Below are 50,138 nucleotides of genomic sequence, written 5' to 3' on the forward strand. Positions count from 1 at the left end.
CCGTAAACATGAGTATGTCTATGATGAACATTATGATTGCTATATTTGCCCGAATGACCAGATGTTGCGCTATACAATGACGACGAAAGAAGGCTATCGCCAATACAAATCGAATCCAGCGGTTTGTGCGGATTGCCCATTTCTAGCACAATGTACGGAAAGTAAAAATCATACGAAAATGATTCAGCGACATATTTGGGCAGATTATCTAGAAGAAGCCGAACATCTTCGTCATCATCATGAAATTAAATCCATTTATGCAAAACGAAAAGAGACAGTTGAACGTGTCTTTGCGGATGCGAAAGAGAAGCATGGTATGCGATGGACAACACTAAGAGGCCTTAAAAAATTGTCCATGCAGGCGATGCTTACTTTTGCTGCCATGAATTTGAAGAAACTTGCCACATGGACTTGGCAAGGAGCTTAGATGAGGGCATCTTCCCTCGAAAAGGAGACCTTTTACAGAACTTCGGAGCTTAATTTGATAAAAGAAATGACAAAAGGCATCGAGAGACGAGCTCTCGATGCCTTTTGTCGACAATCTGAGGCTTCCAACATTTATTGGAAGCCTTTTTGCATTTATTACATATCAGTATGACGTGTAGAATTTGCAAGATCAGGATCTGTATTTACACTATCAGGGTCTGCATTTTCAGCAGCTATTGCCTGAGATTTTGGATCATCTACTTTAGCAACTTCGTCTAAAGGTAATGGTTCTTCCCCTTCGGAAGATGCTGTTCCATCATCAAATACTGGCGGTTGTTTTACTGTTTTCCCTTTTACTTTTTCAACAATTGATGAAGATTGTTCTTTTAATTGAGTAGACAGTTGAGCAGTCTTTTCTTTTGCTGTCCCGGAAAGCTCGATACTTTTATCTTTCAAAGTTACAGCTTGTACCGCTACATCGTTGCGCATTTCACTGCCTGTTTTTGGAGCTAATAATAACGCAGTGGCTACCCCTACAATTCCACCAACTAATGCCCCAATTACAAAATCTTTTACATGAATTTTTTCATCATCATAAATTGAATCATTAAGCTGTTGATAGTTAACTCGTTTTTCTTCCATAATAATACTCCCCCTTGACATTTTAAAATAATTTACCCATTATTTCTTTTCAAAAACCCAAATTTTGATTTTGCCTTCATATTTGGTGGTGTTTCATTTGTTTTAGTACTCGTATAAATAATATCTTCATCGTTAATTGGCTTACGCTGACGCCATTGATCCGCGATACCCATTGCGACATTACTCCACTGAACAACTTGTGCAATTTTATCTTCATTTTTGTGAACTTCTGTGGAAATTGATGTAGTAATGCGTTGTACCGATGAATTTAAACTATTTACAGAATCGCCTACCCCTTTAACAGCGTGGACTACAGAATTAAGCTTCTCCGACTTTTCAGAAATATCATCAGCCAATGCATTTGTTTTTGTAAGTAAGCTGGTCGTCTCACGGGTAATGCCTTCCATTTGCCCTTCAATTCCAGCAACCGTTCCGGCAATAGAATTCAATGTATTCTTTACAGAAAACAGTGTCATACCGATGCTTACACATAACACTAAAAATCCGATTGCAGCTACTAATGCAGCTATATAAAGTAGTACTTCCATAATGTTACCTCCTATATCTAGTCCATTTAAACATTCGACAAAAAACCTGACAATCCTTTTCTTTGAAAACATATTTCGCCAAAACTACACGAAATATAAGTTTTTCACTCGTGAAATTATTACAATCATATATTTTTTTCACTCACTCAAAAATGAATGTGCCTTTTGTCCATATTGTCATATTTCCCATTCCATCAGTTAATAAAACCCATTATAAATATTAGTTCTATCATTTATGTATGAAAAACAGCTTATCCTCTAATCCAGGTTAAGCTGTTTTTCTTTTTTATTTCAAAATAGCTTCGAAAGCATCTTGATATTTATGAACATCTCCCGCTCCCATGAAAAGGAACACGGCATTTCCATGCTTTTTAAGATCGTCAATTGTATCAAGAGTCAGTACAGTGCACCCTTCGATAAGGCAAGCTAAGTCTTCAATGGAAAGTTCACCTTGTTTTTCACGAGCAGAACCGAAAATATTACATAAATATGTTGTATCTGCCCCACTTAAACTATCCGCAAAATCTTGCAAAAAGGCTTTTGTTCGAGTAAAAGTATGTGGTTGGAATATCGCAACGATTTTACGTTCTGGATATTTTTGACGTGCGGATTGTAAAGTTGCCGCAATTTCAGTAGGATGGTGTGCATAATCATCTACTAAAACAATGTCGCCAATTTTTGATTCCGTGAAGCGGCGTTTTACCCCTCCATAAGTATTAAGTCGTTCCTGAATTAAATTTGCTGGTATGCCTTCATAATGACAGAGTGAAATAACCGCTAATGAATTTAAGATTGTATGATCCCCAAATAGTGGAATAAAGAATTTACTATAAAATTCATTGCGAACATATACATCAAACACAGTACCTTCAGTTGTTTTCTCAATATTACGAGCTGAAAAATCATTGGCAGAATCAAAACCATAATACACAACTGGTACATTCGCTTGAATTTTTTGAAGCTGTTCATCATCTCCACATGCAATGATTGCTTTATTCACTTGTAATGCTAATTGTTGGAATGCATCATATACATCATCAATGCTCGTAAAATAATCTGGGTGATCAAAATCAATATTCGTCATTACAGCATAATCCGGATGATAGGCTAGAAAGTGTCGGCGGTATTCACATGCTTCCATTACAAAGTACGATGCATCTTGTGTACCAGAACCCGTACCATCTCCTATTAAATAAGAAGTTGGCATATAGCCTCCTACAACATGACTCATTAAACCAGTTGTTGATGTTTTACCGTGCGCCCCAGTAATAGCAATAGATGTATAGCGATTGCTATACTCACCCAAAAACTTATGATAACGGATAACCTCTAAACCTAATTCACGTGCACGCACTAATTCGGGATGGTCATCATTAAATGCATTACCTGCAATTACTGTTAAGCCTTCTTTAATATTATTTTCATCAAATGTTAGAATTTCTATTCCTCGGTCACGTAAAGGTTGCTCTGTAAAATAATACGTATCTACATCAGAACCTTGTACTTGCTCTCCAGCATCAAATAAAATCTGCGCAAGTGAACTCATTCCTGAACCTTTAATACCTGTAAAATGATAGCGTGTCATTATTGTTAAAACCCTCCTAGGATGCATTGATCCCATTGAAATTATTAATTTATTGTTTTCAAAGTTATGCCTACATTATAGCACCAAATATACGTAACAATAATTGAACGACAATTCTAAATTTATTATCATTCAATTATCCTGTAGCTTATCCGCCAAATTGCTCAACTAAATCTTCCTCAGTTATAAATACATCTCTCGGCTTGCTTCCCTTTGGTTCAGAAACAAAGCCTTGACGTTCTAACATGTCTATTAGTCTTGCCGCTCGATTGTAGCCTATATGATAACGACGTTGTAAAAGTGATGTCGACGCTGAGCCTTGTTCATATACAAATCGGCATACTTCTTCAAACAATTCATCTTGGTCCTCTACTGTTTCAGAGCGTTTTAATAATTCTTCTTGCTTAAATATATATTGTGGCTCTCCCTGTTCACGTACATACTCAATAATTTCCTCTATTTCATCATCAGTAACAAATGTACCTTGAATTCGGGTAGGAGCGGACATTCCATTTCCTAAATATAACATATCCCCTCGCCCTAGCAAGCGTTCTGCGCCTTGTGTATCCAAAATTGTACGAGAGTCAATTTGAGATGATACTGAAAAGGCAATACGTGTTGGAATATTGGATTTTATTAGTCCTGTAATGACATCCACAGAAGGACGCTGTGTTGCAACAATTAAATGTATCCCTGCAGCGCGAGCCTTTTGAGTAATTCGAACAATGCTATCTTCTACATCTTGAGGAGACATCATCATTAAATCCGCCAACTCGTCTATTACAATCAACAAGTATGGGAGCTTTTGTGCATACATTCCATTTGCGTCACACATTTTATTATATGCTTCTATTTTACGTGCACCGCTATGCATAAATAACTGATATCGTCTTTCCATTTCTTCCACTGCCCATTTTAGTGCGGCAGTAGCAGCTTTAACGTCCGTTATAACAGGACTTACTAAATGCGGAATATGATTAAACGGTGCCAATTCAACCATTTTTGGATCAATTAACATTAGTTTTAATTCATTAGGATTTGCTTTATATAGTAAACTCACTAAAATCGAGTTAATACATACAGACTTACCAGAGCCTGTTGCCCCTGCAATAAGACCATGTGGCATTTTTCGTAAATCAATGGTTACAGGTTTACCTGTTAAATCCAAACCTAAAGCAGCCTCTAATGGAGAATCAGAATTAGTAAACGATGCTGAATCCGTCACTTCAGATAATCGTACAGAACGGGAAATCCGGTTTGGAATTTCAATCCCAATTGAACGTTTCCCTGGAATTGGTGCATCAATTCGAATATCTTTTGCAGCTAGCGCCAGTTTAATATCATCAGTTAAATTACGGACTTTACTTACTTTAGTCCCTTGCCCGACTGTGATTTCAAACTGCGTTACAGCAGGTCCTTGCACGATTGACTCAATATGCGCCTGAATTTGGAAGTGGGATAATGCTTCGACTAAATTCTCTCCCTGTTCGTCCATCCAATCACGATCTTCTACCATTTCCTCAGGTGGCACTAAATACTCAAGTGGTGGTTTCACATAAGGGATCCGTTTTGGCAATTGAGGAGTTTCTATAGCTTCCTCGCTGTTATGTTCAATTAAAGGTAATTCCTGAACTTCCGTAGTAGCGGCTACTTCGAGCAACTCTTCCAATGGTTGCTGCACATTTTCATCACGCTCCAATAAACCAACAGAAGTCAAAGTCAAGTCATTTATTGGTTCTGTTCGTACCTCGCTGTCTACACCTTTTTGTAACGGTTCATGTTGTAAGATAATTGTTTCAGTTTTATCTTCTTCCTGTCCATCAGATAGGGCTAATGGATTTGTATCTATAAGATTATTCTGCTCATTATCCAATCGTTGAGTGGTAGCGACTTCATTGTTAAATGTAGTGGTCATAGTCATCTCAGAATTTACCAATTCATTTTGACCGTTACCCTCTTCAATATCCTCTTTAATGCCTTCTTCTACTACTTCCGACTCTATAACAATATGCTTCTGTTGACTTAATTGTTGCTCGACAAATTTCTTTGTTAGCAACTTTTGTTTATCTGATTTCAACATGACAACATTGAATGGCAGACGACTTCCCGTACTGACAGGTTTTACTGTTTCCTCACTCTTTTGCTCGATTACAGTACTTTCGTCTGTCGAAGGAATTTGCTCAACATTTAATTGACCGATATGAATTGTGGAATTTTCAATCGTTACATGTTTTACCTGTACATCATTCATAGTTTCTGCAGCAGTAGTCTCTTCTATTGTTTCCTTTTCTTCTACTTCTTCTATCACCATATCAGGCGGTGATAGGTCTTTATTATCTGTCGCTTCAGTTAGATCTTGTTGTTCCGAAACGTCATCTTCCACTTCAAACAGAATAAGCTCTTTTTCACTACTTGTTTCCGTCTCAATTACAATTTCACTATGTTGTAACAACTCTTCACTTGTACTTTGTTCAACTGTTTCTTGTTGTACCGGTTCAGTAGAATGTTCAACAGCTTCTTCAGAAAATTGATTGAGCGCTTCAATATTTTCAGGTTCAATATTTACTGTTAATTCAGGTACTTCATTTTTTTGCTGTTCTTCCGCCTCTTGGTGTTTTTCGATTAGCTTTTCAATGGGTGTTGGCTTTTTAAATCCATGTACAGGCGAAGGTACATCTGTAGGAATAAAGCGTTTTCTCAATTCAATTGGTTTCGCAGCTTGGTTGCTGACATGTTTTTCTTCAAGCGTCGGTTTTTTGCGTAAATTTTCACGATCTTCTTTCAGAATTGGCATTCGGCGTACTGGATCATTCTTCTGTATGACATTTGAATGTCCTTTTCCTTTACGGCGTCGCTCCAGCAGCTCTCCAATACCAGAGACTTCCACATCATAGATTTCACGGCCAGCAGAAGACTTCTGCAAATAACTTGGCAATGAAAGCTTTTCATTGTCTTCATCATAAAAGCTAGTTGTTTGGCGCTGTTGCTCTTCTTTTTGTTCTGCTTCTTTAAATTCATCTTCAATTAAAGGGAATCGAAATGCTTTTTTCTTACGATCTCGATCTGCCTGCTCATTAAAGTCAGGCTGCACTTTATTTTGTTCGTTGGTATCGGTGTTTGTATAACTTTCTTGTTCATCATATTCTTCATATAAATCCATCTTAAACAATTTATTAAATTTATTTTTTATCCAGCTCATAAATACCCACTACTTTCCTTAAAAACGTTGCCATTCAAATTTCATTATTTAAACGGTCTTTATATGTATATAAGATTTATACACCTCAAAAGCATATCATATTTGCAGTATAAATGCGCTTTGTCACTCATATTTTTAAACATAAAAAAAGTTAGTATGAAGAGGCTAGGCTCAACATACTAACTTTTATCTTCCCCTAACGAGAAGGTATTTCGAATGGGCTACCTACTTCGGCAGAATCCTCTAAGACTAAAATCCCTTTTACCTCTGGAGCACCTGGAATTGCTAGTTCACGTGCCGAACAAAGCATACCAAATGAATCTTCTCCACGTAAATTTCCTTCTTTAATTAATAACCCTGAAGGCATAACTGCACCGACTTTTGCTACTACTACTTTTTGGCCAGCTTCAACATTAGGTGCGCCACATACGATTTGTAATGTCTCGTCACCTACATTTACTTTACATACACTTAGTTTATCAGCATTTGGGTGTTTTTCTTTTGCTTCTACATAACCTACAACGAATTTAGGGGAGAAATCTACATCCAAAGAAATTTCTGCACCATTAGTCGTTAAGGCTGTCTCTATTTTTTGCACTAATTCAGGTGTAACTTCCACATTGCCTGCTACATCCAAGTCCAAATATTTGCTAGCATTGAAAAGGTTGAATGCTTTTATTTCACCAGTTGATTCTTCTTTTAAGATGGCTACGTCACCAGCACGTTCAACCTCTGTTTTTACAATGGATTCTGTTGCTAACTGAACTAATAGGACATCTCCTACATGTGTTTTGTTGTATGCTACTTTCATTTTTCTTCTTGCTCCTTTTTTACTTTGTTTTTCGCTAAAATAAATATTGGTTCTAAATGACCGTTTTCATATACAAATGACAAGCTCGTAATCGGAACCGCGCCAACTGTAAAGAAATGCATTGTCATCTGCGCTAATACATCATACCCTACTTCATTTCGAATATCACCAATAATTAATACATCCTGGTGTGGCACAGATACTGTCATTTCTCCTTCAATTTTACTTTCCATTTCCTTTAAAAAGCTTTCGTTCAATATACGGCTCGCATCATAACCGTCATTCTGATTTAAAAAATAATAGATATTGCCCGAAACTTCATCACGTTTTACAGAAGTCGGCAATTTTTTTACAGAAAAACGGGCAGCTTCGCGGATCTGCTCCTCTGATACACTTAATTTTGGTAGCATTGATTCATCAATTAAACGATAAGTTGTCCCTAAATCAAGTGCATAATAAATACGAGTTTCAGCAGTGTGACTTGTCATTACAAAGGTATGGCCTTCATTTGATTTTTTGGGGAAGGATGTGGAACGAATAATAGGATATACTGAAGCCAATCCTCCAAAACCTTGCTCCTCTTCTCGTTCCATTGCTAAAAAGGTTTGTTCAATTGTATAAACAACTTCATCAATAGCCTGATTTTTTTTCGTTTTGTACTTCGTCACTATTTCCGGTAAAAAAATGTCCATTCCTTTTCCGATTTTTTTGTGATCCAGACGCAATTTATCGTGCTTCTCATCGAATGTGAATGTAAAATTAGCCTCACCCAATTTAGTCTTTAGTTCAGCTACTAATTGCTTCGATTCCATTCAACCACTCCTTTATCTAATCAAAAACGGTCCACAAATGTGAACCGTTTCATCTACTTAACCCATTGTAGCAAAAAAGCAATACAAATACTTTGCGCAATGCTTCAAGCTAATCAATAACGTTGACAGTCTGTACAATTTCCATCATTTCCTGAATTTTGGTATCCAATTTTTTGTCTTCGGAAATTGTTGATAATTTAACCCCGCCTAAATTAGCGATGAGTTCATATTTCCCTTTAGATTGCTCTACAACTCCCGAAAACCCGAATAGATCATCAGACTTGAAGGTTTTTTCCTCCACGATTTTACCTGTACTCTCGCTCTTAAAAATATCATAATGCAGCTGACTATCATTTGTTTCATTTTGGTTTACAAATAAAATATATGAATCTTTACCATTTAGAATTGTATAATTTAATTCATCAATTCCTTTTTCAATACTATACCCCGCTGGCAAGTACAGCTCTATATGTCCAATTGATTTATTCACTTCTTTTGGTTCACTACTGAACACCGTTTCGGCATTTTCTATTCCAGCTAAAGCTTGGTCCTCAACTGATTGGCTGCACGCAGTCAAAACAGCAACTATTACGATAAGTAAAGCTGCTTGTATCCATTTACGACCCATAGTTTCCCCCCTCTTTCAGACTTTCTATCGTATCATAATAATTTTTCAACCTGCAATGCAACGAAAATGATTTACATTTGTTCGTTTTGATCTCTGCTCATTTTGAATAATACTTGTCCAACTAATAGCTTCACGATATGTTCAAACATTGCTTTACGATCGATTAAATTATGTGTAAAGATGCCAACTGCACCTTGATGGTGACGAATATTTTCAATATTAGTATAGACGTCCATGACAGGTCCAAGTTCCTTCCCTATCCGAAGCTCCCGTGCGATTTCTTCAGGCAATGCAAATTGCGCACCGGAACTGGCAATAACCGTTCCATCTTTTAAATTCACAGCTCCCCAGTTACAGCAATACATTGTCCCTTCAATTTCATCAACCCCACCTTCAAGGCCAAATGTTATATCGGCATTTGTCTTCATCATTGTATTACGTGCACGATTAATGGCACCTTGTCTTGTTTCTTCATTTGAAAAAGGTTGAATAGATACATCAGAAGGGACATCTATACTCTCTATTGTAGCTTCTGGGAAGAACTGCTTGATAATTGCTTCGACAGCGCCAACTTTCGCTTTATTTTTCGTTCCGACTGCTACTTTCATCTTTTCATCTCCAAGTTGTTTCAATTAAGAAACAGTTCTTAAAAACCGTTTCCTTATGTAGATTGCTTATTGCTATCCCGTCAATTTCACAAAAAAACAAGGATGCAATTATTTCACATCCTTGTATTATAATATATTCTTCTATTTTTTTATACGTTTGCACGTATTGAATCAATTGTTGAACGATCTGCCGATTGAACTAACTTTACAAGCAGCTCTTTTGCCGCTGCATAATCATCCACATGAATAATGGAAGCGGATGTATGAATATAGCGGGAACAAATTCCAATTACAGCAGAAGGGATTCCATCATTTTGCGTATGCACACGTCCTGCATCCGTACCACCTGGAGATACGAAATATTGGTAAGGAATTTTATTTGTTTCGGCTGTATCCAAAACAAATTCGCGCATCCCGCGATGAGTCACCATTGAACGGTCAAAAATACGTAATAATGGACCGTTGCCTAATTGTCCAAACTCATTTTTATCACCAGATGTGTCATTTGCTGGTGAGGCATCTAATGCAAAGAATAAGTCTGGCTTAATCATATTTGCTGAAACTGCAGCACCGCGCAACCCGACTTCTTCCATTACGTTTGCACCGGAATAGATATGGCTATTCACTTCTTTTCCATGAAGTTCCTTTAAAAGCTCGATTGCCAATCCGCAACCATAACGGTTATCCCAAGCTTTCGCCATTATTTTTTTAGGGTTTGCCATTGGTGTAAATGGACATACGGGAATAATTGATTGACCAGGACGTACCCCTAACTTTATCGCATCTTCTTTTGAATCCGCTCCGATATCGATTAGCATATTTTTAATATCCATCGGTTTTGAACGCTCTGCATCTGTTAATAAATGTGGAGGAATTGATGCAATAACCCCTGGAATTTCAAGTTCTTTAGTATAGACTGTCACACGCTGTGCCAGCATTACCTGGTTCCACCAGCCACCAAGCGTTTGGAAACGAATCATTCCATTATCTGTGATGGAAGTAACCATGAACGCTACTTCATCCATATGACCTGCCACTAAAATTTTTGGTGCATTCTCATCCTTTGCTTGACGGACTCCAAAAACGCCACCTAAATTGTCCTGAATAATTTCATCTGAATATTTTTCTAATTCTGAACGCATAAAATTTCGAACCGCACGTTCATTACCTGGTGCTCCAGGCAGTTCTGTTAAAGTTTTAAATAGTGCCAGTGTGTCTTGATTCATTATGTAACACCTCTAAAAGTAGATTTGCACATATTATAACACAAAATTAATTGAGTATTTCGACTTTCGAACCTTCTATTTTTTTTACACTATTTTATGAGTATGTTAAAGTAAGTATAGTGAATATTTTGAGGAGGTTTTTGAGATGAACTTAAAAGATTTTACAATAGGACTTGTAACTGGGGTGGCAGCCGCTGTCATCGTAAAGGAAATGAGCAATCGCGTTGCGCCATACGCAAATCCTGATCATATTTTAACAAATATTAAAGATGAATTTAAAAAGCAGGCACCGATTGATGGTTCTTGGATTTACATGAAAACTGAAAACTTTAGTAATGGCTTTACAGAAACACCGGTATACCGCGGTGGTATTTCCCGTACGATGAATGGGGAGATAGAAAACTACGAATTTGCAGCTGATGCTCGTTCTGGTGCAATTGTGGATATTAAACAAGTTTAAAAATATAAATGTGATGACGAACTTTGTCTTCGTATAAATATTATATGTACGAAATTGATGGAAAAAGCGCCTGCATGAAATAATCATGCGGGCGCTTTTATGGTTATTTTATTAAAGCTTCTTTAGAGCGTTCTAAGCTATCGATAACTTCCTTGCCCGAAGTATCCCATTGAATCATACGGTAATACGCATCATGATAGAAAATAAATCGGTAGTTATTTTCCAGTGCTTCTTTCAGTAACTTTTCCTTTGCAAATACGCTCGTCATTGGATAGTCATCATACGCTAATACCCAAAGCGGATTTTGGTGGGCATGGGTTGGCATAATATCCGCCATATGTAGCGCCACTTCACCATTTTGCTCTAGGCGAATAATCGCATGTCCTTCACTATGGCCACCCGTATGAATCATTTTTAGACCTGGTGCTACTTCAAGCTCACCCTCAAAAGTTTTAACTAAATGTTGTACTGGCTCCCAATTTTCTTTCCAATACGTATTTTTCGAGCGAATATTCGGGTTGCGCATCTCATCCCACTCGATTTGTGTTGTGTAGATTACAGCATTCGGGAAGACAGGAACAAGCTTGTCACCTTCCCACTTAGTTAAACCGCCTGCATGATCAAAATGAAGATGTGTCATTAAAATTGCATCAATATCACATGGCTGCAAACCGACTTTAGCTAAGCTTGGTTCAATAGTTGATTCTTCCGAAACGCCGAAATTGCGAAGTTGCTTTTCATTTAATTTTCCGGCACCAACACCAGAATCCACTAAATAATTTTTCCCCTCATATTGAATTAAGATTGGTTCACATGCTAATTCAATTTGATTCAGTTCATTTACCGGATATTTACGAGACCACAGTGCTTTTGGCACTACCCCAAACATAGCCCCGCCATCTAGTGCTGTAACACCCCCATGTATCCATGTTAGTGTCATGTTGTGAAATTCAAATCGATCCATTTCTCCATCCCCCTAAATCATAAATTATTTAGTTTTGAATTGACATTCTAGTCGATAAATTGGTTGACCGAGCTTCGAGAATCTCTCCTCGTACTCTGTCATAATATTATCTTCCGGCATATTCGCATGCAAATCTAAAGAAACATATTTTAATGCCATGCCGTATTCATTCATACTTACTAGCGAATATTCAAAAAGACCACGGTTATCCGTTTTGAAGTGGATTTCCCCGTTATCGACTAAAACATTTTCATAAATTTTCAAAAAACCGCCATGTGTTAATCGACGTTTCGCATGACGCACTTTTGGCCATGGATCCGAGAAATTCAAATATACACGGTCCACATCCCCTTTTCCGAAAAACTCTTCTAGCTTTGCACCATCGACTTTTAACAAACGCAAATTCGATGGTTTGTCTGCTGCTACGATTTTTTCCAAGGCACATACTATAACACTATCAAATAATTCAATTCCAATATAGTTAATATCAGGGTTTTGAAGAGCCATCCCTAATACAAATTGTCCTTTGCCAGTACCCACTTCAATATGAATTGGGTTGTCATTACCAAATACTTCATTCCATTTCCCTTTATAATGCTCAGGGTTTGGGATAATCACATCCGGATGTTCCTGAATATAATCTGCTGCCCATGGTTTATGCTTTAATCTCACTTACTTATCCTCATTTCTGTTGTTTGCATGTCTCATATTATAGCTTATAAAAACGATTTTTGCTAAACTCCATGCTTTTTTAGACCCGATATTTAAATAACAATCAAGCTAATATGTAAATAAAGAATAGCTACTATTTAAATTGTTTTGTTAATCTTCCTTATTACCTTCTGTATTCCAAATATCCCGATTAAATGAAGTTGTTTGAGCCGCATTTAAAATGGCCTGGGCTCCACGAATTTGCATATGCTTCATCGGTGAAACAGAGCGTTTCAAGTAGTTCATCCATTCCGGGAATTTCCGTTTATCAACAAATGAAATACCATACATTGTCCCTGGATAATCAATATAGCCATTTCTTGTTAGTAATACTTTACGAATTGGTAATTCAATATTATTTTGAACAAAGATTTGGTCGATTATTTTTTCCATACGGTTTAATTGAATTAGTGGACTTAAAAGCTTTTTCTCATTTTTGCCTACTTTTTTAGTCCAGAAACGCTCGCTATTTGCAATAAATACAGCCTGCTCCTCTTGTTCTAATAAAGTAATGCATAAGCATTCTGTTGGCGTTAAAATGATAACGTCCAATTCTATTGGTGCTTTTTTCACTCTTAATATCGGGAAGTAAAAAATCAAATAATTATCAGGTAATGTTTGTAACATTGAACGCAACAATGTATCCCGCATATATTTTGGATCTACATAGGATTTTTCTCGTAATGTCGAGCTGGCCCATTTCATTTGAAAGTGGAAAAACTGATCTATAAACATTTTCTTTAACTCTTCTATAGTTTGTGGTGTATATACGATATTCGGTTCAAATAATAACGTTGTTTCCTCTTCTTGAAATTCATCATTTTCCACTGCCCAATCATTTGAAATCGTTACTTTTTCAATATCTTCTTGTTCTTCACTTTCTTCACTAAGTTTATCTTTTTTAAATGGGAAGAATTTTTGGAACAGTGAAGTTTTTTTCTCTTCCTGAACATTGTCTTCCTCTATATGTTCCCAACGCTCAATCATTTCACCCGCTTGCCATTGATACTTTACCCGATCCCACTGGTTTTGCTTTAAGCGTATAAATTGTGTTGGATAACGCGCTAAATCAATTTCATAACGTGAAATATAATCCTGAAGTTTTACTAACTGAGCCATTTTATCTTCTCCCTAAATTCATTGCTAATCATTAATACTTATATTTTACAGGTTATTGTACAAAAAAAATAGCGTATTGCTAATAAGCAACACGCTAAAATATTTAATTTGACAACTATGCATTAATTCCTTTTGGAATTTTTGTTTCAAATTGAGCTTGTAATTTTCGTGTCCAATCCCCTGGTGTACCATTACCAATAACGGTACCATCCACTTCGATAATTGGTGTTACTTCAGAAGTAGTTGATGATACGATTACTTCGTCCATTGCAAGAAGCTGTTCTTTCGTCATTGGCTGTTCGTTCACCGGTAACCCGATTTCTGCAGCACATTTAATGATAACTTGACGTGTAATCCCATTTAAAATTAAATTGTTTGCTGGGTGTGTATAAAGCACGCCCTCTTTAATTCCGTATATGTTTGAAGAAGAACCTTCTGTAATTACATCCCCACGATGTAAAATTGCTTCATAGCAACCTTTTTCAAATGCTTCCTGCTTTGCCAGCACAGCACCAAGCAGGTTTAATGATTTAATATCACAACGCAGCCAGCGAATATCTTCCACAAATGTTGCCTTTACTCCATTTTCAAAGTTTTTATATGGACGTGGGTTTTCTTTCGTATTTCCTGTTAATACTGGCTTTACATCATCACCAGGGAAAATATGATTACGTGGACCTGCACCACGTGTAATTTGGAAATAAACATGACCAGTATCAATATTGTTTACTTCTATTAACTGATGAAGTAAATGATGCAATTTATCTTTCGTATAAGGAATGACAATACGAATTTTCTCGGCACTGTCATAAAAACGGTCAATATGCTCATTTGCTGTAAACATTTCACCATTATATACTTTTACTACTTCATAGACACCGTCACCAAATTGATAACCGCGGTCTTCCTTGTCTACTACTACTTCTTCATCTTTTATAATTTGATCATTCCATAAACTAAAGCTCATCTCAAATACCACCTTTTATTAGTTAGTTGCTAAATTTACAATCGCTTCTGCATAAATGGCAGTCGCTTTTATTAAGTTTTCAATATCAACAAATTCATCTGCCTGGTGTGCAACATCGGCTTCACCAGGGAATAACATCCCGAATGCCACCCCTTTTTTCATAACGCGGGCATAGGTGCCTCCACCAGTTGAAAGTGGCTTCGAATAATCATTGCTGTATTTACGATACACTTGCAATAATGTTTGGACTAAATTATCTTCCTCGCTAACATAATGCGGGTTTGAGTTACTCACAACATCTAACGTAAATAATTCATGCTGTAATAATGATTGTACTCTTGTTATTTTTTCTTCAAATGGATAGGAAACTGAATAACGCATGCTAACTTCAATTGATGCTCCATGCTTATCAAATTTTACAATTCCAGGATTTAATGTTGTTGGTCCTGACATCGAATCTTCATAATCAAGTTCCAATGCAGCTCCAAAATGATCTTTATCAAATACGCTGACGATAAAGTCCACAAAGGCTTTACTTTGTTTAGTTGTTACAACACTTTGTAGAAACTTGGTTAAGTAAACAGCAGCATTTTTCCCTTTCTCAGGTTCCATTGCATGGGCTGATTTTCCTTTAACAACTATTATAATCCCATTTTCCGCTTTAGTGAAAGTACCTTCCACACCATTTTCTTTTAAAAATTTCTGAAAATTACCACTTAAGTCCGTATCAGCATATTTTAAAATAGCAGTTGCTTCGTCTGGTACCATATTAGTTCGTTTTCCTGCATAGAATGAGGTAAGTTGCTCATCACTTGAATATTTTTCCTTACTGGAGAAACTTAAATGGGCAATTCCTTTTTCTGCATTGATTAATGGGAAATCTGCATCCGGAGCAAAACCGACAGTTGGCATATCTTCTTTTTCAAAATAGCGTGTTACACATTGAAATCCGCTTTCTTCATCTGTACCAATAATCATTCGGACACGTTTTGTTAATGGAATCTTTGCATCATGTATTAATTTCATCGCTAACCAGGCAGCCATTGTCGGACCTTTATCATCGATTGCACCACGGCCAAATAGTTTTCCTTCTACTACTTGCCCTTCAAAGGGTGGGTATGTCCAATTTTGAAGATCTCCAGCCGGGACTACGTCAACATGGCAGAGTACTCCGACAATTTCTTCACCTTGGCCCATTTCAATATGACCTGCCATATTATCAATGTTTTTTGTTATCATTCCTTGCTCTATACCTTTTTGCAGCATAAAATCCAGTGCTGCTTTAGGTCCAACACCAAAAGGTATTATATCAGAAAAATTATTTTCATCTTTTACGCTTTCAATTTGAATTAATTGCTGTAATTCTTGAATGAGCTCTTGTTCTCTTGCTTTTGCCATCTGTAACCAATCCATAAGTGCACCTCATTTTTATAATATTGTTATTGTACTCTTTCTTAACAAAATTACAATATTCATTTGGCATTTTCACAAAGAACTATATTTCTATTAATATTAAAAATATGAATTTTCTGTAAAAATATCAAAAATTGCAACTCAATTCTGGAATTTTATTTAATTTTTCGCTATAATGTATGTGTCGGAACATCTATTCTGACCAAACTTTCAGAAAAGGGGATGTCTAAGGCAAACAACTAAAGCCTAAGTGCACTCCGCACACATTTTGTCGTCCGCTAGTCTTATGCCATGAGAATTTAAGATCGAAGGAGTGGTTTTTAGAAATGAAACCAACTACTGATAGAATGCTTAATCGTATTAAAGACGTGTATATGTTTATCCTCAATAAAGGAGAAGTGACTACACAGGATTTAGTCGAAGAGTTTAACATCACTCCTCGCACCATTCAAAGAGATTTGAATGTGTTAGCCTTCAATGACTTGGTAATGAGTCCAAGTCGAGGTAAATGGACAACGACGAAGAAAAAAGTAAAAATGACATCTTAGAATTCTTGAAAGCGGCTGATTCTTTATTTTGTGAGAAAGGACTAATTTTGTCCCAACATAACGTAAGGTGTCGATCAGTTACACAATGAAATATTATGAACGTTGATCCTTAGTAAACGTTTATCAAGTTCTTGATAAAGAGAACTAAAAAGCGAATGCCTTTTCGTCGGGGCATTCGCTTTTACTTTATTTATTTGCTTAACAGATTGAGTTCCTGTTCTGTAAGCTCTCGATATTCACCTAGTGCCAGCTGCTCATCCAGTTGCAATGGTCCCATCGACAAACGTTTTAAGTAGGTAACTGTTTTACCAACCGCCTCAAACATGCGTTTTACTTGATGGAATTTCCCTTCCTGTATCATGAGTTCTATTTCCGATTGCTCACCTGAGTGTAGTATTTTTAATTCCCCTGGCTTTGTATGATACCCATCATCCAGCGTAACTCCCTTAGCAAAAGCTTCAACATCCTCTTTTGTTACAAGCCCATCAATTTTGGCATAATACCATTTTGGGACATGCTTTTTTGGAGATAATAAGTTATGTGCTAAGTTCCCGTCATTGGTAATGAGTAAAAACCCTTCTGTATCTTTATCCAGACGCCCTACAGGAAATGGCTCGAAATGCTGGAAATCTGGATCTAATAGATCAATAACTGTTTGATCATATCGGTCCTCTGTTGCAGAAATGACACCGGGTGGTTTATTCATCATTAAGTAAATAAACTCTACATATTCTACACGTTCGCCCAGTACCGAAACATCCTGCTTTTCAGGATTGACATGCATCGCCGAATCCTTCACAGTAATGCCATCTACGGTTACCGCCTTTTGCTTTAACAGTTGCTTTACTTCTTTACGTGAGCCGTAGCCCATGTTTGCCAATAATTTATCTAAACGCATATTGTCCTCCATGTAAAAAGGGGACGCCTTTATTAGAGACGTCCGCATTTTTATTTTACTAATCTTAATTTACGTGCGAGTTTTGTTAGCTTATCGCCTAATAATAGCTGTGCTAACCCTAATTTATAGGATATTGTACCATAAACAAAGACACCGACAGTCGCACAAACAACTGCATAAAGCAGTGCTAATAGTTTTGATGTTGCAGGTGCAATCGCTGATAATGCTGCATGAGTTAACGAAACGGCTAATGCCATTAAAATAGTTAATATAATAATTAATAATATTCGGCGTACTACAACTTTCGCATTGTAGTTGGTCACTTTGTTTATAACAAAGATATTAATAATTATCGTAACACTATAACCAAGTGCTGTTGCTAAAATGGCTCCATCAACAGACATTAAGTGGATAAGTGGCGTATTTAATACCGTCTTTACGAACAAGCCAACTAATAAGCTGAAAATAACCCATTTTTGATAATTAACCCCTTGCAGTATCGCGGCTGTTACAGTAAATAGCGCAAATAAAATAGCCACAGGTGCATAATGGCTTAACACTTGTGTTCCCATCTCGCTAAAGGAGTAGAAGAAATGATATAAATCTTCCGCTAAAATCGAGATTCCGATAGCGGCTGGTACCGTAATAAACAGTAGTACTTGATAGGTCTTATCCATAGCATTGTGTACTTGTCGCAAATTGCCTTCTGTATAAAATTTCGTGACCGTCGGAATAATTGCCATCGAAAACCCTGTCGCCAAAACGACTGGAATCATGACTATTTTTTGGGTTAACAAATTAAGCATTGTAAAGTAGGCTTCACTGATGTCTCCTGAAATCCCACTGGCGTTCATTGCACGGATGAATGTCAGCAGGTCCACAAGTTGGAATAAGGAGCTCCCTAACCCAACGAATACAACAGGAATCGAATATTTGAAAATCTCTTTATACATATCCGAATAAGGAAGTCTACGCTCTTTCGGTGCAACAACTTGAACCGCTTTAATATCAGGACGAAGCTTTTTCCAAAAATAAAACAGCGTCACAAGCCCGCCAAGAGCACCAATAAATGCAGCAAATACGGAGAAATTGATTGCTGTTATTTCATCGCCATCCATAACATTGACAACAATAAAAGCACCGCCTAGTAAAAAGACAATGCGCACAATTTGTTCGACTAATTGTGAAACAGATGTCGGCAAATAATGCCCATACCCTTGCAAATAACCCCTTACTAAACTCATGAATGGCACAACAATTAATGCATAGCTTACCCATTTAATAACATTCGCAACTTGCTCGACGCTAAACGTCTGATCTTCACTATCAATAACTATATTGGCAAGCGGTGTTGCAAGCAAATTCATTAAAATAAATGCTATGATTCCTGTTAGTGTCATCAGGAGGGCTCCTGTTTTTACTAAACGACGACCAGCATCAAAATCACCTAATGCATTATATTTCGAAACAAATTTCGATACTGCAATTGGCAAACCCGCAATGGCAATACTTAACATAATGTTATACGGAATGTAAGCGTAGTTGTACAAGACAATATTTTCTTCACCTACAATGGCATAAAACGGGAAAATGTAAATTAATCCTAAAAGCTTTGACAGAAACAAACCGATAGTTAATATGGCTGTTCCTTTCATTAATGAAGACATGAAATGACCTACCGTTCTATATAAAAATTCTCTTAATATACCTTTATTTAATCGTCTTATTCTTTTGCGAAGTCAAATTTTGTTCTCGAAAGACAATGACGGACTGTGCTTTGTTATAGTTCCCGAGCATTTCCTTTTACAAGTTTACATGTGAAAGGCCATTTACTCAAATAGTTTCTTCAATTCATGTATAATAAGTAGAAGAAAAAATCGTTTAAAGAAAATTTGTATAAAAGAGAGTGAGAAATAATATATGTATGATGTGATTGTAATTGGTGGCGGACCATCTGGATTAATGGCAGCTATAGCCGCAGCCGAAAAAAATAGAAAAGTACTCCTACTTGAAAAAGGCTCGAAACTTGGGAAAAAACTCGCGATTTCAGGGGGAGGACGTTGTAATGTAACAAATCGTTTATCAGCAGAAGAAATTATTAAACATATTCCTGGCAATGGTCGCTTTTTATACAGCCCTTTTACAGTTTATAACAATGAAGACATAATTGCATTTTTCGAAGGGCTTGGCGTCCCGTTAAAAGAAGAAGATCACGGTCGCATGTTTCCAGTTTCCGATCGTGCACAGGATGTTGTCAATGCACTCGTAAACGAAATGAAGCGTCTGAAAGTGGAAGTGCGCTTGCATACAGCGGTTAATAAACTTTTAATGGATGACGAAAAGATTTATGGTGTCCGTTTGGAAAGTGGCGATGAAATCCGCGCAAATGCTGTAGTTGTAGCAGTTGGCGGGAAAGCAGTTCCTCAAACGGGGTCAACCGGTGATGGCTACCCATGGGCAGAACGTGCGGGTCATACAGTAACGACTTTATACCCGACAGAAGTACCTGTTACATCAAAGGAGCCGTTTATCCAATCTCGTGAACTGCAAGGATTAGCATTACGAAATGCGGCTGTTTCAGTGCTTAATAAAAAAGGGAAAGTTCTCGTAACACATCAAATGGATATGTTATTTACACACTTTGGATTAAGTGGTCCCGTAATATTACGTTGCAGTCAGTTTATAGTAAAGGAGCAGCTCAAAACCGGTAGCGCTCCTGTGCAAGTACGTATTCAGTCATTACCTGACTATAATGAAGAAACATGTTTTCAAATGTTAAATAAGACGATTAAAGACGAACCGAAAAAGGCTGTTAAAAATTTATGGAAGTCACTAGTACCTGAACGTTGGCTATTATTTTTAATGGAGCGTGCCGACATTGACGCTACGTTAACTGGCATTGAATTATCACAAGAGAAAATTCGCAATCTCGCACGTGAACTTGTTGCATTTACGATGGATGTTCATGGCACCCAGCCTATCGAAAAGGCATTCGTCACAGGCGGCGGGATTTCTGTAAAGGAAATTGAACCTAAAACGATGGCTTCCAAGAAAAAGCCGGGGCTATTTTTCTGCGGGGAAATTTTAGATATTCATGGCTACACAGGCGGCTATAATATTACCTCTGCACTTGTAACTGGAAGAATTGCAGGAATGAGTGCCGGACAAATCAAACAATTATAATTTTTATCACAAAAATACTAGTACTCCTAATAATTCCCTAGTATCATAAAAGGTATGTACACTCAGGAGGATATGATGCGATGCATAATTCCGAAACAAAACAAACAATGCTCTTTTTAGCATCAGACGAGCTTATGCAAACTCATTTGACTTGCAAAAAAATTAGCGACAGTAATAAAGATGAATTTACTTTTTCAATAAGGGCTTTTTGCTATATCGAAAAAAATGAATCCTATGCCAAAAACGTACCGTTAAAATTGACTCTCGGTTTAAATAAAAAAGGCCTAGGGATGTCACTGGCTATTGATTTAGCAAATATACCAAATGTTTTTCCAATGCAATTAAAAAAAATAATCGAGCACATTCAAAAAAGCCCGACGCTCTTACAAAGTGTATGTCAGCAGCTTGATAAAATTGCTGTTTCATCATCAATTGAAGAAGCTGTACAAGCTAAACTTGCCAAACATTTTCTTATTGAAAATGCTCCTCAAGGAATTACGAGCTATACAACGAATCGGCAAGCGAACCAACTATATTGGCTTATGGACCAGAATCAAATAATTTCCAGTATAAGTCCTTTTAAAATAGATGGTGAAGGTGGACATATAGCATTTACAGTACAGATTGGCTTTAAGCATGAATTTATAATGCAATGTTATGAAGTGGAATGCATGATGCATTTATTTAATGAAGAGGACAAACTAGGCTATTATTTCGAACTGTATTTGGATCAGGAAAACTATCATCATCAGCTTTTGTATGATACATTGCCGGATCAATTTATGGACAACAAAGTGTTTTTAAATCAAGTATTGGAAGAAATGAAAAAACGAAACGAAGAACAATATAACGATTACTTACAGGACTTAATTGAAAAGTTCACTTCTAGCATCTAAAAGAGTCAATCCGAAAATCGGATTGACTCTTTATTTTATACATATAAGTAAATGGCCAAAAACATTGCCACACTGCCCCCCATGACAAATAAATGCCAAATTGCATGGTTGTATGGAATGCGGTTATTTTTGTAGAAATACGTACCGACCGTGTAGGATAAACCACCGATTAATAAAGTAAGAAAACCGGCTGTGCCTATATGTGCAAATAAGGGCTTCGCAACAAAAATGATGATCCAACCCATTCCGATATAAACAAACAGCGATAATACTTTAAATCGGTGAACGAAAAACTGTTTTACCACTATACCAACTGTCGCCAAAATCCATTGAATGGCAAAAATAGTCCAACCTAATTTACCACCTATAGCAACTAATGCAATTGGTGTATATGTCCCGGCAATTAGTAAGAAAATCGAACTGTGATCAAGCTTTTTCAGAAATGTTTTATGTGACGGCCATGAATGATACATTGTTGATGCAAAATAGAGGCAGAACATTGATATCCCAAAAATAACATAGCTAATTAGCTCGATAGTCGAGCCCTGATTTTGCGCTTTATTAATAAGCACCAATGTAGCAGGGATGGTCAAGACTGCCGCAATTCCATGTGTTAGGCCATTCCAAAATTCTTCCTTCGTACTATACTTACTTTGTTCAAACATGATTTGTGTCATAAAGCCACCTCTTTCTTCTCTTTCCAGTATAAAAATCAACAAGTACTTGTAATAGAAGTAGTTGTCATTAGTTCCATATGATATTTATCATGGTAAAAGCTTTTATAAAGGGATATCCATAAAAGATATACCCACTTATACTCAATTAAAAAACTCACCTGAACTAATTTTCCAAGTGAGTCGATTTTTTAAGCTTGTATGTAACGAGCGATTTTTTCAGTTAGACGAGTTGTCACTTTCGGTAATAATACTTTAATAGCCGGGTTTAATACCGCACCAGAAAGTCCGCCTGCTGTAACTTCCACCTTACACGTCATGTATGTACCACCATCTCTAGGCTCCGCTGTAAATTCACCGCCGCCTTTAAAATTATCTGAAAGACCTTTAATTTCAAATTTGATTTGAGATGGCTCGTTCATTTCTATAATTTTTATTTCCAGCTCTACTTTTTTCGTTAACCCTTTAAAATTCCCTTCGAATGTCCAGTGAGAAGTTTGTGCATCCACTTCCTTATGCTCTTTATAAGCAGGTACCAACACTGCCCATTTCTCAATTTTACTTACGAAAGCCCATACTGTTTCTTGGTGCATTGGGATTTGTACTGAATGTGATGCTTGTGCCATTGTTACTACACTTCTTTCTTCATAAATCGTTAAATGATGTCATTTACTATTCTAGTATTACATAGAAAATGTTTTGGCAACATAGTTATTTTAGCCCTTCATGCAACAATAGAGCTGCCTTTTTCAGTTCTTCAGCAGGCACATCTTCTGAATATCTCGTTGCCTCCTCACTAAATGTAACATTGCCAATATTTAAAGTCATAAGAGGCGCAGTTCCCAACTTCATTTCAATTTGGGAAAAGGATTGCGGAATGCCCTTTAAATCCACAGTTCTCCACTTCATTACGAGTAGTGTATAGGGAAACGAATACTTCTTTTCATATTTCAGCTTTGGTTTTCATTATCTTTTGGGAAAGAATTGCTGTTCATTATTAATCATAATCAAATAAAAAAAGTCTGCTCAAAAATGCGAGCAGACTTTTTCATTTTAATAATTACTTAATAACGATATTTACTAATTTACCTGGAATAACAATTACTTTAACAACTGTTTTACCTTCGATGAATTCTTGTACTTTGCTATCGGCTAATGCCACTTTTTCCAAGTCTTCTTTTGAAATATCTTTTGCAACCGTTACTTTCGCACGTACTTTACCTAATACTTGAACAACAACTTCGATTTCGTCATCTACTAGTTTAGCTTCGTCATATGTTGGCCATGTAGCATACGTAATTGTGTCTTCATGTCCTAAAATTGTCCAAAGCTCTTCCGCGATATGTGGTGCGATTGGTGATAATAGTTTGACGAACCCTTTTGCATATTCAACAGGAATCACTTCCGCTTTGTAGCAATCATTAATGAATACCATCATTTGTGAAATAGCAGTGTTGAAGCGAATTCCTTCATAATCATCCGTTACTTTTTTCACAGTTTGGTGATACACCTTTTCCAAAGTCGTGTCATTAGAATCCTGAATTTTCGCTGCAAGTTTTCCTTCTTCTGTTACGAATAGACGCCAAATACGATCTAAGAAACGACGTGCTCCGTCAAGACCGTTTGTGCTCCATGCTACAGATGCTTCTAATGGACCCATGAACATTTCGTATAAACGTAATGTATCTGCACCATGTGACTCGATAATATCGTCCGGGTTTACAACATTCCCTTTTGATTTCGACATCTTTTCGTTGCCTTCGCCTAAAATCATCCCTTGGTTGAATAATTTTTGGAATGGCTCCTTCGTATGCACAACACCTAAATCGTAAAGGACTTTATGCCAGAAGCGCGCGTACAGTAAGTGAAGTACAGCATGCTCTGCACCACCGATATAAATATCAACCGGTAACCAGCGCTTTAGTAATTCAGGGTCTGCAAGTGCCTGATCGTTTTTCGGATCAATATAGCGTAGGAAGTACCATGAAGAACCGGCCCATTGAGGCATTGTATTCGTTTCACGACGACCTTTTTTACCTGTTACAGGGTCAACTACATTTACCCATTCTTCAATATTTGCGAGTGGTGATTCACCTGTACCTGAAGGACGGATATTTGTCGTTTTCGGTAATTCTAATGGCAACTCTTCTACAGGAATTGTTGTCATTGTGCCATCTTCCCAATGAATTACTGGGATTGGCTCTCCCCAATAACGTTGGCGGCTAAATAACCAGTCACGTAGACGGTAAGTAATTTTCTTTTCCCCTACTCCATTTTCCACTAACCAATCAATCGCTGCCTTAATGCCATCTTCTTTATTTAAGCCATCTAGGAATTCAGAGTTAATATGTGCACCATCCCCGACGAATGCCTCATTTTCGATATCTCCACCTTCAAGCACTTGGACGATTTCTAAATTAAACTCTTTTGCGAATTCGTAGTCACGCTCATCATGTGCTGGAACAGCCATAATTGCACCTGTACCATATGTTGATAATACATAATCTGCAATCCAGATTGGCACTTCTTTGCCGTTGATTGGATTTACTGCATATGCACCAGTGAATACACCTGTTTTTTCTTTTGCTAAATCTGTACGCTCAAGGTCCGATTTTAATGATACTTTTTCTAAGTACGCTTCTACCGCTGCACGTTGCTCTGGAGTAGTAATTTCAGCTACTAGTTTATGCTCTGGTGCCAATACACAATAAGTAGCACCGAATAAAGTATCAGGGCGTGTAGTAAATACTTCGAATCCTTTGTCTGTATCAGCGACTGTGAATTTTACTTGAGCCCCTTCTGAACGGCCGATCCAGTTGCGCTGCATTTCTTTAATCGATTCAGGCCAATCAACATCAACTAAATCATCGACTAAACGGTCTGCGTATTTCGTAATACGTAGCACCCATTGTCGCATCGGACGACGTACTACTGGGTGACCACCACGTTCAGAAAGCCCATCGATTACTTCCTCATTTGCAAGAACTGTACCTAATGCTTCACACCAGTTCACGGCAACTTCATCAACATATGCTAAATCCATTTCCACTAATTTTGTGAAAATCCATTGTGTCCATTTGTAGTAAGACGGGTCTGTTGTATTAATTTCACGATCCCAGTCATAAGAGAAGCCCAGCTCATTAATTTGACGTTTAAATGTTGCAATGTTTTTTGCCGTAAATTCAGCAGGGTCATTCCCCGTGTCTAATGCATATTGCTCTGCCGGTAAACCAAATGCGTCCCAACCCATTGGATGAAGAACATTATAGCCTTGCATACGTTTAAAGCGAGATAAAATATCTGTCGCTGTATAGCCTTCCGGGTGTCCAACATGTAGTCCGGCACCTGAAGGATACGGGAACATATCCAATGCATAGAATTTTGGTTTATCCATTTCATTTTCCGTTTTGAATGTTTTATTTACATCCCAAAACGCTTGCCATTTTTTTTCAATCTGTTGATGATTAAAACTCACAATAATTCCTCCTTTAAAATCATTCTTGCTGTGGTTTATGTATTTTAGGCGTCTTATCCATGATTTAACAGAATATTTAAAAAATAAAAAAATCCCGTCCCATCTTATGATAAGAAGGGACGAGAGGTAATTTTTACTCCCGCGGTACCACCCAAATTAGTGACACAGCACTCAGCTTCATTTCTTAACGCGAATACACGGCCTTAGCTACTAAAATTTCACTAAAGCAAACTCCGAGGCGAGTTCAATTTTACACTTACCAGCTTCCACCACCCGCTAGCTCTCTATAAAGTGAGACCATCTACTATTCCTCATCACAGTCAAAATATTATTTCATTCATTTTAACTAATTCCAAACAAAAGTACAAGTGGCTGTTTTATGATTGTACTTTTCTTAATACACGATCATATAGCAGACACGGAATAATGGCTAAAACTATAAGAATCGATAAAATCATCATTAACATTTGCATACCATATAAGTCGACCATTAAACCACCAAATACAGGCCCAATCATTCGCCCAATTGTCGTTGCACTGTTTACTAGCCCTTGATAAAATCCTTCTTGCCCTTGTGGTGCCAACTTGTTGGCAATCATCGGAATAATCGGTGTAAAGAATACTTCTCCGAACGTTAAAATAACCATAGCGGCTGCAAACATTTTAAAATCCTGTGCAAAATAAACGACACCAAATGAGATCGACATAAGTATTAAACCTAGTGTTAATTGATGTTTTATTTTATTTTCCCATCGTGTGACAAGTGGTTTAATAATGGGTTGGATTGCAACTATCATAAAGCCGTTGATTGTCCATAATAAGCTATATTGGGACAAGCTCATCCCCAATCCTTGCGTATAAGAAGAAATCGTTGCACTCCACTGTGAGTAGCTTAACCAACATACTACTAGAGATATACTTAAAACTCCAATAGCAATAATAGGTGCGTTATTTCTTTGTTTGCCCTCATCACTCGATAATGACTTAGTTATGATTCTATTATCATCAAAACGCTTATACGTAGTTATGACAAGCACGAAAAATAACGCATAGAAAAATAGATTCGCACTAAACACATAATCAAACTTTATATCTGCGACTAGTCCTGCTAATGCTGGCCCAATGGCAACCCCAACATTATTTGCCAAGAAAATCGCATTAAAAGCCCTGCGTCCCCCTTCAGGCCAAGCACTTCCTGCAATGGCGTAAATCGCCGGATACACAATTCCTCCACTAAAGCCCAACATAGCCAAAAAAATAATATACTGTGGCCAATCATGCCATATAGTAAGAAGCGAGATCGAAAATAAATTAAGTACTACCCCTATCAAAATTGCTTTATAGCCACCTAATCTATCGAATAAATATCCACCTACTAGATTACCAAAAACACCTGCCAATGAATTGAGCATCAGGACAATGCCCGCTGTAGTCAATGATTTCCCTAAATGATCATGAATATATATGCTATTTAAAGGCCATAAAAATGAATTTCCGACCGTATTTACGAATGTGCCAATAATTAAAAACCAGACTTGTTTAGGCACTGAATTTCCTCCTTCAACTTTTGCTCAAATTCCTAGTTTATTCTTTCATTTAAATTTGTACAAGAAAAAAATTTTCTAGTAGGACACGATGATCTGTACATGATAGAATAATACGTTAGAGGAGTGAACAACGAATGACTGAAACAAACTTTCCTTTCCCGTCCGACGGGAAACGTTATTATACATGGAATCGCTATTTGCGAAATGAATTTGGAAAGAAAGTATATAAAGTCGCATTAGATGCTGGCTTTGATTGCCCAAACCGTGATGGTACGGTCGCTTTTGGCGGTTGTACGTTTTGTTCTGCAGCAGGTTCTGGTGACTTTGCTGGTAGTAAAGTGGATCCAATCCCCGTACAGTTCGAAAAAATCAAAGCGAAAATGGAGAACAAATGGAAAGATGGCTTAACGATGGCCTACTTCCAAGCGTACACAAATACTCATGCACCTCTTGAAGTATTAAAAGAGAAATTCGAAGCAGCACTCGCTTGTGAAGGAGTAATGGGGCTTTCTATCGCAACACGTCCCGATTGCCTACCTGATGATGTCGTAGAATATTTAGCTGAATTAAATGAGCGCACTTATTTATGGGTAGAATTGGGATTACAGACAGTCCATGAAAAAACTGCCAACTTAATTAACCGCGCACATGATTATGCGACTTATGTGGAAGGCGTAAATAAATTACGCAAGCATGGCATTCGTGTCGTTACACATATTATTAACGGATTACCTTTAGAGGATTACGATATGATGATGGAAACAGCTCGTGAAGTGGCAAAACTTGATGTACAGGGCATTAAAATTCATCTTCTACATCTTTTAAAAGGAACGCCGCTCGTGAAGCAATACGAAAAAGGCATGCTGGAGTTTATGGAAAAAGATGCATATGTTCAGCTTGTAGCAGATCAGCTTGAAATTCTTCCACCTGAAATGATTGTCCACCGCATAACTGGTGATGGTCCAATTGATTTAATGATTGGTCCGATGTGGTCTGTAAACAAATGGGAAGTACTTAATGGCATAGATGCAGAGTTGGAAAGACGTGGCTCTTATCAAGGAAAGTACTATAAGGCGGAAATTGCAAAATGATATTAGAACGTGTTATTCAATATGCTCAAACTTTATTGAAAAAATCAGTTTCAGAAGGTGAAATTGCGGTCGACGCTACAGCAGGCAATGGACATGATACACTTTTTTTAGCAAATCTTGTAGGTGATAATGGCTATGTGTATGCGTTTGATGTGCAAAAGGAAGCGGTTGATGCCACACTACACCGTCTACTAGACAATGCACTTGAGCACCGGGCAATTGTATTAAAGGACGGGCATGAAAATGTAGCCAAATATATAAATAAACCTGTTGCTGCAGCTATCTTTAATCTAGGCTACTTGCCTGGCAGCAATCATGAGATTATTACTCGACCTGATACTACAATCCAAGCAATCGAAAGCCTTTTAACATTATTGAAAGTTGGCGGAGTTATTGTATTAGTTGTATATTATGGACATGAGGGCGGCAAAGATGAGCGTAATGAAGTAATTGAATTTGTCAGTAATTTATCCCAAAAGCATGTTCATGTTTTACGCTATGAATTTATGAATCAAAAAAATGACCCACCATTTATTATTGCATTAGAAAAAGTAAAAGAATTTCCGAAAGAGGGCTAAGTTTTCTTAGCTCTTTTTTATCTAGTAAAGAGGTGAATTATATGCGTTTATGGCACACCGAGCTCATCCCATTTATCCCAAAAAGCCAGTTGCTTGCCCAATGGCGGGAATTGAATAGTATATTTGCTAAGGAAGACCGCCATATACTTATTAATTATGTATATGACTATCCAAAAGAAGATCTATATATTTACACACAAATTGTACTTAAAGAAATGCTGGTCCGTAATATTACAATTCGTACGATTGATAAAATGGAGCGCTATTTTACAGATATAACAATTCCCCCGAATTACACACCCTTTAAAGATCATCATAACGACGAGTATTTAACTATTTGTTATTATAATTTATATGAAAAATATATTCGAGGACAAAAAGATTTTTCAAAAGAACAATTTGATGCATTACAATTATATTTTTACTCGCAAAAAAGAGATTCCAAATAACTGGTCCATTCAAAAAGTTCTTCGCATATTAAAAGGAGCAACCTATTATAGGCTGCTCCTTTTATTCTATTTATCTTGCTTCTTATATGTCTCCCAGAAATCCGCGTTTTTAATTCCGAGTTTTATTGGATCAAATACTGGGTCTTTACCTTCTTTTTTCTGCTGCTCATAGTCTTTTAAAGCTATAAGAGCCGGTTTCATGATGAATAATAGCATGATGACGTTAATCCAAACCGTTAACCCTAGCCCTACGTCACCGAATGCCCAAGCTAAATCCGATGTTTTAACAGTGCCGTAAAATGCTGAAGCCAATAATACGAATTTCATTAAGAAAATTCCTATCCTTCTGGCATTCCCATTTAGCATATACGAAACATTTGTTTCCGCAATGTAATAGTATGCCATTAATGTAGTGAAAGCAAAGAAGAACAATGAAATCGCTACAAATCCAGATCCGAAGTTATTTAAAGATGGGAACGCGTCATTTACTGCTGCTTGAGTAAAGCCTGAATAAGTAATTGTCTCATCCATTTTTGCTTCGATTAATGGACCGTCTTGGCTACCGTCATGTACGTTGTATGTACCCATGAATAAAATCATTAATGCTGTTGCAGAACATACTAATAGTGTATCAATATAAACTGATGCTGCTTGAACAAGACCTTGTTTTACTGGATGTGATACTTCTGCTGCGGCAGCAGGATGTGCCCCTGTACCTTGACCAGCTTCGTTTGAGTAAATCGCTCGTTTTACACCCCAGAAAATTGCACTCCCGATCATCCCGCCGAATACAGCATCTGTCGCAAAGGCACTACGGAAAATTAAAGCAAATACATCAGGCACAGCTGTAATATTCATAATAATAATAATACCCGCTACCAATAAATAAGCTAATGCCATAAATGGAACTAAAATTTGCGCAGCATTTGCAATACGCTTAACACCGCCGAAAATAATAACCGCCAACAAAAGAATTGTAACTAAACCAGTGATCCAAGGTTCAATTCCAAATGCATTATCTACCGCGCCGGCAATCGCATTTGCCTGAACACCCGGCATTAAAAATGCAACAGATGCAATCATCGCAATGGCAAAAATAATACCTAAGGCACGAATACCTGTTGTCTTTTCAATATAGAATGCAGGTCCACCACGATATTGACCATCTTTCTTTTCTTTGTAGATTTGCGCTAAAGTCGATTCCATATAGGCTGTTGATGCTCCAATAAATGCAGTAACCCACATCCAGAATACCGCACCAGGACCACCGAACGCGATGGCTGTAGCTGTACCAACGATATTACCTGTACCGACACGACCAGACAAAGCAATGGATAATGCCTGGAACGAAGATACACCTGCCTCTGATTTTTCTCCTTTAAACATTAACTTGAACATGTCCCCAATTAACCGGACTTGAGCAAATTTTGTCAGGATTGAAAAGAACAAACCTACGACTAAAATACCGTAAATCATTACAGGACCCCATAATATATTATTGGCCCATCCTACAAAATCATTAATAAAATCCATATTTTACCCCCTTGTTGAACTATTGTATTAATTAGAAATTTAGTATATTACAAATATTCTAAAATTTCGATATATTTTTTTGCTAAAATTAAAAAAAAACCTAACAAAATTCGACTTTTGTTAGATTTTTTATTATTCTACAATATATCCAAGGTCTCTTAAGACATTATTAATAAAATCAATTGTGTACCGGAAAACTTCTTCACGTTCCACTTCAAAAAACAAGCTATGCAGGCATCCATTCCATTGTTTATAGTGAAATTCTGAAAGTTTTTGTTCCATCATCCATTTTTTAGAAGTACTAATGTCCGTTATTTTATCATTTTCCCCAGTCATTAGTAACAGTGGAATATCAGGGAATTTATTTTCAGGATCACGGATTATTCGTGTCATTTGTTGCCATTCCCGATACCATTTAACAGTCACCATACTATTTAATGGTAACTGCTCCTTTAACTCCATCAATACATCTGTATTACGGGTGAAATATTGTATGCTCAATTCATGTTTTAATTTCACATTCGATGTTATAGCACTAAAGCTTGATAATGCATTGGATAGTTTCCCAGGCGCTAATTTAAAATGAAGCCACGGTGATGTGAGGACAACACCTGCGCATTCTATTTTATTTTTCTGCAACACGTACGCTGCAATAGATGCGCCTAATCCATTACCTACAATAAAAAGAGGCAAATTATATTCTAGAGCAACCTTTAGTAACACTTTTGTATAATTATAGTATTCTTCAAAATTTTCGTCATGATATCTTGCATACTTTCCTTGCTCACCATGCCCAGGCAAATCCCCCATTACTACATGGAAGCGAGCACTCCGAAATTTTTCGATTAACCATGCGTACCACCGATGCTGTTCATATGCACTATGTAGAATAACGACTACGGCTTTTGGTTGATGCTCTGTTTCCCATTTCCACATGGTCAATCCTCCTTACATAAAACAGTCTGCTATAATTTATTATATAAAGTTAAAAGATGATAATTGAAAATTAATAGTGATTTGATACGATTACAATAGCTATAATACATTCTATAAAAGAAAAGAGGAATTGAACATGATATACCCTTATAAAGATAAATCACCAAATATTCACCCAACTGCCTTTATTGCTGATTATGCAACAATTACTGGCGATGTGACAATAGGGGAAAATACTTCCATATGGTTTAATACAGTGATACGTGGTGATGTGAATAAAACAATTATTGGAGATCGAGTTAGTATTCAGGATTTAAGTTGTCTTCACCAAAGCCCTGCCTATCCGCTCATTATTGAAGATGAAGTAACAGTAGGTCATCAAGTAACATTACATAGCTGTACAATAAGAGAACGCGCTTTAATCGGTATGGGTTCCATCATTTTGGATGGTGCAGAAATAGGTGAAGGAGCATTTATTGGTGCAGGCAGTCTCGTACCACCTGGAAAAGTGATTCCTCCCAATTCTCTTGCTATGGGGCGCCCAGCAAAAGTTGTACGTGAAGTAAATGCAGAGGACCGGGCAGATATGGATCGCATAATTAATGAATACGTAGCGAAGGGACAATACTATAAATCACTACAGAAATGACATTTCGCTATCTTTCAACTCACCTACCATATAAATGAAGGAAGTATATTATTTTCCATAATAATAGAAAAGGAGCCGTCCATTTGACTGAACGCTCCTTTCCTCTTTAAAGTCCGGCTTTTTCTTTAAGTTCAGCCGCTTTATCTGTATTTTCCCATGGTACATCAATGTCTGTACGTCCGAAATGTCCGTATGCTGCTGTTTGTTTATAGATTGGTCGACGTAAATCCAGCATTTTAATAATTCCTGCCGGGCGTAAATCAAATAGCTCACGTACCCATTCTACGATTTTGGCAGATTCTACTTTACCAGTGCCGAATGTATCTACTGCAATTGATACTGGCTGCGCAACACCGATTGCATAAGCCAGTTGAACTTCTGCACGATCCGCTAATCCTGCCGCAACGATATTTTTTGCAACATAACGCGCTGCATATGCTGCAGAGCGGTCTACTTTCGTTGCATCTTTACCAGAGAATGCACCACCGCCGTGACGTGCGTAACCACCATACGTATCTACGATGATTTTACGACCTGTAAGACCAGCATCACCTTTTGGACCACCGATTACGAAACGACCTGTTGGATTAATGAAATATTTAGTTGCTTCATCTAATAATTCAGTAGGAACAACTGGTTTAATTACATGTTCTTTAATATCTTTTTGGATTTGTTCTAATGTTGCTTCTTCATCATGCTGTGTGGAAATAACGATTGTATCAACACGGACCGGTATATTATTTTCATCATATTCGATAGTAACTTGTGTTTTACCATCTGGACGTAAATACGTTAATTCTCCTGTTTTACGTACTTCCGTTAAACGACGCGCCAATTTATGTGCTAAAGAAATAGGCATAGGCATAAGTTCAGGCGTTTCATTGCAAGCGTAACCAAACATTAAACCTTGGTCTCCAGCACCGATTGATTCTAACTCATCATCCGTCATTGAACCTTCACGTGCTTCTAACGCTTGGTCTACACCTTGTGCAATATCCGGTGATTGTTCACCAACTGCAACTAGTACAGCTAAGTTCTCTGCATCAAAACCATATTTCCCGCGTGTATAGCCAATCTCTGCTACAGTATCACGGATAATCCCTTTCATATCTACATAAGTAGTAGTTGTAATTTCACCAGATACTAATACTAAGCCTGTTGTTACCGTAGTTTCACAAGCTACACGTGCATTTGGATCTGCTGCTAAAATGGCGTCTAAAATGGCATCCGAAATTTGATCGCAAATTTTATCTGGATGTCCTTCCGTTACACTTTCTGATGTAAACAGTCGACGATTTTTCATGTCATTTCCTCCTAATTCACTTTGGCAATTGTTTTATATTTTAAAACGAAAACGATACGGTACTCATTACCCATGCCCGCTTATATTTTCGATAAAGTAAATCCTACTTTTCAGAGTAGAAAATGGTTTTACCAATCAAGTCTCTAGAGCAGTATATTTTACTGCAAGGCGAGACACGATAAACGTCAAGCTTAATTGCTTTGACACGAGGTTTTGAAAGGTCATTTCTTATTTATATACAATTCATATTAAACAAAAAAATCCTTTCACTCATTAGCCGCGTTCATCACGCGTGAGGAAAGGATATATATGCTTCGTTACCTTTCACTCTTATCGTTCAAGGGTAATTTTGCCCTTGCATCAGGTTGGCACCAACACGCATATAATATGCACAGGTTGCCGGGTTTCATAGGGACCTGCCCCTCCACCAGCTCGGGATAAGAGTATCCGTTCAATTACACATCCTACCTAAAAAAATAAAGGCTGTCAATAAATTTTGTCCGATTTTAAACAGTTAAAAATTCCACAAAAAATAATTCATAATTAGTATAGATTATATCCTTCAATGTGTTATACTATTTTTGAATTAATAAACAACTCCCCTACTATAAGGGAATACTATAAAAAAGGATGGTATTTAATAGATGAATTCGGTAGAAATTGCTAACGAGCTGAAAGAACTTTTAAACGGGGAAAACATCAAAACTCAATTATCTGTTCCACAATTAGTTGAAAAAGCTACATCACGTGGAGAAGCAATGTTAACTGTTGAAGGCGCTTTACGTGCTGAAACAGGTAAATATACTGGTCGCTCACCTAAAGATAAATATATCGTTGAAGAAGAGAACTCTAAAGATAAAATAGATTGGGGTAAAGTTAACCGTCCTATCTCTTCAGAAGTATTTGATAAGCTTTATGTCAAAGTTGTAAACTACCTAAAAGAACGCGATGAATTATTTGTATTCAACGGTTTTGCGGGTGCTGACAAAGACTCTCAATTATCGATTAAAGTAATTAACGAATATGCTTGGCATAACCTATTTTGTCATCAATTATTCATCCGTCCTACAGCAGAAGAATTAGCTGCACATGTCTCTGACTTTACAATTGTTTCTGCTCCAAACTTTAAAGCAGATCCAGAAGTAGATGGAACTGGTTCGGAAACATTTATTATAACATCTCTTGAAAAGAAAATCATCTTAATCGGTGGTACTGAATACGCTGGCGAAATGAAAAAATCAATTTTCGGGATTATGAACTACTTATTACCAGAACAAGGTATTTTCCCAATGCACTGCTCTGCTAACGTTGGCGAAAAAGGCGACGTTTCATTATTCTTCGGTCTATCAGGTACTGGTAAAACAACTTTATCGGCTGATTGCGACCGCAAATTAATTGGGGATGATGAACACGGTTGGTCTGATAATGGTGTTTTCAACATTGAGGGTGGATGTTACGCAAAAACAATTAACCTCTCCGCTGAAAATGAACCAGAAATTTACAATGCAATTCGCTTCGGTTCTGTATTGGAAAATGTAGCGGTTGATTCAGAATCACGTATTTGTGATTATGATGATGGTTCTTTAACAGAAAATACTCGTGTTGCATACCCAATCGATTACATTGATAACATCGTATTACCATCAGTAGCAGGTCATCCAAACACAATTGTCTTCTTAACAGCTGATGCGTTTGGCGTATTGCCTCCTATTTCAAAATTAACGAAAGAGCAAGCGATGTACCACTTCTTAAGTGGCTTCACTTCAAAATTAGCAGGTACAGAACGTGGTGTTACTGAGCCAGAACCAGTATTCTCTACATGCTTCGGTTCACCATTCCTTCCACTTCCTGCAACAGTCTATGCAGATCAGTTAGGTAAGAAAATTGACGAGCATGGTTCACAAGTGTTCTTAGTAAACACAGGTTGGACAGGAGGAGAATACGGTGTTGGTAACCGTATGAAACTTGCCTATACTCGTACAATGGTACGCGCTGCCATTAACGGTGAATTAGACAATATTGAAACAACACAAGATGGAGTATTCGGTTTAAATATTCCAGTAGCTATTGAAGGAGTACCTTCTAGCGTATTAAATCCTCGTGCTGCATGGGCTGATACTGCTGCATACGACAAAAAGGCTACTGAACTTGCAGAGCTATTTAAAAACAACTTCACGAAATTTGCCGATGTTGATGAAGCTATCGTGAAAAAAGGCGGTCCATTAGTATAAATTACTAATGATTAGCTCGACATATTGTTTGACGATGTAGTCTGCACTAATACTACGACGTCAAACTTAAAAATATATCATAGTAAAAGGGATGTAGTGTATTTTCACACTGCATCCCTTTTTTGAATTACTGTTGTTTCATCCATTCACAGATTTTTTTCACTGTTTCTCTATTCAGCTTCGGTGGGTAATGATGTTTCAGCCTAGATGAATACCATGTCTCAACTTGTTTCCCTTCGCCTTTCATATATCGCTCCAATTGATAGGCATGTTCAATTTTGACATGTTGATCTTCAGCTCCATGTATAATCAATAGTGGTGATTGAACGTTTTCAATTTTGTATAATGGCGTACGGCTTTCATAGTTTTCTGGTACTTTATTTGGAGTCCCCCCCACTATTCTTTTTAATCCACGACGCATATCGATACGATCCCAATATGTTGCTGTTGCATCAGAGACGCCAGCCCATGTTACGACAGATTTTACATCATTACGTAATATTGCTGTCCATAGAGCCATTAAGCCTCCGCGAGAAAAACCAAACAAATTCACCTTTTCAACACGAATAAATTGTTTCAATACATCAAGACCGAAAACTGCATCATGGCGGTCATCACCCGCAAATTCGTCTTTTCCTTCCCCTCCACGATTTCCACGGTAATAGGGGGCAAATACGACGAATCCGTGCATCGCAAACTGGGCGATACGAGCAGGCCTAACCATCCCAATTGATTGTAAACCTCCACGTAAATATAAAAGGGCTTCATACTGTCCATGTGCTTTAGGACGTGCGAGCAATCCCTTCACACGCAACCCTTGTGACCAATATGTTACTTCATCCAAACGGACATGCGGATTTGGGGAAGGATATTGATGCATTGATAAAATTTCACCATTGGCGTTCATAATTTTTCACTTCCTGCAGCATCTTTTTCATACCTTCATCTCGCATATAGAAGCTTAAATTTGGCTGTTGGCAAAGCTCCTCTTCCGTTAACCACAAAATACCTTCTGTTTCATAGTCTCCTACAAAGGGCTCGATTTCCTTTACTTTAGCTGTAAAAACCGCCTTGCAAAACGGAATATTATCGTGAACAATATAGTAAGCGAACCATTCAACATCCTCGATTATTACATTGGCTTCCTCATATACTTCTCGGATAGCTGCTTGCACTAGTGTTTCATCGTGCTCCTGCTTTCCTCCAGGAAACTCAACACCACGCCGGTGATGAATTGTGCACAACCATTTCCCTTCGTATTGTACAAGAGCCAGGACGTGCTTGGGCGCTACTTCAAAAGGTCCTTCATCAAATCTTAAATCTACCGGTAATCCATTCTCATCAATAAATCTAAACATTTCCGCTCAACTCCTATTACTAGTTTAGCGAACAGAAGTCTTTCATTCAATAATTGAAAATACTTAATGATTAAAATACGGCAATTGCTCTACAAACTTTTTCGCTTCTTCATCTCCAAATTCATGTATGAGTGCATAGACTTTTTTCAGACGATGGTCTATATCATGATTCAATCTATCTAAATGATAAGGAATGAAGGGCATATGCGCCCGAAAGGCATTCGATGCTTCAAGTTCTTGCATTTGACTGAATAGCTTTGTAAATACTCGTGCTTTAAGAGGATCCATTTTTAATACAAATTCATAGGACGATCCGGGCTGCAGATTACATGTTAAATTTGCGACGGACACATATACATTATTTTTTTCCAATTTATTCACCTCATACTTAAGGTGAGCTACAAAAAAATGATTTATACATAAAAACGACCCCAAAATTGGAGTCGTTTCATCAAAACTAGTTACCTAAATATGCATTTAACATCCAAGTATGCTTCTCTAAGCTTTGATATTGTGCGTTCAGCATATCTTCTGTACGGTCATCGCCTTCTTCAGATGCTGATTCCATTGCTTTTTCCAGTGCATTCATAATCGTGTTGAAATCCTCAATTAATATTGAGACCATTTCTTGAGTCTCTTCTTTACCAGTCGCTTCTTTAATTAAAGAAATGTCTAAATGCTCCTTCAATGTTGCGACAGGCTTGCCTCCCTTAGTTAAAATACGTTCGGCAATTTCATCTAGATTAAGCGTTACTTCGTTATACAACTCTTCAAATTTCGTGTGTAATGTAAAGAAAGATGGTCCATTTACATACCAGTGGTAGTTATGTAACTTAGTGTACATCACCGACCATGTTGCTACTAAATCGTTTAAATGTGTGTTTAATTGTTTCTTAGCCATAAACTTTCACCTCATAATTTATATTTAAAATTTCAAAAGAAATTTTAATCCTGGATTATAGTGAAAAGATAAAGATTTTTCACTTATATTTATATTATAACCGTTCGTCCACTTGTTAAAACCTTATAAATTCGACGATTATACAAATTTAGCCGCGCTTTTTCATGTACAATAGTAAGGAATGAACCGGTTAGGGTGCTAATTTACTGTGCCGGTTAAATTAGTTGAGGTGAAAAAATGAGCTTACCAATCGTATTAATTATCATCATTACCATTATGGGTATTTTTGCATTCTCCATAATTTTACTTGCTAGAAAAAACAACGTATCATTAAATCAAACGATTGATGCAAAACCAACCAATACCTATAAAAATGGAGAGCAAAAATAGCTATGAAAAGAATATTTATTGGGCTAATACGGGTTTATCAAAAATATATTTCTCCTATGAAGCCCCCATCGTGCCGATTCCATCCGACTTGTTCGAGCTATGGTATTGAAGCAGTTCAAAAACATGGTGCTTTTAAAGGACTAATCATGACCATAATTCGTATTTTAAAATGTCAGCCACTTCATCCTGGAGGTTTTGATCCGGTACCTGAAAAATGGCCTTCGAAAAGAAAATAACTTTCGGAGGCTTTTTATATTGTTTTTTTTCTTTTAATATTGTATGATTGAAAATGTTCAAAAACACAAATCGTAATTGTTACTATTTAAGGAGATTTACTATAATGAAAAAATGGCTTTCTATTATTTCAATGCTTACATTTATTCTGTTATTAACTGCTTGCAGTAAAGACAATGAAGCACCTGCCGAAACAGACAATACTCAATCGAATAATGATACTCTATCCATCTATACGACAGTTTATCCATTGCAATACTTCACAGAGCGTATTGGAGGCGAATTTGTAGATGTGGCTTCTATTTATCCTGCAGGTGCAAACGAGCACTCATTTGAACCAACGCAAAAGGATATGATGGCATTAGCTGATTCTGATTTATTTTTCTTTATCGGTCTTGGGCTGGAAGGCTTTGTTGAAAAAGCTAAAAAGACATTGGAAAATGAAGATGTGAAATTAGTTGCAACTGCGGATGGTGTAACAGAAGAGCAATTGCATATTTCGACTGGTCATACACATGCGGAAGCTACTACAGAACACGATGATCACGGTCATAATCATGACCATGATGAAGAAGATGAAAGTGATAAAGATCCTGCTCATAACGATCATGATGCACATGTTTGGCTATCCCCTATTATTTCGCAACAATTAGCCTTAACGATTAAAGAAGAGTTAACTAAGGCTTTACCTGAACATGAAGCAACTTTCAATGAAAACTACGAGCAATTAGTAGCGGATTTAGATACACTGCATTCTGAATTTGAAGAAATGGCTAGTGCTACTACTAAAAAAACGTTCTTCGTCTCACATGCAGCGTTTGGCTATATTGCCGGACATTACGGATTTAATCAAGTACCGGTAGCAGGCCTCAATTCGCAAAGTGAACCTTCACAAAAAGAATTGACTTCAATTGTGGACTTAGCTAATAAAGAAGGCATTGAATACATTTTCTTTGAGCAAAATGTTTCATCGAATTTAACTGAAGTTATTCAAAAAGAAGTAAATGCAAAAACATTAACTTTGCATAATTTGAGCGTGCTTACAAAAGAAGATGTTCAAAATAACGAAGATTACTTCTCATTAATGCGAAAGAATATTGAAGTATTAAAACAAGCATTATCAAAATAATATAAATGGGGCGGGACGTAACCCCAAAATGCCATTATTCTCCTTGAGAAAAATGGCGTTTTTTTCTGGCATAAAAAATTGATTTCCATTCCGGGACGCTTTCCGCGGGCACGGCCTGAGCCTGTAGTCTCAGGCGTCGTGCTGTTCCCGCAGGAGTCGCCCTCCATTCCAATCAATTTTTAAAGTATCCGTTTTTTAATAATGGTCTTTTCCTTATCCAATAAAAATTCTAATTCTATCCCAGCCCCATGAAATACCTCATAAATCATCCAGTAAGAGAAGCAAATTTCTTCTTAATAACTTATTTGACCCACTTCGAGGCAAGTAGTTAACAAAATGAACTTGTTTAGGGACTTTATAATTTGCTAAATTCAACTCGCAAAATTCTATTATTTTCTGTTCGGATATTTTTTCTTTTAAAACGACAAATGCTACAGGTACCTGCCCCCACCTATCATGTTCCATCCCGCAAACTCCGGCTTCCTTTATGTTAGGGTGCGCGAGTAGTACATTTTCAATTTCGGCAGGATATATATTTTCGCCACCTGAGATAATTAAATCGCTTCGACGGTCAACTACATACAAATAGCCTTCTTCATCCAAATAGCCAACATCCCCTGTATGAAGCCAGCCATCAATTGTTGTTGGTTTATGTTTGAACTGACCAATATATTTTGGCGTGACATGTGGTCCGCGTATTAGTATTTCTCCAATTGGCTCTCCATCTTTAGCATCAATTCTTATGTCATTAAAAAACAATGGTTTACCTGCAGAACCGATATGTGTCATTGCATCTTCATTTGCTAATGTAGCAGTTTGGGATGCGGTTTCAGTCATACCGTATGTTTGCGCAACACGCAAATTTAATTTTTCTGCTCGTTCTAAATAACCGATTGGCACCGGACCACCACCTGCTAACATAGTAGAGAATTCAGGATGGGCTTTTTGACCAATGCGTTCCATTTCAGACAATATATTTTCCAACATAACCGCAACGACTGACATTTTCGTCACTGTACCTTTGATGATTTCCTGTGCACATTTTTTGGCATCAAATTTTTCATATAAACGTATTTTCATCCCGTACAGTAATGATCGGACTACAATTGAAAAACCACTTATATGAAAAATTGGAACAGTACAAAGCCATGTATCCTTCTCCGAAATCCCTAAATTTAATGCAGAACTAATTGCGCTTGAACTATGGTTTGAAACAGTTTGACAAACTCCTTTCGGAAAGCCTGTTGTTCCGGATGTATACATTATTGTTAGAGCAAAATCCTCATCCCATTGTGTTGCAATGTCATATTCGGATTCATGTGTTTCATATAGCTGAGAAAATGGCACAATTCGGGCATCATCAGGAAGTTTGGCAAGCTCCTCATCAGCCACTAGGATTGTGTCTACTTCTGCATCCTCAATTTGATACGTAAGCTCCTTCTTTGCTAACCTGCTATTTAGTAAAACGACTTCACAATGTGCCTGCATACATGCATATAGCAGTTCAACTAAAGCCGGTGTAGACGGAGCTAAAACTGCAACCCGTTTACCATTTGTTAATTGGAGAGTATTTAATTTATAAGCTAAGCGAACTGATTGTAGGTAGAGCTCATTAAAGGTCCACTCTTGGTCATTAAAGCTTAGTGCAACGCGATTCGGTGTTAAATAGGCACGTTGCTTAATCCAGTTTGGCTGCATGCCCTTTCCTCCTATCATAAAGAAAGGGATGTCCAAAGTTTATTAGGACATCCCTTTCGAATTATTATACGAACAAATCAAGGGAAACGAGGGAATTGACCGAAGTCAGGTTTACGTTTCTCTTTAAATGCATCGCGGCCTTCTTTTGCTTCATCAGTTGTGTAGTAAAGAAGTGTAGCATCACCAGCAAGTTGTTGGATACCAGCTAAACCGTCTGTATCTGCATTCATGGCAGCTTTTAAGAAACGTAATGCTGTTGGAGACATTTCAAGCATCTCTTCACACCATTTTACAGTTTCATCTTCCAATTGCTCATATGGTACTACAGTGTTTACTAAGCCCATATCAAGTGCTTCTTGCGCATCGTATTGACGGCATAAATACCAAATTTCACGAGCCTTTTTATGACCTACAATACGTGCCAAGTAGCCTGATCCATAACCCGCATCAAATGACCCTACTTTAGGACCAGTTTGTCCGAAGCGTGCATTTTCAGCAGCAATTGTTAAATCACATACTACGTGTAATACGTGACCGCCACCAATTGCATAACCAGCAACCATTGCTACGACTGGTTTAGGAATTTTACGAATTAACGTTTGTAAATCCAAAACATTTAAGCGAGGAATATTATCATCACCTACATAACCACCGTGGCCGCGTACTTTTTGGTCACCGCCTGAGCAGAATGCATGCTCGCCTTCACCTGTTAAAATAATTACGCCAACTTTTTCGTTATCGCGCGCACGTGTAAACGCGTCAATTAGTTCCGCTGTAGTTTTTGGACGGAATGCATTACGAACTTCCGGACGGTTAATCGTAATTTTTGCGATACCGTTATAGAATTCATACTTAATATCTTCATAAGTATGTAAAGATGTCCATAGACGTTGCTTTGTCATATATATTGCCTCCTAATTTGAGTTATGAAATCGTTTCCTTTACTATTGTAGCAAACTTTGTTGGATTTTCCACATGAATTGCGTGACCAACTGCTGGAATTATGATGTGATTAGCTTTTACTATTTGTTTTTGCATTTCGTTGTTTAATTGCACAAATTTTTCATCTAGAGCACCGGTTATAAGAGTAACAGGCATCGGTAACGTAGTAAGAGGCTTTCCCCAAAGTTCAGGCATTACTCCTGTCCCCATGCCGCGTAAACTATTTGCAAGTCCAATTTCACGCTGTTGTACTCGCTCTTTTCTTATCTCCTGCTGCACACTAGCAGGCAAAAGCTTTTGTGAGGCAAAAAGAGGAATGTCTTCCCACTTATTCACGAAAGATTCTATCCCATTTACGACAATTTTCTCAGCAAGGGCATCGTCTGCCATTTTTCGTATTGTTCGCTGCTGCTCTTCCACTAAGCCAGGGGAAGCGCTTTCCAGCATTAAATGGGTTATTTGGGATGGATAGCGAACTGCATAGCTTAAAGCTACACGTCCTCCCATTGAATATCCTAATAACACGAATTCCCCAAGATTTAAGACACGAAATAATTCGTTCAGTAGTTCGATCTGAAATGTCATTGAATATTGCTTTTCAGTTAATGGAGCAGCAGTCTGTCCATGGCCGATTAAATCTACCGCAATACAGCGAATGTTTGTTGGTAGCTGCGCAATCACTCTATGCCATGTTTTCGTACTCCCGGTAAAACCATGCAATAGAACGATTGTTTGTTTAGCATCCTCATTCCATTGTTCCACATACACATCTAAACCTTTTACAGCGAATCGAGCCATTGTTCAATCACCTCGTTTATACGTGTCCACAATAGACGATGCTGCTTTACATTTTCTTCGCGATCGGTAAACACCTCAATTAGTTTTAAAGAGGCTTGTTTATTTGTTGCCAATGTATTTATAAGTTCAGCTTTTGTTTTTACTTTTTCGTATTCCATATTGTACATGCTAGCAACTTGCTCGAACGTTAACTCGGTCGGTGTCCCGAATAAATCCTCATAGTGTGCCTCTACTTTTGACTGAGGTAAATATGAGAAAATTCCACCTCCGTCATTATTCATTACGATCACTGTTAAATCACATTGCTGATAACGGCTTGCAATGAAAGCATTAGTATCATGCAAAAATGCTAAATCTCCAATCAGTAAATATGTTTTACGCATTTTACGTCCATTACTAAAGCCAAGTGCAGTAGATGTCACTCCATCAATTCCATTGGCCCCTCGGTTTGCGAAAATTTGAACTGATCGATTAGTTGAAAGTAAAAAAGTATCTATATCACGAATCGGCATACTGCTGCTTACGAATATGTCAGCTTCTTCCTCAATATTTGCCAGCAGTGATTGAACCATTGCCCCTTCATCGTCAGCATAATCACTATATTTTTCTATGACATCCGATGCGAGTAAATCGGCCATTTTCCAAAACTGAAAATATTCTATTTCAGCTACAGAATGCTGTAGCTCAATTTCACCTAGCCACTCCCCTGGAAGCGCATGAATAAAGTGCGTGGACATATGTGTAGAGTCTCTATACATTGGGTCCTCGTCGATAATAATATAGTTTTGCGGATTTACCTGTACGATAAATTGCATTAAAAATTTCGATACCGGCTGTGCACCGAATCGAATAACCGTTTGTGGACGAACATTTTGTTTGAAACGCTCATTTTTCATCAAGGCATCATATGTAGCAATTGCATATATTTGGCAATCTTCAGGTACTTCTGTGCGTAGATTTGATAAGCTTTCAATCATTACTGGCCACTTTACTTCACGGATAAAGTTCCATAAATGTTCGGTATCCGTTCCTAATGGCAATTCCCCTATAATAATCATTCCATTAGTTGTTCGTTCCAAAATATGTGTTAACTCCGTAATCGCTTGCTTTGAAGGTGTAAGCTCATTTGTATAACTTTTTACATAGCTCGACTTCGGCAGCACATCTTTAAAATCAATCATTAACGGTTCACGGAATGGAATATTCAAATGTACCGGTCCATATGGTGCAGTTGTTGCAATATTTAACGCACGTACAGTATGACGCTCAATAAATGGCAACGTTTGCGGCGCGTTGTCTGGAATCGGGAATTCAGCTGACCACTTTACGTTTTCGCCGTAAAGTCGTACTTGATTAATCGTTTGTGGTGCGCCCACTTCTCTTAATTCATGCGGACGATCAGCTGTTAAAACGATTAAAGGCACCCTTGCATATTTTGCTTCGACAATTGCCGGGTAGTAGTTTGCTGCTGCCGTACCTGATGTACATAATAATACAACGGGTTTCGCCGTAGCTTTTGCTAAACCAAGCGCATAAAAAGCAGCTGCCCGCTCATCTACCTGTCGATGCATCTCCAGCTCCTTTGTTGAAGCAAAGGCATAGGCAAGCGGAGTGGAGCGTGAGCCAGGACTTATCACGACTTGCTCTACTCCGGAAGCTACTAAAGCAGATACAATTTGATAAACATAATTCGATAGTATTTCACGCTCATTCATGTAATTGACCTCCAAGTGCTCGCAGCATCGGACGGAATTTCACGAGCGTCTCTTCATATTCGGATTGTGCTTCTGAATCCGCTACAATCCCACCACCTGCATATAAGTATGCTTTATCCTGTACTAAAGCAGCCGAACGAATCGCAACCGCGAACTCCCCGTTTCCATCTGCATCAAGCCAACCAATAGGCGCTGCATAAAGTCCTCGATTCATTGGCTCATACGCACGAATTATCTTCATCGCTTGTTCACGTGGCACACCGCCTAATGCTGGAGTTGGATGTAAATGTTTCACCAGCTGTAAAATCGTTGCTTGTTCATTTAGAATACCTTCAACAGGCGTATATAAATGCTGAATATCTCTGATTTTCAGAAGCTTCGGTCCATGTGGTACTTTTACCTCGGAACAATTCTTTTCAAATGTCTCAGTAATCATTTCTACGACATAATGATGTTCACCAAGATTTTTCATATCATTTAATAAGTTTTGTCCCAGTGCTTCATCGGCTTCAGCAGTTGAACCGCGCTTTATCGAGCCAGCGACACACGAAGAATAGGCTCGTCCATTTTCGACTTTTACTAAGCGTTCTGGTGATGCACCATAAAATAATAGATCCCCATGCTCTAAGCCAAATAGATAGCTTTCTGGTTGCTCATGTACAACATGCGATAAAATTTGAGGTGATGTAATCGCTTCCTTAAATTGCAATGCTAAAGAACGCGCAATAACTACCTTTTGCGCTTCGTTATCTTTTATTAAACTTGTCACTTTGTGAATGGAATTTAAATACTCTTCCTTGAACGGCTCCATATAGCTCGTCATCGTCGGCTTTGCATATGTTTTAACTTCTTTTACTTGTGCTGCATGAATAAGCTCATCACGCTCTTTACGCAATGCCTCAAATGTATTGGCGCTATTTGTCTCATCTGTAATGTAGTTAATTGTTACATATGCTTTATCATTTCGAATGACTAACTGATGGGTTGCTACAGTAAAATAGCTTTGTGGGAAGTTTGTCCATTCTGCTGATACTTCATTTTGTGGGTCAAATGTAAAACCACCAAAAAGAATAGGCTGTAAGTGCCGATCTTCCTGAACAATTTGACTAGTTAGCTTTTTCCAATGTTGTTCAACCAAATCAAAACGAGCGTCGGATGCATTATTTTCTATTGTATATGCATGACCTAAACCGACTAATGTGAAGGTTTTTTCACGATTTTGCCAGTAATTTCTTTTTCCTTTATATTTCTTTTCTCCCGCTGCAAAAAATGCTAACGCGGATAAACGACTTACTTCGATTGTTTCTATATAAAAAATTTGTTTTGAATTTAAGCCTACTTCAATTTCAGTGGCGTTGTACCACTTGTGTTGCATGAAAATTCCCTCCGTCATGTTGCAAATTCACTAAATATGATGCAATTACCACACTTTTTAATACGTGCAAAAATTTTTATAATTTGCTCAATTTATTTGCGTTCGTTCTCTAAATAATACCTCTCCTATCATACCATTTTTCAAGCAATCGTTACATGTATTCATGCTTCACTCTGTTCTTTTTGTTGTAATTGCTTTACAATAGTTTAGATAATTGTATTTGGTAAGGAGCGTTTTTTTTATGACAAAAGTCGTTGAAGCGGACAAAGGGTTTAAAGTTTGGTGGCATTTAACACGTCCCCATACATTAACGGCTTCATTTGTACCAGTATTACTAGGTACTTCAATAGCACTTGCAATAGACCATGAAACAATTCATTTTGGATTGTTTTTTGCAATGCTTATAGCTAGTATGCTCATTCAGGCAGCTACAAATATGTTCAATGAATATTATGATTATAAGCTTGGACTGGATAATGAAAATTCAGTCGGCATTGGAGGCACAATTGTCCGTCATGGTGTAGCACCAAAGACGATTATGATGATTGCGCTAGGCTTTTATGGAATAGCGATGCTTTTAGGGGTATACATATGCGCGATGACTTCTTGGTGGTTAGTAGCTGTTGGTCTTGTTTGCATGCTTATTGGCTATTTGTATACAGGTGGTCCATATCCGATTGCCTATTCACCTTTTGGGGAGTTAGTTTCTGGAGCAGTTATGGGAATGGGCATTATTTTAATTGCTTTCTATATTCAAACAGGGGAAGTAACGTTGGATGCAGTGTTAATTTCAGTTCCTAGTATGATTCTAGTGGGAGCGATTATGCTTTCCAATAACATCCGTGACATCGTAGGAGATACAGAAGGCGGTCGCAAAACGATGGCTATATTAGTCGGTCGTTACAACGCTGTAACAATACTTGCTGCGTTTTTTGTTGTATCTTATATTTGGATAGTTGTTCTTGTTTTTCTTGGTCATTTAACACCATGGGCTTTACTTGTATTATTAAGTGCGAAAAAGCCAATCGATTCCATTAAACTATTCCGTGCTAAAGAAAAGCCTTTAGAAGTAATGCCTGCTATGAAGTTTACTGCACAAACGAACACGATTTTCGGTTTCCTTTTGGCGATTGGTTTACTACTTTCATATTTTCTTTAAAATTAAGAGAGGCATGTTGTCACCAACATGCCTCTTTTATTATTCCACATTTTCTATTTCTGCATGATCAATACATGTTAAAGCTGTAGGAATCGCTTCTAAACGTCCAAATGGAATGTTTTCACCACATACAGCACATTTTCCATATGTACCCTCATCCATCGCAGTCAATGCAGTTTTAATTCTCTCAATTTCTTCTTCCTTCAATTCATTTAACGTAAGTTCTGTTACAACCGTCGTCAAATCCGTAGCTGCATCAGCTGGATGATTATCAACCGCCGATAACTCTGTTTCATCAACAGGCAGTTCATCATTGATAAACTGTTGTAATGTCGCTAGCTCTTCTTCCAATGTCTGACGTAATTGTTGTAATTGATTGTTATTCATATTAAATCCCCCTTTTATCTGTTAATAAAATATTACCTAAATGAGGATTTCTAAAACATCTCGACTTATTTTATCGCTGTATATGCACTAATTGCATTATGCAGAAACTGGGTAGCACCTTCTCCAACTCGTTGATCATAATAGGAAGTAAAGCGTTCATCGTATATATACATTTGTGCTAATCCTTGGTGAGCCTCTTTCGTATATTTTGCCCAAGAAAAGCTTAACCAACGTTTATGAAGCTCTGCAGCCTCCATAGCAATTGCTGAAGTAGTATCTCCCTGTTCCATCGCTTCTTTTAAGCGTTCAAACAACTGCTTCTCTAATTGTTGCATAGCTTCGTATTGTTCTTCTGACATATTTTTCAGTTTGCCGTAGCTTGCATCAACTTGTTCCTCACCATATTTTTCACGAATTTCCTGCCCGTAGTTTTGTTCATTTTCTTCCACTAATTTATTTTTGAAAACTTTAAACTTTTCTTCATTTGTCATTTTAATATCCCCTTCCAACATATTGATTGTTTGATTTATTGTTTCAAGTAATTTATCGAGATAATTTCTCTTTTTTTGTAAAAGCCCGTATTGTTTTTTTAACACTTCTTTCACTTCAAAATTTGGATCGTTTAAAAAATTTTTAATCTCCTCTAGCTTAAAATCTAGCTCCCGATAAAACAGAATTTGCTGTAGTCGATCAATATCAGATTGACTATATTTTCTATAGCCATTTTGCTCGACCGCTGAAGGCTTTAACAAATCAATTTCATCATAGTACCGTAATGTTCGTGCACTTACACCTGACAACTTTGCCAACTCATTTACTAGCATGCCATCACCTCTTATTTAGTACTATAAAGGATGACGTAACGTAAAGGTCAATGGGAATATATTTTAAAATTAAATTTTTCTTTTCAATTATAATTGGTGAAAGGATGACTTTTGAAAATCAAAATATATCAATCGATATTACACTATAAAAAATGGAAGCATTCCTAATCTTTTAGGATGCTTCCATAAAATTTTTTAATCTCGAAATTAATTCACTCAAGTAAATTTTCGGTAATGTAGACATTTGTTTTAAACTAATATTTTTCACTTCAAAACATTTAATATCATTTTCATAGCGAAACCCTGTCACTTCAATTTCCTTCACTGCTTCTTGAGCCAATTGCATAAAATGTTCCCATTTAGCACGATACATTCCATCAACTTCTTCACGTTGAATCGAAAACTGCTCAAACCCTCCTACCAACTCAAAAACAAAAATATTGGCAAATTCATTATCTTTTATTAATTCATTTTCGATACTATATGGAATTACTCCCAATGATTTTAATTGTGAAAACATAGCAGTAATACCTATTTCCTCTTCAAGCTCTCGCACTCCATCTTCAACAGTTTCTGTAGAAAGTAAATGGCCAGCAGCAGTAATATCGTATTGGCATGGGTAATCTTTTTTATATTTACTTCTCAGTTGAAAGTAAATATGCCATTCTGCGTTAATTTTTTCAATAACCCAACAATGGAATACTTCGTGCCAATATCCTCTTTCATGAATTATTTCACGGTGCTCAACACCTATTTCATTGTAATCTTTATCAAATATTTTTAGACGCTCTGTCAAAACGTCACCCCCTTATATACAAAAACGCTAAGTACATGTAAAAGTACTTAGCGTTTTCTCTTCTTCTTATGTATGACCCGTACGGGATTCGAACCCGTGTTACCGCCGTGAAAGGGCGGTGTCTTAACCACTTGACCAACGGGCCGATGGCGGAGACAGAGGGATTTGAACCCTCGCGCCGCTTACGCGACCTACACCCTTAGCAGGGGCGCCTCTTCAGCCTCTTGAGTATGTCCCCAAAATGTAAAAATGGCTCCGAAGGCAGGACTCGAACCTGCGACCTGCCGGTTAACAGCCGGATGCTCTACCAACTGAGCTACTT

At 37.4% G+C, this 50,138-nt stretch carries 50 protein-coding genes, 2 tRNA genes, 1 riboswitch and 1 other annotated feature; of the genes, 14 read left to right on the plus strand and 38 right to left on the minus strand.

The annotated features are described in order from the left end of the window. Positions 1-427 (plus strand): transposase (locus H9632_RS16600; RefSeq protein WP_191705186.1); only part of this gene is annotated, 427 nt, incomplete at its 5' end. 155 nt (positions 428-582) lie between these two features. On the opposite strand, the gene H9632_RS16605 is transcribed toward H9632_RS16600, so the two are convergent. From H9632_RS16605 to H9632_RS16645, 9 genes are all read right to left on the minus strand, one after another. Beyond that, positions 583-1,068 (minus strand): YtxH domain-containing protein, encoded by a 486-nt coding sequence (locus tag H9632_RS16605; protein WP_191705187.1) that lies wholly within the window; start codon positions 1,066-1,068, stop codon positions 583-585. Positions 1,069-1,100: 32 nt separating this feature from the next. Then, positions 1,101-1,616, minus strand: a complete 516-nt coding sequence (locus H9632_RS16610; RefSeq protein WP_191705188.1) for a DUF948 domain-containing protein — start codon at positions 1,614-1,616, stop codon at positions 1,101-1,103. Between the two features lie 286 nt (positions 1,617-1,902). Beyond that, the gene (murC, locus tag H9632_RS16615) at positions 1,903-3,201 is read right to left on the minus strand and encodes a UDP-N-acetylmuramate--L-alanine ligase (RefSeq protein ID WP_191705189.1); all 1,299 of its coding nucleotides are present in this window, start codon (positions 3,199-3,201) and stop codon (positions 1,903-1,905) included. 148 nt (positions 3,202-3,349) lie between these two features. Continuing rightward, positions 3,350-6,400, minus strand: coding sequence for a DNA translocase FtsK (locus tag H9632_RS16620; RefSeq protein WP_191705190.1), 3,051 nt, complete (start codon positions 6,398-6,400; stop codon positions 3,350-3,352). Between the two features lie 196 nt (positions 6,401-6,596). After that, the gene (ytpR, locus tag H9632_RS16625) at positions 6,597-7,211 is read right to left on the minus strand and encodes a YtpR family tRNA-binding protein (protein WP_191705191.1); all 615 of its coding nucleotides are present in this window, start codon (positions 7,209-7,211) and stop codon (positions 6,597-6,599) included. Further along, positions 7,208-8,023 (minus strand): DUF1444 domain-containing protein, encoded by an 816-nt coding sequence (locus H9632_RS16630; protein WP_191705192.1) that lies wholly within the window; start codon positions 8,021-8,023, stop codon positions 7,208-7,210. The genes ytpR and H9632_RS16630 overlap by 4 nt, the downstream gene beginning before the upstream one ends. A 109-nt stretch (positions 8,024-8,132) precedes the next feature. Next, positions 8,133-8,651: a hypothetical protein gene (locus H9632_RS16635; RefSeq protein WP_191705193.1), complete on the minus strand. Its 519-nt coding sequence runs from the start codon at positions 8,649-8,651 to the stop codon at positions 8,133-8,135. Between the two features lie 71 nt (positions 8,652-8,722). Continuing rightward, positions 8,723-9,259, minus strand: a complete 537-nt coding sequence (locus H9632_RS16640) for a DUF84 family protein (RefSeq protein ID WP_191705194.1) — start codon at positions 9,257-9,259, stop codon at positions 8,723-8,725. A gap of 149 nt (positions 9,260-9,408) precedes the next feature. Continuing rightward, positions 9,409-10,485: a M42 family metallopeptidase gene (locus H9632_RS16645; protein WP_191705195.1), complete on the minus strand. Its 1,077-nt coding sequence runs from the start codon at positions 10,483-10,485 to the stop codon at positions 9,409-9,411. 145 nt (positions 10,486-10,630) lie between these two features. Between H9632_RS16645 and H9632_RS16650 the strand changes: the two genes are divergently transcribed. After that, positions 10,631-10,945, plus strand: a complete 315-nt coding sequence (locus tag H9632_RS16650) for a hypothetical protein (protein ID WP_191705196.1) — start codon at positions 10,631-10,633, stop codon at positions 10,943-10,945. A 103-nt stretch (positions 10,946-11,048) separates the two neighbouring features. Here the strand turns inward: H9632_RS16650 and H9632_RS16655 are convergent, their stop codons facing one another. The 5 genes from H9632_RS16655 to pepV all read right to left on the minus strand — a co-directional run bounded on the left by H9632_RS16655 (position 11,049) and on the right by pepV (position 16,119). Further along, positions 11,049-11,909: a YtnP family quorum-quenching lactonase gene (locus tag H9632_RS16655; RefSeq protein WP_191705197.1), complete on the minus strand. Its 861-nt coding sequence runs from the start codon at positions 11,907-11,909 to the stop codon at positions 11,049-11,051. Positions 11,910-11,933: 24 nt separating this feature from the next. Continuing rightward, positions 11,934-12,581, minus strand: coding sequence for a tRNA (guanosine(46)-N7)-methyltransferase TrmB (gene trmB, locus H9632_RS16660; protein ID WP_191705198.1), 648 nt, complete (start codon positions 12,579-12,581; stop codon positions 11,934-11,936). A 150-nt stretch (positions 12,582-12,731) separates the two neighbouring features. Beyond that, complete coding sequence (locus H9632_RS16665) at positions 12,732-13,739, minus strand: nuclease-related domain-containing protein (RefSeq protein WP_191705199.1); 1,008 nt, start codon at positions 13,737-13,739, stop codon at positions 12,732-12,734. Positions 13,740-13,854: 115 nt separating this feature from the next. Continuing rightward, the gene (gene dat, locus H9632_RS16670; RefSeq protein ID WP_191705200.1) at positions 13,855-14,706 is read right to left on the minus strand and encodes a D-amino-acid transaminase; all 852 of its coding nucleotides are present in this window, start codon (positions 14,704-14,706) and stop codon (positions 13,855-13,857) included. Positions 14,707-14,724: 18 nt separating this feature from the next. Then, entirely contained in the window at positions 14,725-16,119 is a 1,395-nt protein-coding gene (gene pepV, locus H9632_RS16675) for a dipeptidase PepV (protein WP_191705201.1), read from the minus strand. 326 nt (positions 16,120-16,445) lie between these two features. Between pepV and H9632_RS16680 the strand changes: the two genes are divergently transcribed. Then, complete coding sequence (locus H9632_RS16680; protein ID WP_008408196.1) at positions 16,446-16,667, plus strand: DeoR family transcriptional regulator; 222 nt, start codon at positions 16,446-16,448, stop codon at positions 16,665-16,667. 190 nt (positions 16,668-16,857) lie between these two features. Here the strand turns inward: H9632_RS16680 and H9632_RS16685 are convergent, their stop codons facing one another. Both H9632_RS16685 and H9632_RS16690 read right to left on the minus strand, forming a co-directional pair. Further along, a complete protein-coding gene (locus H9632_RS16685; RefSeq protein ID WP_191705202.1) occupies positions 16,858-17,565 on the minus strand; it encodes a pseudouridine synthase in 708 nt (235 codons plus the stop codon). A 50-nt stretch (positions 17,566-17,615) separates the two neighbouring features. Further along, positions 17,616-19,232, minus strand: a complete 1,617-nt coding sequence (locus tag H9632_RS16690) for a putative polysaccharide biosynthesis protein (RefSeq protein ID WP_191705203.1) — start codon at positions 19,230-19,232, stop codon at positions 17,616-17,618. 253 nt (positions 19,233-19,485) lie between these two features. On the opposite strand from H9632_RS16690, the gene H9632_RS16695 reads away from it, so the two are divergent. Beyond that, on the plus strand, positions 19,486-20,748 hold the full coding sequence (locus H9632_RS16695) for a BaiN/RdsA family NAD(P)/FAD-dependent oxidoreductase (protein WP_191705204.1): 1,263 nt from the start codon (positions 19,486-19,488) through the stop codon (positions 20,746-20,748). Between the two features lie 80 nt (positions 20,749-20,828). Then, positions 20,829-21,644: a cysteine methyltransferase gene (locus H9632_RS16700; RefSeq protein WP_191705205.1), complete on the plus strand. Its 816-nt coding sequence runs from the start codon at positions 20,829-20,831 to the stop codon at positions 21,642-21,644. Between the two features lie 35 nt (positions 21,645-21,679). On the opposite strand, the gene trhA is transcribed toward H9632_RS16700, so the two are convergent. From trhA to H9632_RS16725, 5 genes are all read right to left on the minus strand, one after another. Next, the gene (gene trhA / locus H9632_RS16705) at positions 21,680-22,321 is read right to left on the minus strand and encodes a PAQR family membrane homeostasis protein TrhA (protein WP_191705206.1); all 642 of its coding nucleotides are present in this window, start codon (positions 22,319-22,321) and stop codon (positions 21,680-21,682) included. A 188-nt stretch (positions 22,322-22,509) separates the two neighbouring features. Continuing rightward, positions 22,510-22,944, minus strand: coding sequence for a CoxG family protein (locus H9632_RS16710; protein ID WP_191705207.1), 435 nt, complete (start codon positions 22,942-22,944; stop codon positions 22,510-22,512). 85 nt (positions 22,945-23,029) lie between these two features. Continuing rightward, positions 23,030-23,212, minus strand: coding sequence for a hypothetical protein (locus H9632_RS16715; RefSeq protein ID WP_191705208.1), 183 nt, complete (start codon positions 23,210-23,212; stop codon positions 23,030-23,032). A gap of 166 nt (positions 23,213-23,378) precedes the next feature. Next, positions 23,379-25,793: a leucine--tRNA ligase gene (gene leuS, locus H9632_RS16720; protein ID WP_191705209.1), complete on the minus strand. Its 2,415-nt coding sequence runs from the start codon at positions 25,791-25,793 to the stop codon at positions 23,379-23,381. A gap of 112 nt (positions 25,794-25,905) precedes the next feature. After that, positions 25,906-26,120: a binding site (T-box leader), on the minus strand. A 50-nt stretch (positions 26,121-26,170) separates the two neighbouring features. After that, positions 26,171-27,340, minus strand: a complete 1,170-nt coding sequence (locus H9632_RS16725; protein ID WP_191705210.1) for an MDR family MFS transporter — start codon at positions 27,338-27,340, stop codon at positions 26,171-26,173. A 134-nt stretch (positions 27,341-27,474) separates the two neighbouring features. Between H9632_RS16725 and H9632_RS16730 the strand changes: the two genes are divergently transcribed. From H9632_RS16730 to H9632_RS16740, 3 genes are read left to right on the plus strand one after another with little or no spacing between them, the layout of a single operon-like run. Beyond that, positions 27,475-28,431 carry a TIGR01212 family radical SAM protein gene (locus H9632_RS16730; protein ID WP_191705211.1) on the plus strand — a complete coding sequence of 319 codons (957 nt, stop codon included), beginning with the start codon at positions 27,475-27,477 and terminating at the stop codon, positions 28,429-28,431. Then, entirely contained in the window at positions 28,428-29,009 is a 582-nt protein-coding gene (locus H9632_RS16735) for a tRNA (mnm(5)s(2)U34)-methyltransferase (RefSeq protein ID WP_191705212.1), read from the plus strand. The genes H9632_RS16730 and H9632_RS16735 overlap by 4 nt, the downstream gene beginning before the upstream one ends. 41 nt (positions 29,010-29,050) lie before the next feature. Continuing rightward, positions 29,051-29,458: a pyrimidine dimer DNA glycosylase/endonuclease V gene (locus H9632_RS16740; RefSeq protein ID WP_191705213.1), complete on the plus strand. Its 408-nt coding sequence runs from the start codon at positions 29,051-29,053 to the stop codon at positions 29,456-29,458. Positions 29,459-29,524: 66 nt separating this feature from the next. Here H9632_RS16740 and H9632_RS16745 read toward each other — a convergent pair whose 3' ends face one another. Both H9632_RS16745 and H9632_RS16750 read right to left on the minus strand, forming a co-directional pair. Beyond that, a complete protein-coding gene (locus H9632_RS16745; protein ID WP_191705214.1) occupies positions 29,525-30,991 on the minus strand; it encodes an alanine/glycine:cation symporter family protein in 1,467 nt (488 codons plus the stop codon). A gap of 132 nt (positions 30,992-31,123) precedes the next feature. After that, positions 31,124-31,927 (minus strand): alpha/beta hydrolase, encoded by an 804-nt coding sequence (locus H9632_RS16750; protein ID WP_191705215.1) that lies wholly within the window; start codon positions 31,925-31,927, stop codon positions 31,124-31,126. A 136-nt stretch (positions 31,928-32,063) separates the two neighbouring features. Between H9632_RS16750 and H9632_RS16755 the strand changes: the two genes are divergently transcribed. After that, positions 32,064-32,576, plus strand: a complete 513-nt coding sequence (locus H9632_RS16755; protein WP_191705216.1) for a gamma carbonic anhydrase — start codon at positions 32,064-32,066, stop codon at positions 32,574-32,576. Between the two features lie 106 nt (positions 32,577-32,682). On the opposite strand, the gene metK is transcribed toward H9632_RS16755, so the two are convergent. Beyond that, positions 32,683-33,879 (minus strand): methionine adenosyltransferase, encoded by a 1,197-nt coding sequence (gene metK / locus H9632_RS16760; protein WP_191705217.1) that lies wholly within the window; start codon positions 33,877-33,879, stop codon positions 32,683-32,685. A gap of 327 nt (positions 33,880-34,206) precedes the next feature. Continuing rightward, positions 34,207-34,323, minus strand: a riboswitch (SAM riboswitch). A gap of 200 nt (positions 34,324-34,523) precedes the next feature. Between metK and pckA the strand changes: the two genes are divergently transcribed. After that, a complete protein-coding gene (gene pckA / locus H9632_RS16765; RefSeq protein WP_191705218.1) occupies positions 34,524-36,110 on the plus strand; it encodes a phosphoenolpyruvate carboxykinase (ATP) in 1,587 nt (528 codons plus the stop codon). A gap of 127 nt (positions 36,111-36,237) precedes the next feature. Here the strand turns inward: pckA and H9632_RS16770 are convergent, their stop codons facing one another. The 4 genes from H9632_RS16770 to H9632_RS16785 all read right to left on the minus strand — a co-directional run bounded on the left by H9632_RS16770 (position 36,238) and on the right by H9632_RS16785 (position 38,369). Beyond that, positions 36,238-37,017: an alpha/beta hydrolase family protein gene (locus H9632_RS16770; protein WP_191705219.1), complete on the minus strand. Its 780-nt coding sequence runs from the start codon at positions 37,015-37,017 to the stop codon at positions 36,238-36,240. After that, positions 37,001-37,468: an NUDIX hydrolase gene (locus tag H9632_RS16775; RefSeq protein ID WP_191705220.1), complete on the minus strand. Its 468-nt coding sequence runs from the start codon at positions 37,466-37,468 to the stop codon at positions 37,001-37,003. Before H9632_RS16775 ends, H9632_RS16770 begins: the two co-directional genes overlap by 17 nt. A 63-nt stretch (positions 37,469-37,531) precedes the next feature. After that, positions 37,532-37,840, minus strand: coding sequence for a transposase (locus tag H9632_RS16780; protein ID WP_191705221.1), 309 nt, complete (start codon positions 37,838-37,840; stop codon positions 37,532-37,534). 85 nt (positions 37,841-37,925) lie between these two features. Further along, positions 37,926-38,369 (minus strand): Dps family protein, encoded by a 444-nt coding sequence (locus tag H9632_RS16785; protein ID WP_191705222.1) that lies wholly within the window; start codon positions 38,367-38,369, stop codon positions 37,926-37,928. Between the two features lie 237 nt (positions 38,370-38,606). Between H9632_RS16785 and H9632_RS16790 the strand changes: the two genes are divergently transcribed. From H9632_RS16790 to H9632_RS16800, 3 genes are all read left to right on the plus strand, one after another. Continuing rightward, positions 38,607-38,759 carry a hypothetical protein gene (locus tag H9632_RS16790; RefSeq protein WP_191705223.1) on the plus strand — a complete coding sequence of 51 codons (153 nt, stop codon included), beginning with the start codon at positions 38,607-38,609 and terminating at the stop codon, positions 38,757-38,759. A gap of 2 nt (positions 38,760-38,761) precedes the next feature. Then, the gene (gene yidD, locus H9632_RS16795; RefSeq protein WP_191700655.1) at positions 38,762-38,995 is read left to right on the plus strand and encodes a membrane protein insertion efficiency factor YidD; all 234 of its coding nucleotides are present in this window, start codon (positions 38,762-38,764) and stop codon (positions 38,993-38,995) included. Positions 38,996-39,099: 104 nt separating this feature from the next. Next, the gene (locus tag H9632_RS16800; protein ID WP_191705224.1) at positions 39,100-40,122 is read left to right on the plus strand and encodes a metal ABC transporter solute-binding protein, Zn/Mn family; all 1,023 of its coding nucleotides are present in this window, start codon (positions 39,100-39,102) and stop codon (positions 40,120-40,122) included. Positions 40,123-40,380: 258 nt separating this feature from the next. Here H9632_RS16800 and H9632_RS16805 read toward each other — a convergent pair whose 3' ends face one another. The 5 genes from H9632_RS16805 to H9632_RS16825 form a co-directional block, all read right to left on the minus strand. Continuing rightward, entirely contained in the window at positions 40,381-41,820 is a 1,440-nt protein-coding gene (locus H9632_RS16805; protein ID WP_191705225.1) for an o-succinylbenzoate--CoA ligase, read from the minus strand. Between the two features lie 77 nt (positions 41,821-41,897). After that, positions 41,898-42,722 carry a 1,4-dihydroxy-2-naphthoyl-CoA synthase gene (gene menB / locus H9632_RS16810; RefSeq protein WP_191705226.1) on the minus strand — a complete coding sequence of 275 codons (825 nt, stop codon included), beginning with the start codon at positions 42,720-42,722 and terminating at the stop codon, positions 41,898-41,900. Between the two features lie 22 nt (positions 42,723-42,744). Beyond that, entirely contained in the window at positions 42,745-43,560 is an 816-nt protein-coding gene (gene menH / locus H9632_RS16815; RefSeq protein WP_191705227.1) for a 2-succinyl-6-hydroxy-2,4-cyclohexadiene-1-carboxylate synthase, read from the minus strand. After that, positions 43,542-45,275 (minus strand): 2-succinyl-5-enolpyruvyl-6-hydroxy-3-cyclohexene-1-carboxylic-acid synthase, encoded by a 1,734-nt coding sequence (gene menD, locus H9632_RS16820; RefSeq protein WP_191705228.1) that lies wholly within the window; start codon positions 45,273-45,275, stop codon positions 43,542-43,544. Before menD ends, menH begins: the two co-directional genes overlap by 19 nt. After that, entirely contained in the window at positions 45,268-46,650 is a 1,383-nt protein-coding gene (locus H9632_RS16825; RefSeq protein WP_191705229.1) for an isochorismate synthase, read from the minus strand. Before H9632_RS16825 ends, menD begins: the two co-directional genes overlap by 8 nt. 241 nt (positions 46,651-46,891) lie before the next feature. Here H9632_RS16825 and H9632_RS16830 point away from each other — a divergent pair, with 241 nt between their 5' ends. Continuing rightward, entirely contained in the window at positions 46,892-47,809 is a 918-nt protein-coding gene (locus tag H9632_RS16830; RefSeq protein ID WP_191705230.1) for a 1,4-dihydroxy-2-naphthoate polyprenyltransferase, read from the plus strand. Positions 47,810-47,848: 39 nt separating this feature from the next. On the opposite strand, the gene H9632_RS16835 is transcribed toward H9632_RS16830, so the two are convergent. The 5 genes from H9632_RS16835 to H9632_RS16855 form a co-directional block, all read right to left on the minus strand. Further along, entirely contained in the window at positions 47,849-48,196 is a 348-nt protein-coding gene (locus H9632_RS16835; RefSeq protein WP_191705231.1) for a TraR/DksA family transcriptional regulator, read from the minus strand. A gap of 65 nt (positions 48,197-48,261) precedes the next feature. Next, complete coding sequence (locus tag H9632_RS16840; RefSeq protein ID WP_191705232.1) at positions 48,262-49,020, minus strand: MerR family transcriptional regulator; 759 nt, start codon at positions 49,018-49,020, stop codon at positions 48,262-48,264. A gap of 172 nt (positions 49,021-49,192) precedes the next feature. Beyond that, positions 49,193-49,816, minus strand: a complete 624-nt coding sequence (locus tag H9632_RS16845) for an NUDIX hydrolase (RefSeq protein WP_191705233.1) — start codon at positions 49,814-49,816, stop codon at positions 49,193-49,195. 73 nt (positions 49,817-49,889) lie between these two features. Further along, positions 49,890-49,961, minus strand: a tRNA-Glu gene (locus H9632_RS16850). Between the two features lie 2 nt (positions 49,962-49,963). Then, positions 49,964-50,054, minus strand: a tRNA-Ser gene (locus H9632_RS16855). Positions 50,055-50,138: the final 84 nt, after the last annotated feature.

Source organism: Solibacillus merdavium (assembly GCF_014836935.1).
In the GTDB taxonomy this organism is placed as follows: Bacteria; Bacillota; Bacilli; order Bacillales_A; family Planococcaceae; genus Solibacillus; species Solibacillus ferritrahens.

Coding starts and splice junctions, on each gene's coding strand:
- H9632_RS16605 (WP_191705187.1), bottom strand. CDS start 1,068: ATGGAAGAAAAACGAGTTAACTATCAACAGCTTAATGATTCAATTTAT.
- H9632_RS16610 (WP_191705188.1), bottom strand. CDS start 1,616: ATGGAAGTACTACTTTATATAGCTGCATTAGTAGCTGCAATCGGATTT.
- murC (WP_191705189.1), bottom strand. CDS start 3,201: ATGACACGCTATCATTTTACAGGTATTAAAGGTTCAGGAATGAGTTCA.
- H9632_RS16620 (WP_191705190.1), bottom strand. CDS start 6,400: ATGAGCTGGATAAAAAATAAATTTAATAAATTGTTTAAGATGGATTTA.
- ytpR (WP_191705191.1), bottom strand. CDS start 7,211: ATGAAAGTAGCATACAACAAAACACATGTAGGAGATGTCCTATTAGTT.
- H9632_RS16630 (WP_191705192.1), bottom strand. CDS start 8,023: ATGGAATCGAAGCAATTAGTAGCTGAACTAAAGACTAAATTGGGTGAG.
- H9632_RS16635 (WP_191705193.1), bottom strand. CDS start 8,651: ATGGGTCGTAAATGGATACAAGCAGCTTTACTTATCGTAATAGTTGCT.
- H9632_RS16640 (WP_191705194.1), bottom strand. CDS start 9,259: ATGAAAGTAGCAGTCGGAACGAAAAATAAAGCGAAAGTTGGCGCTGTC.
- H9632_RS16645 (WP_191705195.1), bottom strand. CDS start 10,485: ATGAATCAAGACACACTGGCACTATTTAAAACTTTAACAGAACTGCCT.
- H9632_RS16650 (WP_191705196.1), top strand. CDS start 10,631: ATGAACTTAAAAGATTTTACAATAGGACTTGTAACTGGGGTGGCAGCC.
- H9632_RS16655 (WP_191705197.1), bottom strand. CDS start 11,909: ATGGATCGATTTGAATTTCACAACATGACACTAACATGGATACATGGG.
- H9632_RS16665 (WP_191705199.1), bottom strand. CDS start 13,739: ATGGCTCAGTTAGTAAAACTTCAGGATTATATTTCACGTTATGAAATT.
- dat (WP_191705200.1), bottom strand. CDS start 14,706: ATGAGCTTTAGTTTATGGAATGATCAAATTATAAAAGATGAAGAAGTA.
- pepV (WP_191705201.1), bottom strand. CDS start 16,119: ATGGATTGGTTACAGATGGCAAAAGCAAGAGAACAAGAGCTCATTCAA.
- H9632_RS16680 (WP_008408196.1), top strand. CDS start 16,446: ATGAAACCAACTACTGATAGAATGCTTAATCGTATTAAAGACGTGTAT.
- H9632_RS16685 (WP_191705202.1), bottom strand. CDS start 17,565: ATGCGTTTAGATAAATTATTGGCAAACATGGGCTACGGCTCACGTAAA.
- H9632_RS16690 (WP_191705203.1), bottom strand. CDS start 19,232: ATGTCTTCATTAATGAAAGGAACAGCCATATTAACTATCGGTTTGTTT.
- H9632_RS16695 (WP_191705204.1), top strand. CDS start 19,486: ATGTATGATGTGATTGTAATTGGTGGCGGACCATCTGGATTAATGGCA.
- H9632_RS16700 (WP_191705205.1), top strand. CDS start 20,829: ATGCATAATTCCGAAACAAAACAAACAATGCTCTTTTTAGCATCAGAC.
- trhA (WP_191705206.1), bottom strand. CDS start 22,321: ATGACACAAATCATGTTTGAACAAAGTAAGTATAGTACGAAGGAAGAA.
- H9632_RS16710 (WP_191705207.1), bottom strand. CDS start 22,944: ATGGCACAAGCATCACATTCAGTACAAATCCCAATGCACCAAGAAACA.
- H9632_RS16730 (WP_191705211.1), top strand. CDS start 27,475: ATGACTGAAACAAACTTTCCTTTCCCGTCCGACGGGAAACGTTATTAT.
- H9632_RS16735 (WP_191705212.1), top strand. CDS start 28,428: ATGATATTAGAACGTGTTATTCAATATGCTCAAACTTTATTGAAAAAA.
- H9632_RS16740 (WP_191705213.1), top strand. CDS start 29,051: ATGCGTTTATGGCACACCGAGCTCATCCCATTTATCCCAAAAAGCCAG.
- H9632_RS16745 (WP_191705214.1), bottom strand. CDS start 30,991: ATGGATTTTATTAATGATTTTGTAGGATGGGCCAATAATATATTATGG.
- H9632_RS16750 (WP_191705215.1), bottom strand. CDS start 31,927: ATGTGGAAATGGGAAACAGAGCATCAACCAAAAGCCGTAGTCGTTATT.
- H9632_RS16755 (WP_191705216.1), top strand. CDS start 32,064: ATGATATACCCTTATAAAGATAAATCACCAAATATTCACCCAACTGCC.
- metK (WP_191705217.1), bottom strand. CDS start 33,879: ATGAAAAATCGTCGACTGTTTACATCAGAAAGTGTAACGGAAGGACAT.
- pckA (WP_191705218.1), top strand. CDS start 34,524: ATGAATTCGGTAGAAATTGCTAACGAGCTGAAAGAACTTTTAAACGGG.
- H9632_RS16770 (WP_191705219.1), bottom strand. CDS start 37,017: ATGAACGCCAATGGTGAAATTTTATCAATGCATCAATATCCTTCCCCA.
- H9632_RS16775 (WP_191705220.1), bottom strand. CDS start 37,468: ATGTTTAGATTTATTGATGAGAATGGATTACCGGTAGATTTAAGATTT.
- H9632_RS16785 (WP_191705222.1), bottom strand. CDS start 38,369: ATGGCTAAGAAACAATTAAACACACATTTAAACGATTTAGTAGCAACA.
- H9632_RS16790 (WP_191705223.1), top strand. CDS start 38,607: ATGAGCTTACCAATCGTATTAATTATCATCATTACCATTATGGGTATT.
- yidD (WP_191700655.1), top strand. CDS start 38,762: ATGAAAAGAATATTTATTGGGCTAATACGGGTTTATCAAAAATATATT.
- H9632_RS16800 (WP_191705224.1), top strand. CDS start 39,100: ATGAAAAAATGGCTTTCTATTATTTCAATGCTTACATTTATTCTGTTA.
- H9632_RS16805 (WP_191705225.1), bottom strand. CDS start 41,820: ATGCAGCCAAACTGGATTAAGCAACGTGCCTATTTAACACCGAATCGC.
- menB (WP_191705226.1), bottom strand. CDS start 42,722: ATGACAAAGCAACGTCTATGGACATCTTTACATACTTATGAAGATATT.
- menH (WP_191705227.1), bottom strand. CDS start 43,560: ATGGCTCGATTCGCTGTAAAAGGTTTAGATGTGTATGTGGAACAATGG.
- menD (WP_191705228.1), bottom strand. CDS start 45,275: ATGAATGAGCGTGAAATACTATCGAATTATGTTTATCAAATTGTATCT.
- H9632_RS16825 (WP_191705229.1), bottom strand. CDS start 46,650: ATGCAACACAAGTGGTACAACGCCACTGAAATTGAAGTAGGCTTAAAT.
- H9632_RS16830 (WP_191705230.1), top strand. CDS start 46,892: ATGACAAAAGTCGTTGAAGCGGACAAAGGGTTTAAAGTTTGGTGGCAT.
- H9632_RS16835 (WP_191705231.1), bottom strand. CDS start 48,196: ATGAATAACAATCAATTACAACAATTACGTCAGACATTGGAAGAAGAG.
- H9632_RS16840 (WP_191705232.1), bottom strand. CDS start 49,020: ATGCTAGTAAATGAGTTGGCAAAGTTGTCAGGTGTAAGTGCACGAACA.